The 57023-nt window shown below is 70.0% G+C and carries 51 protein-coding genes and 2 tRNA genes (1 of these 53 only partly in view); 20 read left to right on the top strand and 33 right to left on the bottom strand.

Translation table 11 applies throughout. The annotated features are described in order from the left end of the window. Together U5C87_RS04740 and U5C87_RS04735 are read right to left on the bottom strand one after the other, a co-directional pair. On the bottom strand, window positions 1–264 hold the 5' end (the start) of the coding sequence (locus U5C87_RS04740; protein WP_330475479.1) for a rhomboid family intramembrane serine protease. 633 nt of this gene lie to the left of the window's left edge; the window shows 264 of its 897 coding nt (coding positions 1–264); its start codon is at window positions 262–264; its stop codon lies beyond the left edge, outside the window. Window positions 265–383: 119 nt separating this feature from the next. Continuing rightward, entirely contained in the window at window positions 384–902 is a 519-nt protein-coding gene (locus U5C87_RS04735) for a peptidylprolyl isomerase (RefSeq protein ID WP_030197507.1), read from the bottom strand. Between the two features lie 175 nt (window positions 903–1077). On the opposite strand from U5C87_RS04735, the gene U5C87_RS04730 reads away from it, so the two are divergent. Beyond that, complete coding sequence (locus tag U5C87_RS04730; RefSeq protein ID WP_330475478.1) at window positions 1078–1713, top strand: antitoxin; 636 nt, start codon at window positions 1078–1080, stop codon at window positions 1711–1713. Between the two features lie 125 nt (window positions 1714–1838). Next, entirely contained in the window at window positions 1839–2909 is a 1071-nt protein-coding gene (locus U5C87_RS04725) for a hypothetical protein (RefSeq protein ID WP_330475477.1), read from the top strand. 373 nt (window positions 2910–3282) lie between these two features. Here the strand turns inward: U5C87_RS04725 and U5C87_RS04720 are convergent, their stop codons facing one another. After that, the gene (locus U5C87_RS04720) at window positions 3283–3516 is read right to left on the bottom strand and encodes a hypothetical protein (RefSeq protein WP_330475476.1); all 234 of its coding nucleotides are present in this window, start codon (window positions 3514–3516) and stop codon (window positions 3283–3285) included. A 397-nt stretch (window positions 3517–3913) separates the two neighbouring features. On the opposite strand from U5C87_RS04720, the gene U5C87_RS04715 reads away from it, so the two are divergent. After that, window positions 3914–4273 carry a hypothetical protein gene (locus U5C87_RS04715; RefSeq protein WP_330475475.1) on the top strand — a complete coding sequence of 120 codons (360 nt, stop codon included), beginning with the start codon at window positions 3914–3916 and terminating at the stop codon, window positions 4271–4273. Here U5C87_RS04715 and U5C87_RS04710 read toward each other — a convergent pair. Both U5C87_RS04710 and U5C87_RS04705 read right to left on the bottom strand, forming a co-directional pair. Continuing rightward, complete coding sequence (locus tag U5C87_RS04710) at window positions 4240–5451, bottom strand: sensor histidine kinase (protein WP_330475474.1); 1212 nt, start codon at window positions 5449–5451, stop codon at window positions 4240–4242. The two genes, U5C87_RS04715 and U5C87_RS04710, sit on opposite strands and share 34 nt — an antisense overlap. Further along, window positions 5444–6268 carry a response regulator transcription factor gene (locus U5C87_RS04705; RefSeq protein ID WP_330475473.1) on the bottom strand — a complete coding sequence of 275 codons (825 nt, stop codon included), beginning with the start codon at window positions 6266–6268 and terminating at the stop codon, window positions 5444–5446. Before U5C87_RS04705 ends, U5C87_RS04710 begins: the two co-directional genes overlap by 8 nt. Here U5C87_RS04705 and U5C87_RS04700 point away from each other — a divergent pair. Continuing rightward, window positions 6262–6663, top strand: coding sequence for a hypothetical protein (locus tag U5C87_RS04700; RefSeq protein WP_330475472.1), 402 nt, complete (start codon window positions 6262–6264; stop codon window positions 6661–6663). The genes U5C87_RS04705 and U5C87_RS04700 overlap by 7 nt on opposite strands. Before the next feature lie 26 nt (window positions 6664–6689). Here the strand turns inward: U5C87_RS04700 and U5C87_RS04695 are convergent, their stop codons facing one another. The 3 genes from U5C87_RS04695 to U5C87_RS04685 form a co-directional block, all read right to left on the bottom strand. Next, on the bottom strand, window positions 6690–8504 hold the full coding sequence (locus U5C87_RS04695; protein WP_330475471.1) for an Ig-like domain-containing protein: 1815 nt from the start codon (window positions 8502–8504) through the stop codon (window positions 6690–6692). Between the two features lie 200 nt (window positions 8505–8704). Continuing rightward, window positions 8705–9391: a signal peptidase I gene (locus U5C87_RS04690; RefSeq protein ID WP_330475470.1), complete on the bottom strand. Its 687-nt coding sequence runs from the start codon at window positions 9389–9391 to the stop codon at window positions 8705–8707. 202 nt (window positions 9392–9593) lie between these two features. Then, a complete protein-coding gene (locus U5C87_RS04685) occupies window positions 9594–10154 on the bottom strand; it encodes a TasA family protein (protein WP_330475469.1) in 561 nt (186 codons plus the stop codon). 326 nt (window positions 10155–10480) lie between these two features. On the opposite strand from U5C87_RS04685, the gene U5C87_RS04680 reads away from it, so the two are divergent. Further along, window positions 10481–13561 (top strand): DUF3427 domain-containing protein, encoded by a 3081-nt coding sequence (locus tag U5C87_RS04680; protein WP_330475468.1) that lies wholly within the window; start codon window positions 10481–10483, stop codon window positions 13559–13561. 109 nt (window positions 13562–13670) lie between these two features. On the opposite strand, the gene U5C87_RS04675 is transcribed toward U5C87_RS04680, so the two are convergent. From U5C87_RS04675 to gyrB, 6 genes are all read right to left on the bottom strand, one after another. Next, a tRNA-Ala gene (locus U5C87_RS04675) sits at window positions 13671–13746 on the bottom strand. A 15-nt stretch (window positions 13747–13761) separates the two neighbouring features. Further along, on the bottom strand, window positions 13762–13956 hold the full coding sequence (locus U5C87_RS04670; protein WP_330475467.1) for a DLW-39 family protein: 195 nt from the start codon (window positions 13954–13956) through the stop codon (window positions 13762–13764). Window positions 13957–13985: 29 nt separating this feature from the next. Further along, window positions 13986–14062: transfer RNA gene (locus U5C87_RS04665), tRNA-Ile, on the bottom strand. 158 nt (window positions 14063–14220) lie between these two features. Beyond that, on the bottom strand, window positions 14221–14925 hold the full coding sequence (locus U5C87_RS04660; RefSeq protein WP_330475466.1) for a DUF3566 domain-containing protein: 705 nt from the start codon (window positions 14923–14925) through the stop codon (window positions 14221–14223). Next, the gene (gene gyrA, locus U5C87_RS04655; protein WP_443082123.1) at window positions 14922–17474 is read right to left on the bottom strand and encodes a DNA gyrase subunit A; all 2553 of its coding nucleotides are present in this window, start codon (window positions 17472–17474) and stop codon (window positions 14922–14924) included. The genes U5C87_RS04660 and gyrA overlap by 4 nt, the downstream gene beginning before the upstream one ends. Window positions 17475–17744: 270 nt before the next feature. Further along, window positions 17745–19955: a DNA topoisomerase (ATP-hydrolyzing) subunit B gene (gene gyrB / locus U5C87_RS04650; RefSeq protein WP_443082099.1), complete on the bottom strand. Its 2211-nt coding sequence runs from the start codon at window positions 19953–19955 to the stop codon at window positions 17745–17747. Window positions 19956–20490: 535 nt separating this feature from the next. On the opposite strand from gyrB, the gene U5C87_RS04645 reads away from it, so the two are divergent. Both U5C87_RS04645 and U5C87_RS04640 read left to right on the top strand, forming a co-directional pair. After that, complete coding sequence (locus tag U5C87_RS04645) at window positions 20491–20997, top strand: SigE family RNA polymerase sigma factor (protein ID WP_330475464.1); 507 nt, start codon at window positions 20491–20493, stop codon at window positions 20995–20997. Then, window positions 20994–22304, top strand: coding sequence for a hypothetical protein (locus tag U5C87_RS04640; protein ID WP_330475463.1), 1311 nt, complete (start codon window positions 20994–20996; stop codon window positions 22302–22304). The genes U5C87_RS04645 and U5C87_RS04640 overlap by 4 nt, the downstream gene beginning before the upstream one ends. A 33-nt stretch (window positions 22305–22337) precedes the next feature. Here U5C87_RS04640 and U5C87_RS04635 read toward each other — a convergent pair whose 3' ends face one another. From U5C87_RS04635 to U5C87_RS04580, 12 genes are all read right to left on the bottom strand, one after another. Continuing rightward, window positions 22338–23819 (bottom strand): protealysin inhibitor emfourin, encoded by a 1482-nt coding sequence (locus tag U5C87_RS04635; protein WP_330475462.1) that lies wholly within the window; start codon window positions 23817–23819, stop codon window positions 22338–22340. 566 nt (window positions 23820–24385) lie between these two features. Further along, window positions 24386–25363 (bottom strand): acetylxylan esterase, encoded by a 978-nt coding sequence (locus U5C87_RS04630; protein ID WP_330475461.1) that lies wholly within the window; start codon window positions 25361–25363, stop codon window positions 24386–24388. Window positions 25364–25369: 6 nt separating this feature from the next. Continuing rightward, entirely contained in the window at window positions 25370–26236 is an 867-nt protein-coding gene (locus U5C87_RS04625) for a carbohydrate ABC transporter permease (RefSeq protein ID WP_330475460.1), read from the bottom strand. After that, the gene (locus U5C87_RS04620; protein ID WP_330476658.1) at window positions 26223–27182 is read right to left on the bottom strand and encodes a carbohydrate ABC transporter permease; all 960 of its coding nucleotides are present in this window, start codon (window positions 27180–27182) and stop codon (window positions 26223–26225) included. Before U5C87_RS04620 ends, U5C87_RS04625 begins: the two co-directional genes overlap by 14 nt. A gap of 19 nt (window positions 27183–27201) precedes the next feature. Then, a complete protein-coding gene (locus tag U5C87_RS04615; RefSeq protein WP_330475459.1) occupies window positions 27202–28377 on the bottom strand; it encodes an ABC transporter substrate-binding protein in 1176 nt (391 codons plus the stop codon). A 156-nt stretch (window positions 28378–28533) separates the two neighbouring features. Further along, on the bottom strand, window positions 28534–30171 hold the full coding sequence (locus U5C87_RS04610) for an FAD-dependent oxidoreductase (RefSeq protein ID WP_330475458.1): 1638 nt from the start codon (window positions 30169–30171) through the stop codon (window positions 28534–28536). A 77-nt stretch (window positions 30172–30248) separates the two neighbouring features. After that, complete coding sequence (locus tag U5C87_RS04605; protein WP_330475457.1) at window positions 30249–31337, bottom strand: LacI family DNA-binding transcriptional regulator; 1089 nt, start codon at window positions 31335–31337, stop codon at window positions 30249–30251. A 224-nt stretch (window positions 31338–31561) separates the two neighbouring features. After that, window positions 31562–32158 carry a DUF721 domain-containing protein gene (locus U5C87_RS04600; protein WP_330475456.1) on the bottom strand — a complete coding sequence of 199 codons (597 nt, stop codon included), beginning with the start codon at window positions 32156–32158 and terminating at the stop codon, window positions 31562–31564. Beyond that, window positions 32151–33464: a DNA replication/repair protein RecF gene (gene recF / locus U5C87_RS04595; RefSeq protein WP_330475455.1), complete on the bottom strand. Its 1314-nt coding sequence runs from the start codon at window positions 33462–33464 to the stop codon at window positions 32151–32153. The genes U5C87_RS04600 and recF overlap by 8 nt, the downstream gene beginning before the upstream one ends. A gap of 75 nt (window positions 33465–33539) precedes the next feature. Continuing rightward, the gene (gene gnd / locus U5C87_RS04590) at window positions 33540–34556 is read right to left on the bottom strand and encodes a phosphogluconate dehydrogenase (NAD(+)-dependent, decarboxylating) (protein ID WP_443082098.1); all 1017 of its coding nucleotides are present in this window, start codon (window positions 34554–34556) and stop codon (window positions 33540–33542) included. A 102-nt stretch (window positions 34557–34658) separates the two neighbouring features. Beyond that, complete coding sequence (dnaN, locus tag U5C87_RS04585) at window positions 34659–35786, bottom strand: DNA polymerase III subunit beta (protein ID WP_330475454.1); 1128 nt, start codon at window positions 35784–35786, stop codon at window positions 34659–34661. 667 nt (window positions 35787–36453) lie between these two features. Further along, window positions 36454–37227, bottom strand: a complete 774-nt coding sequence (locus U5C87_RS04580; protein WP_330475453.1) for a TetR/AcrR family transcriptional regulator — start codon at window positions 37225–37227, stop codon at window positions 36454–36456. A 118-nt stretch (window positions 37228–37345) separates the two neighbouring features. Here U5C87_RS04580 and U5C87_RS04575 point away from each other — a divergent pair, with 118 nt between their 5' ends. After that, window positions 37346–38341 carry an NAD-dependent epimerase/dehydratase family protein gene (locus U5C87_RS04575; RefSeq protein WP_330475452.1) on the top strand — a complete coding sequence of 332 codons (996 nt, stop codon included), beginning with the start codon at window positions 37346–37348 and terminating at the stop codon, window positions 38339–38341. A 54-nt stretch (window positions 38342–38395) separates the two neighbouring features. On the opposite strand, the gene dnaA is transcribed toward U5C87_RS04575, so the two are convergent. Further along, window positions 38396–40054, bottom strand: a complete 1659-nt coding sequence (gene dnaA / locus U5C87_RS04570) for a chromosomal replication initiator protein DnaA (protein WP_330475451.1) — start codon at window positions 40052–40054, stop codon at window positions 38396–38398. A 544-nt stretch (window positions 40055–40598) separates the two neighbouring features. On the opposite strand from dnaA, the gene rpmH reads away from it, so the two are divergent. From rpmH to U5C87_RS04525, 9 genes are all read left to right on the top strand, one after another. Next, window positions 40599–40736, top strand: coding sequence for a 50S ribosomal protein L34 (gene rpmH, locus U5C87_RS04565; RefSeq protein WP_028051105.1), 138 nt, complete (start codon window positions 40599–40601; stop codon window positions 40734–40736). A gap of 18 nt (window positions 40737–40754) precedes the next feature. Next, the gene (gene rnpA / locus U5C87_RS04560) at window positions 40755–41105 is read left to right on the top strand and encodes a ribonuclease P protein component (protein WP_330475450.1); all 351 of its coding nucleotides are present in this window, start codon (window positions 40755–40757) and stop codon (window positions 41103–41105) included. Continuing rightward, the gene (yidD, locus tag U5C87_RS04555) at window positions 41102–41389 is read left to right on the top strand and encodes a membrane protein insertion efficiency factor YidD (protein WP_043416753.1); all 288 of its coding nucleotides are present in this window, start codon (window positions 41102–41104) and stop codon (window positions 41387–41389) included. The genes rnpA and yidD overlap by 4 nt, the downstream gene beginning before the upstream one ends. Window positions 41390–41482: 93 nt before the next feature. After that, on the top strand, window positions 41483–42478 hold the full coding sequence (yidC, locus tag U5C87_RS04550; protein WP_030197605.1) for a membrane protein insertase YidC: 996 nt from the start codon (window positions 41483–41485) through the stop codon (window positions 42476–42478). 95 nt (window positions 42479–42573) lie between these two features. After that, on the top strand, window positions 42574–43272 hold the full coding sequence (locus U5C87_RS04545) for a Jag family protein (protein ID WP_330475449.1): 699 nt from the start codon (window positions 42574–42576) through the stop codon (window positions 43270–43272). Between the two features lie 75 nt (window positions 43273–43347). After that, window positions 43348–44247 (top strand): 16S rRNA (guanine(527)-N(7))-methyltransferase RsmG, encoded by a 900-nt coding sequence (rsmG, locus tag U5C87_RS04540; protein WP_330475448.1) that lies wholly within the window; start codon window positions 43348–43350, stop codon window positions 44245–44247. An 82-nt stretch (window positions 44248–44329) separates the two neighbouring features. Continuing rightward, complete coding sequence (locus U5C87_RS04535) at window positions 44330–46210, top strand: AAA family ATPase (RefSeq protein ID WP_330476657.1); 1881 nt, start codon at window positions 44330–44332, stop codon at window positions 46208–46210. A 288-nt stretch (window positions 46211–46498) separates the two neighbouring features. Then, window positions 46499–47650 carry a ParB/RepB/Spo0J family partition protein gene (locus U5C87_RS04530; protein WP_330475447.1) on the top strand — a complete coding sequence of 384 codons (1152 nt, stop codon included), beginning with the start codon at window positions 46499–46501 and terminating at the stop codon, window positions 47648–47650. Window positions 47651–47834: 184 nt separating this feature from the next. Continuing rightward, window positions 47835–48695: an Fpg/Nei family DNA glycosylase gene (locus tag U5C87_RS04525; RefSeq protein ID WP_330475446.1), complete on the top strand. Its 861-nt coding sequence runs from the start codon at window positions 47835–47837 to the stop codon at window positions 48693–48695. 30 nt (window positions 48696–48725) lie between these two features. On the opposite strand, the gene U5C87_RS04520 is transcribed toward U5C87_RS04525, so the two are convergent. Beyond that, window positions 48726–48893, bottom strand: coding sequence for a hypothetical protein (locus U5C87_RS04520; protein WP_330475445.1), 168 nt, complete (start codon window positions 48891–48893; stop codon window positions 48726–48728). Window positions 48894–49213: 320 nt separating this feature from the next. Between U5C87_RS04520 and U5C87_RS04515 the strand changes: the two genes are divergently transcribed. Together U5C87_RS04515 and U5C87_RS04510 are read left to right on the top strand one after the other, a co-directional pair. Then, window positions 49214–50107 carry a metallophosphoesterase gene (locus U5C87_RS04515; protein WP_330475444.1) on the top strand — a complete coding sequence of 298 codons (894 nt, stop codon included), beginning with the start codon at window positions 49214–49216 and terminating at the stop codon, window positions 50105–50107. Between the two features lie 102 nt (window positions 50108–50209). After that, a complete protein-coding gene (locus U5C87_RS04510; RefSeq protein ID WP_330475443.1) occupies window positions 50210–51016 on the top strand; it encodes an alpha/beta fold hydrolase in 807 nt (268 codons plus the stop codon). Window positions 51017–51078: 62 nt separating this feature from the next. Here the strand turns inward: U5C87_RS04510 and U5C87_RS04505 are convergent, their stop codons facing one another. Continuing rightward, window positions 51079–52101 (bottom strand): glutathione S-transferase family protein, encoded by a 1023-nt coding sequence (locus U5C87_RS04505; protein WP_330475442.1) that lies wholly within the window; start codon window positions 52099–52101, stop codon window positions 51079–51081. A gap of 144 nt (window positions 52102–52245) precedes the next feature. On the opposite strand from U5C87_RS04505, the gene U5C87_RS04500 reads away from it, so the two are divergent. After that, complete coding sequence (locus U5C87_RS04500; RefSeq protein WP_330475441.1) at window positions 52246–52896, top strand: N-acetyltransferase; 651 nt, start codon at window positions 52246–52248, stop codon at window positions 52894–52896. Between the two features lie 36 nt (window positions 52897–52932). Here U5C87_RS04500 and U5C87_RS04495 read toward each other — a convergent pair whose 3' ends face one another. The 4 genes from U5C87_RS04495 to U5C87_RS04480 all read right to left on the bottom strand — a co-directional run bounded on the left by U5C87_RS04495 (window position 52933) and on the right by U5C87_RS04480 (window position 56856). Further along, entirely contained in the window at window positions 52933–54159 is a 1227-nt protein-coding gene (locus tag U5C87_RS04495) for an N-acetylmuramoyl-L-alanine amidase (protein WP_330475440.1), read from the bottom strand. A gap of 141 nt (window positions 54160–54300) precedes the next feature. After that, the gene (gene trxA / locus U5C87_RS04490) at window positions 54301–54624 is read right to left on the bottom strand and encodes a thioredoxin (protein ID WP_081920461.1); all 324 of its coding nucleotides are present in this window, start codon (window positions 54622–54624) and stop codon (window positions 54301–54303) included. A gap of 60 nt (window positions 54625–54684) precedes the next feature. Further along, window positions 54685–55752 carry a thioredoxin-disulfide reductase gene (trxB, locus tag U5C87_RS04485; RefSeq protein WP_330475439.1) on the bottom strand — a complete coding sequence of 356 codons (1068 nt, stop codon included), beginning with the start codon at window positions 55750–55752 and terminating at the stop codon, window positions 54685–54687. 252 nt (window positions 55753–56004) lie between these two features. Next, window positions 56005–56856 carry a hypothetical protein gene (locus U5C87_RS04480; protein WP_330475438.1) on the bottom strand — a complete coding sequence of 284 codons (852 nt, stop codon included), beginning with the start codon at window positions 56854–56856 and terminating at the stop codon, window positions 56005–56007. Window positions 56857–57023 lie beyond the last annotated feature (167 nt).

The following is a 57023-nucleotide window of genomic DNA, read 5'->3' as shown; positions in this document are numbered from 1 at the left end:
CTGCGCGAGGTAGACGACGGCGCAGATCGCGATGATCGTGTAGGTGACGACGGGCGTGCCGTCGGTCGCCCGGCCACCGAAGACGGTGCGAGCGCTCGGCGAGGCCTGGGCGGCCTCGCGCACGCAGTCGACGCACTGGATGCCGACGGCGGCGAGGCGCTGGCACTCGGGGCACGCGGGACGGCCGCAGCGCTGGCAGCGGACGTAGGCCTCGCGGTCGGGGTGGCGCGGGCACACGGACGGACCGGCAGCGGGCTGCGGCACTCCCGGCTCTGCAGAGTCATGGCCGGGCTGGCCACTGATCGGGTTGTCAGACAACGGGATTCCCCCTGCCGGTCGCGTCCGTGGGCGGTGGAGCAGTGAAGCGGTGAAGCGGTGGAGCGTCAGTCCTCGATGGTGACCGAGTTGATGACGACGTCCTCGAGCGGCTTGTCGTTGGCGCCGGTGGCGACGGCACCGATCTTGTCGACGACGTCGCGCGAGGCCTGGTCGGCGACCTCACCGAAGATCGTGTGCTTGCCCTGCAGCCACGTCGTGGCCGCCGTGGTGATGAAGAACTGCGAGCCGTTGGTGCCCTTGCCCATGCGCTTGCCGGCGTTGGCCATGGCGAGGATGTAGGGCTTGGTGAAGTCCTTGTCGGGGCTGATCTCGTCGTCGAACGCGTAGCCCGGGCCACCGAAGCCCTGACCGATCGGGCAGCCGCCCTGGATCATGAAGTTCGGGATGATGCGGTGGAAGATCAGGCCGTCGTAGAACGGGGTCGGGTTGGTGCGCCCGGCGTCGTCCTTGTACTCCTTCTCGCCCTTGGCGAGACCGACGAAGTTCTCCACCGTCTTCGGGGCCTGGTGCTCGAAGAGGTCGATGACGATGTCACCGTGGTTCGTGTGCAGGGTTGCCTTCATGGGCCCAATCCTCGCACGACCGAGCACGTATGCCGTCCGGCCGGGTATGCGCCCCCGTGAGGCGGAACGCTGGGGCTGGACCCACCGTTGGCCAAGGAGAAGGATCGACCTCACAGCAGTTGGGGACGCGACCCGATGAGCAGCCGGCCACCGGCCGGCGCAGGACGGAGTGCCGATGTCGTTCATGGACAAGCTGAAGAAGAAGGCCGAGGAGCTCGACCTCGAGGCCAAGGCCAAGCACCTGCAGGAGCAGGCCGCCGCCGCCGCCAAGCAGGCACGCGAGAAGGCGGGTGACTTCGCCGCCGAGAACCGCGAGAAGATCGACGGCTACGTCGAGACTGCCAGCGCCAAGATCGACGAGAAGACCGACGGCAAGTACGCCGACAAGGTGGCCAAGGTCAGGGAGCAGGTCGACCGGGGCGTCGACAAGGTCGCCGAGGGCCACACCTCGGGTCCGACGACCGCGACCGGCGCGGCAGCGGCAGCCGGGGCGGCCGGCGTGACGGACGGCGAGCCGTTCCCCGTCGACCCCGAGGCACCGGCGCCCGTGTCGGCGAGCCCGCTCGACGCGCCGTCCCCGATCGACCCGCCGACCCCGGTGCACGACAGCGGGTTCGGCGCAGCCGCCGGCGACGTGCCCGTCCAGACGCGCGAGGCGCTCGAGGACACGACCCTCGAGGACACCGTCCTCGGGCTCGACCATCCGCCGGCCCCGACGGCCCCGACGGCCCCGCACCCGGACGCCCCGACGCCCGAGGACGCGGACGCCGCCCCCCGGGGGACCCAGCCCCCGCACGACGCCACGAGCTGACCGAGGCACCACACGGCATACGCGATCCGTGCGGGCATGACGTCGGGCACGCCCGACCCCGTGTCCGTGCGGCGCGTGGCCGAAGTTGGCAGGATGGGTACGGACGACAGGACCTAGGAGGACGTATGTTCCGAACCAAGCAGTCCCGCACGGAGGCTGCCGTAGACCAGGCCCGTTCCGCGGCAGCCGACCTCGGCTCCGCGGCAGGTGACCGCATCGGCTCGCTGCGCGACAGCGCCGCCGACACCGCGAGCGAGGCAGCCTCGGCCGCCAAGGACCGCGCGTACGCCGCGAAGGAGAGCGCCGCGCCGGCCCTCCAGGACGCGGCCGAGGCCGCCCGTGAGCGCCTGTACGACGCAGCGGCCACGGCCAAGGACGTCGCCGGTGACGCGTTCCACGACGCCGCCGACCGCGCGAAGCCCAAGGTGGAGGCCGCGCAGTCGACCCTCGTCGACACCGTGCTGCCCAAGGTGGGCGCAGCCATCGCGACCGCGGCTGCCGCTCTCGCCGCTGGCGCCGAGCAGGCTCGTGAGGCGGCTGCGCCGCACCTCGAGCAAGCCGCCGCCCAGGCCAAGGAGACCGCGGCCGTCGGTGGGCACCGCGCCCAGGACGCCTACTCCGTCCTCAAGGGCGACGCGGTCGCCAAGAAGCGTGGCGGCAAGGGCAAGTGGCTCATCGCCATCGGCCTGACCGCTGCCGCCGTGGCTGCCGTCGCCGCCTTCCGCAAGCAGCAGCAGGCCGACGACCCGTGGGCCACGCCGCTCGACTCGCGCTCCGGCACGGGCACCCTCGGCACCGACACGACGACGCTCAAGGACAAGGCGGCCGAGCAGGTCGGTCATGCCAAGGACGCCGTCGCCGACGCCGCGAGCAAGGCGAAGGAGAAGGGCTCCGAGCTCGCCGACGCCGCCAAGGACAAGGCGGGCGACCTCGCCGCCAAGGGTCAGTCGGCGATCGCCGACGCCAAGGACCGCTCCGGCGAGTCCGTCGAGTCGATGGAGTCCGTCGAGTCGGTCGCCGACGAGGCCGGCACCTCCGCCGGCGAGGTCACCGCGGTCGACCCGGCCCCCGACTCCGACGCGATCACGTCCGAGGCGGTCGAGGGCGGCACGATCAACGGCGCCTCGACCAAGGCGTCTCCGCGTGGCTCGGCCAAGGCGAAGCTCGCCGAGGAGAACGGCGACAGCCCGAGCTGACCCGTCCGCTGCGTGCTCCACGAGCACGCAGCGGACCGCAGGGCAGCAAGAGAGCACAAAGAGAAGGACCCGGATGCCGAGGCATCCGGGTCCTTCTCTGCTTGAGCTGGCTCGCACCGACAGGGGGACAGCGCGAGCCAGCACATGCAGAAGGGCTGGGCGCGGTTCGTGCGTGCCCAACCCTTCGCTTCCACCAGTCTAGACCCAGTCCAGCCGGTTGCGCGAGGGGCTCGATGAAGTTTCCATCACATCAAGCGGAATTGGTTCCTTCCACCGAGGCACCGGTCGACCGGCGCTGGTAGGCGTGGCCGTGGTGCTCCTCCGAGCATGGCACCGGAACGGCCCGTGCGCCAGAGGGAGCTGCGACGGATCCCTACGAGCGCCGCACGTACCCCTGCACGTCGGCGACGAGCTGCGTCCCGGCCGTCGTGTGGAGGTTGACCCGCCCGTCCGGGCCGACCTTCGCCAGGACACTGTTGGCAACCGTCTGTCCGGCGACGAAGTTCAGCGTCGAGGTCGAGGGACGGCTCGACCCGCTCGGGTAGGCCGTCACCACCCCGGGGGCGCGGGTGCCGGTGACCGTGACGTTGAGCAGCACGGCGCTCACGCCCGTTGCCGGGACCCCGCCGCGACCGGTGACCTGCAGGCCGACGACCTGACCCGCGGTGAGTGCCCTCTTCGGCGCTCCCAGGCCCGTCCGGGTGTCGAGGACCCGCTCGGGGTCAGCGCCGTGAGGTCGGAGGGCGGCGGCAGCCAGCCGGACACGTCCACGACGACATCCGACGCCGACTGCGAGTAGACGGTGACCTTCCCTCCGGTCCCGAGCCGCGCCACGGTCATGCCCGAGAGGATCCCGCCCGTCGGGACGTTGAGGTTCGACGCGTTCGGGCGGGCCACGCCCGCGGGGCTTCTGGCGGCACGAGCGCTACTGGAAGTTCCTCGGGGCCCTGTCGCCCGCGCTCAGCGGCACACCCTTCCGGCCGCTGCTGTGGCGGGTGCTGGGGGTGCGCCTCGGGCGGCGCGTCTTCGACGACGGGCTCGCGATCCCGGAGAAGAGCATCGTGTCGATCGGCGACGGCTGCACCTTCAACTCGGGCAGCATCATCCAGTGCCACTCGATGGAGGACGGCGCCTTCAAGCTCGAAGGCGTCCGCGTCGGCTCGGGGGTCACCCTCGGCGTGGGTGCCTTCGTGCACTACGGCGTCACCATCTCCGACGGCGCCGTGCTCGAGGCCGACTCGTTCCTCATGAAGGGCTCGGAGGTCCCGGCCGGCAGCCGGTACGGCGGCAACCCCGCTCACGAGGTGCAGGTCGCCAGGGTCCCGTCGGATCAGGCCCCGGAGCTGGGGACGAGCAGCCGGTAGCTGTGCGTGGCGGCGTCCACCACCATGAGCCGACCCCCGAAGGACTCGGCGGTCGTGACCGCCTCGGCCAGGTGCGATGGTGCCGTCCCCGCATGGAGCAGGTCAGGGGCGGCGCGGCGCTGACCCTCGTCCGAGACGACGAGCTCGACGTGGCTCCCGTGACCGGTGACCGCAGCGCGGACCGTGCCGCGGCCCCGGGCCAGGCAGTCGTCGAGCAGCGCCGCCGCGACCTCGGTGAAACCCTCCGCGGGCACGTCGACGGCGAGTGCGCCACCCGTCGACGCCAGCTCGACGCGGCGACGGTTCCTTCGTGAGGGCAGGCCGTCGACAACCTCCCGGAGGAGCCGCCGAGCATCCACCGGGTCGACGCTCCGGTCCTCCCGCGCCATGTCGAGCACCTCGATCACCGCGGTGGAGAGGCGCTCGAGGCCGCGCTGCAGCTCGTCGACGTCGTGCCGTGCATCGTCCGGAAGGTCGGGGTGCAGCGCCAGGCCCTCGACTCGCAGCCGGATCGCCGTGATGGGGCTGCGCAGCTCGTGCGAGGCAGCCACGGCGAACTGGTGCTCGCGCTCGCGCAGCCCGTCCAGACGCGCCAGCCCGTCACGCAGGGCCTCACCGATCGACTCCGCCTCCGGCGACCCGTAGTGCGGCACACGCACGCCCGGGCGTCCTTGCGCGAGGGCTCGGGCCGCCACCGCCAGCTCCTGGAACGGTCGGGCCAGCCGTCGGGCGAGGAACCATCCGACGACGGCCGCCGCGAGCACGAGGCCGAGGGCGAGCAGCACCAGCGGCAGCAGGGCATCGGAGATCCGACGGCCGATGTCCTCCGCCGGGCGCACCACGGTCAGCTGGGCGCCGTCCCCGAGGTGGGAGCTCGCGGCGAACTCACGGTCCGAGGCCGGCACGGCTGGGCCACCGGTCACTGCGGCGCCGCCGACAGGCCGGTAGGCGAGGTTGACGACGCCGCCGGACAGGGCCGTGAGGAAGTCCGGCGTCACCTCGCGCCCGCCCGTGCGGCGCTCGTCCACCGCGACGGTAGCCATGGCCAGCGACCGTTCGACCGTCGCATGCGCCGACCGCTCCAGCTCGCCGGCCGTCGCGTAGGCGCGGACGAGGCCCATGACCGCGACCACCACGACGACGGTACCGACGAGGGCGGCGACGAGCCGCTCACGCATGTATCGGCTCGTCCTCTAACCGGAAGCCGACGCCGCGGACGGTGGCGATGCGCACCGGACTTGCGCTCGTCTCGAGCTTCTGGCGCAGGCGGCCGACGGTGGCGTCGAGCGTCTTGGTCGACCCGAACCAGTTCTCGTCCCACACCTCGCTCATCAGCTGCTCGCGGGTGATGGCGGCGCCCCGTTCGGCGTCGAGGAGTGCGAGCACGTCGAACTCCTTGGCGGTCAGGGACAGCTCGGTGCCTCGGACGAAGGCGCGGCGCGACCTCGTGTCGACGGTGAGGGCGTTCGCCGCCGAGGTCGTCCCCCGGTTCGGGTCGGGCGAAGCCGCGGTGGTGGGGTGCGTCGCCGACGAGGGCGACGTTGACGGGGCCTTCGAGGCTGCAGGCGAGGCAGCACCGGGGTCACCCGTGGCGCTGGGCGCGACCTCGTTGCCGGGCGGGCCGACCGCCCAGCCGCGGCGCAGGGTGGCCCGGATCCGGGCCAGCAGCTCGGAGAGCGAGAAGGGCTTGGAGAGGTAGTCGTCGGCGCCGACGTCGAGCCCGACGACGCGGTCGAGCTCGCCGTCGCGCGCCGTGAGGATCAGCACGGCACCCGCGTAGCCATCGGCCCGGATGCGACGGCAGACCTCGAGGCCGTCGATGTCGGGCAGGCCGAGGTCGAGCAGGACGACGTCGACCTCCCCTGCGGCCACGTGCTCGACGGCAGCGGCTCCTGTCGGCGCATGCGTGACCACATGGCCTTCGCGCTGCAACGCCATGATGAGCGTCGGGGCGATGTCGGGGTCGTCCTCCACGAGCAGAACCTGAGGTGCCATCTGGCCAAATTATCCGCATCTGCGCAGAACGCACCATCCTCGGCGGTCCGAGGTCGTCGGGCGCCGTCGATCGCGACGAGGACGAGCAGCACCCCGCCGAGCGCGAGCGCCAGCCACGGCGCCCATCCGGCCGGCGCGGGCGACCCACCGGGCGCGCCGACCCTCACGAGCAGGAGGACGCCGACGACGGCCCCGATCCCGACGACGGAGGCGACGGTCCGCGCCAGCACGCCGTTGCCCCAGGCCAGCCCGAGGCCGACACCCGCGCTGACCGCCGCACCGGCGCCGAGCACGACCACCACGTAGGCCGCCGGGTCGGCGCGGGCGACCAGGGTGACGACCAGGAGACCCGCGAGTGCGAACGAGACGAACGCCGCGGCATACGCCATCGGTGACGTCGAGGAGGCGGATCGGCGCGGCATCAGAAGTCCTTGTCCAACGTGCCGAGCTCGGTGACGGGCGCGCCCGAGGACGCGGTGCCGTAGGTGTCCGTCGCGCTCGTGGAGGGCGACCACACCATGTTCTGCGCCGTCGTGACCGTGCGCACGGCCCCACCGCTCGTGAGGCTGCCGAGCTTGAGGGTGATCACCGTGCGGTTGGCGGATCCGACCACCGTGGTGCTCGCGGACATGGTGGCGTTGAAGGTGCTCGTCTTGCCCGTCCTCACGAAGTCCTCCTTGAGGTTGACCGAGCCGAGGTTGACCACCGTGCCGCCGACGAGCACGTCGACGGTGTCGTCCTTGGTCGTCAGGCCGAGCACGCCGCCGTCGCGGAAGCGGACCTGCACCGCGAGCGCCGCCCCCGTGAAGGTCGGGGTGATCGAGCCAGGCTTGACCGTGTCGGTGTAGGTGAGGGTCAGCGTGTCGTTCGCCTCGATCTTGCCGACGGTCGCGCCGCCGTTCGTCGCCTGGACGTCGTAGCCGCGCAGGGCCGTGTTGTCGACGCGGCGGGCGCTGACGACGCTCGAGGTGGTGACGGCCCCACCCGTCTCGGTCAGGACGGCCCGGAAGTCGTAGAGGCCGTCGGGCGTCGTCGTCGAGCTCCACGAGCACGAGTAGGGGGAGGTGGCGCCGGTCAGGGTGCACACGGTCGTCCACGAGCCGGCGCCGTTGGGGGAGCGCTGGATGGCGACCGACGCGACCCCGGTGCGGGCCGTGGCCGTCGCGGCCAGGGTGACGCTGCCGGTGAGGTAGGCGCCCGGGTCCTCCATGGCGACCGACGACACGGTGTTGTCGACGGTGCGGCCCGTCACCGCAGCCGACGTCGCGGCGTTGCCGGCGTTGTCGGTGCCCACTGCGCGGAAGTCGTACCGGGCGTTCGTCAGCTTCGTCGTGTCGAAACGGCAGGTGTAGGGGAAGGAGCTGATCGTGCACGCCGTGGACCACGTCGACGTCCCCGTGGCGGCGTACTGCAGCTCGACCTGGCTGACGCCCGAGTCCGGGTCCGTGGTCGTGGCACCGAGGGTGACGGTGCCGCTCAGCGTCGCACCGGGGTCGGTCATCGTGACGACAGGCGCCGTGTTGTCGACGACGACGTCGGTGACGGACACGGAGGTGCCACTCGTGCGGCCCGACGTCGCGGTGGCGCGGAGGTCGTAGCTGCCGTTGGCCAGGCTGCCGGTCGGCCACGCACAGCTGAAGCTCGTCAGGACCACGGCGCCGGTGCTGCACGCCGTCTTCCAGGTCGTCGTGCCGCTGACGGCGTACTCGACCGTGACGGAGTAGGTCAGCGAGCCGCCACCGTAGATCGCCCCCGAGAGGGTCGGCGTCCCGCGCAGGTAGCTGCCGGGGTCGGCGAGCACGACCGTGAAGTTGTTGACCACCGTCGTGGAGACCGGGTCGGACACGGTCACGTTGCCGGCCTTGTCGGGGGCGGTGGCCCGCAGCGCGTGGCTGCCGTCGGCGCCGGCGGTCGTGTTCCAGCTGCAGGACCAGGGGCTGGCCGTGGCGGTGCAGATGGTCGTCCAGGACCCGGTGGGACCGAGGTCCTCGATGAGCACCGAGGCCACCCCGCTGCTGGCGTCGGACGCGGTGGCCGAGACGGTGACCGTGCCACCCACGGCACTGCCCGGGCTGTTCATCGTGACCGTGGGCGGCGTCCAGTCGGCGGCAGCGGTGAAGATCGCCGGCGCATTCGTCGACTGCGAGGTGAACGAGGCGGAGGAGAACGACGAGGTCGCGCCGAGGACGGTCGCCAGAACGGCGATCGCCAGCAGCAGCACTCGGGTCCTCGGCATGGTGTCCACGCTACGAAAGGGGCCGCCACGGGACCCGCGCGAGAGCACACGCTCCGGACGCGGGACCTCCACAACTTGGAACTGGCCGGCAGCGCGCCCGGTCGCCCCGGTCGCCCCGGACGTGAACGACCAGCAGACCCGTCCACCGGGGACGGGCCTGCTGGTCGGTGCACGACCTTCCGGTGTGGGGCTCCCGAAGGTCAGGAGCCGGTCGTGACGACGACCGGATGAAGTCGCGGCGCCGCAGGTCCTGCAGCGCCGGCGACCACGCCGTCCTCGACCGGCTCGTTCGGGGTGCCCTCGTCGGCGTCCGGCGCTGCGGCTCGCTCGCGGCGGGCGTTGCGCACGGCCTCGAGGATGCTGAGCAGGGCGACCAGGCCGGCCGGGATGCCGATGAGCAGCTTCCGGTGGGCCGGGTCGGCGAGATAGAGCAGGACCCACCCCACGTGCGGCACGTCGAACGCGACGACGGCCTGCTCCGACCGGTCGAGCGTGAACGTCCAGGGGTCGATGCTCGGGTTGGCGTCACCCTTGGTCTGGTAGACGGTGCCGCTCGTACCGGGCTCGGCGGACACCACCCGGTGGGTCACGAGGTTCGTGACGCCGCTGCTCGCCGGCGGGATGTAGGTGATGACGTCCCCGACGCGTACCTCGCTGGCCGGCACGACCTTGTCGAAGACGACCGAGCCCTTGTCGTAGGTGCCGGTCATCGAACCGCCGGTGATGACGTAGCGCTCGTAGCCCATGACGGTGGGCAGGACGTAGGCCACCGCGAGCAGCATGAGCACGAGGATGGCCGCGTTGCCGAGGAATCCGGCGACGCGGGCGCTGCGGCGGCGGGGTGCGGCGCTGGTGCGCCCCGATCCCGTGGTGCTCGTGCGGCTCATGACGGTCCCTCTCGGTGGTCGACCAGCTGGCGATGGGTGACGGCGGTGTGCGCCCGGATGGCTCAGGCGGCTTCAGGTGGCTCGGGCGGCGCGGGCGGCTTCGGGTGGCTGGACCCGGACAGCTGGCGCCGACGACCTCCCATCGTCGGCGCCAGGTGTCCCGTGCTGATCCAGCGGGTCAGCGGATCCGCGGATCAGCGGATCACGGAGCGGCGGTGACCGCGCCCGTGTCGGAGTTCGTGACCGTGGCCGGCCCCTGCGTGCCGTTCCAGGCGAACGAGGCGGAGGCCGTCTTGCCCTGCTCGGTGTTCGTCGCGCTCGACAACAGGGTCACCGTGACCCGGTAGGTGCGGGCCTCGCCGGCCGCCCAGGAGCCGAGAGCCTTGGTGCCGGCGCCGCCGAACGCGCCGCTGTAGACGGTGACCGGCGAGGCGGAGTTCGTGACGTCCTCGATCTTCTGGGTCAGCACGCCGGCGCTGAAGGTGGAGGTGTCGGTCTCGGTGACGGAGAAGACCGAGCCGAGCGTGCCGGTGTTCGTGATGACGACCTGGCCGTAGACGGAGTCACCGGGCTTCATGTTGCCCAGGCTGAGGATCGACGCGCCCGCCTTGCTGTTGGACTGCGTCAGCGTGCCGGCCGTGACCGAGCTCGCGGTGTTGCCGGAGGTCGAGGAGAAGTCGGCACCCGATCCCACGGCCAGGGCGCCGGCGAGGGCGGCCGTGGCGAGGGGGATGAGGACCTTCTTGCTGGTGAGAACGCTCATGGTGTGCTCCTGGTGATCGGGCCGGGCACGGCCCGGAGGTTCTGGGGGATCGGTGTCGATCCGTTGACCAGAAACCTACGGAGGGCCACACCACACGTTTCCCCCACGAACTCCACACGCGCTCCACGGTTCGCAACGGTTGGCGCGCAGTCCCGAACGGGCCCGAGATCGGGCGAGTGATCGCGCAGTTCGTGTCGCTCAGACGCACCCAGCGCGCGATCACCCGCCCGACCAGCAGCCCACCCCGGCGACAGAACGCTCCCGGGTTGCGGCGCGCCCCGCCCGGGGCCGTCCAGAGGCGACCGATCCTTAGTACGTTGGCGGCCGTGGATGACGGGCTGTATGAGTCGATCGTGACGGATGCTCTCCTGAGGCGTCTCGAGACCGTGCCTCACGACTTGACCGATCGGCGGCCGCTCAACAAGGCGGAGGCCGCAGACCGCATCGCGATCCACGTGAGCCGCGAGGTGGAACGCGCGCTGGCTGACGTGTCTGACGAGAAGCGTATTCAGGTTGGCGTCACCGTCGCGCGCGCGATCTTCGATCAGCTCGGCGCTCTGTCTGAAGCGGCTCTGAACGAGAGGCCGGCTCTCAGCGGGGACGTCCTGCGAGCCATCCTGAGTCGACGACCTGATGGAACGCCGCAGCCCGTGGCTCAACCGTTGACCCCGCTGCTCGACACAGCGCTACTCACGAATGCGCCTGGCGAGCCGAACCTCTGGAAGCAGATCCAGTCCGAGATCGCCTCGGCTGACGCGATCGACGTCGTCATGGCCTTCGTTCGGCGGAGTGGGATCAACCCACTGCTCGAGGCCCTGCGCCGGCACTGCGAGGCGGGCAAGGTGCTGCGGCTGCTCACCACGACGTACACCGGTTCGACGGAGGGCTCCGCCCTCGATCGACTCATCGAGCTTGGCGCCGACGTGCGTGTTTCCTACGACACGACGACGACGCGCCTGCACGCGAAAGCCTGGGTCTTCCATCGGCACAGCGGCTTCTCCACCGCGCTGGTCGGCTCGTCGAACCTGACCCAGTCAGCACAAGCCACTGGGCTCGAGTGGAACGTTCGGGTTTCCGCCTCAAGGAATCGGCCCGTCATCGAGAAGTTCGTCGGAACCTTCGACGCGTACTGGTCCAGTGGGGAGTTCGTCGACTACGAGCCCGGCCAGTTCGAGGAGCAACTTCGCGCTGCCAGCCCGAGGGCAGCGGGCCCGAGCCTCATCCTCAGCTCGATCGAGGTCACTCCGCGACCGTTCCAGGAGCGCCTGCTGGAGCTTCTCGCCGTCGCTCGCATCCAGGATCACCACCGCAACCTCCTCGTCGCAGCCACGGGTACCGGCAAGACCGTGATGGCGGCGGTGGACTATGCCCGGCTGCGACACAGCCTTGCTCGATCCCGCCTGTTGTTCGTCGCGCACCGCGAAGAGATCCTCGACCAGAGCATGGCTACCTTCCGTCACGTGCTGCGCGACGCCGCGTTCGGAGAGAAGTGGGTGGGCGGAGCCCGGCCGAGGGATTTCGAGCATGTCTTCGCCTCGATCCAGAGCCTGCGTGCCAGCGGAATCGACCAGATCACCCCGGACCACTTCGACGTCGTGATCGTGGATGAGTTTCACCATGCGGCGGCTGCGAGCTACGAGCGACTCCTCAACCACGTGCGGCCCGTCGAGTTCCTGGGCTTGACCGCTACGCCGGAGCGGTCGGACGGCCTTCCCATCCTGCACTGGTTCGGAGATCGAATCGCCGCTGAACTGCGACTCTGGGATGCCATCGACCAGCAGCACCTGGTGCCTTTTCAGTACTTCGGGATCCACGACGGGCTGGATCTGCGGGACGTCCCATGGCGTCGCGGTGTCGGTTACGACGCCAGCGCGCTCAGTGACGTCTACACGGGCAACGACGTGTGGGCCCGACAGGTCATCGAGCAGCTTCGTCGTTTCGTCGATCTCGACCGCATGCAGTGCTTCGGTTTCTGCGTCAGCATCGAGCACGCGCGCTTCATGGCTCGCAAGTTCGTGGAGCACGGGATCCCGTCGGTGGCCGTGTGGGGAGACACTCCGGCCTCGGAACGCGAGGCAGCTTTGCGCGATCTCGCCTCGGGCTCCGTGCGGGCCATCTTCTCGGTTGACCTCTTCAACGAGGGCGTCGACGTGCCGACGATCGACACGGTCCTCATGCTCCGCCCGACGGAGAGCCCGGTTCTGTTCCTGCAACAGTTGGGGCGTGGGCTACGGAAGGCAGCCGGCAAGAGTCTGTGCACGGTGCTCGACTTCGTCGGGACCCACCGCCAGGAGTTCCGCTTCGACCGCCGCTACCGGGCGTTGCTCAACGTGACGCGCCGCGAACTGGAGTCCGCAGTCGTCCAGCAGTTCCCCTACCTGCCGGCTGGCTGCAACATGCAGCTCGACCGCGTCGCCTCGGACATCGTGCTCCGGAGCCTTCGCGAAGCCATCCCGTCGCGCTGGCGAGCCAAGGTGGATGAGGTCCGTTCCCTGCGGCGTCGTGATCCAGACCTCGGTCTGGCCACGTTCCTCGAGGAGTCTGGGCTCGATCTCGAGGACATCTACAGCAACAACCGGAGCTGGTCCGAGCTCTTTGCAGCGGGTGGCGGTCAGACCCAGCCCGCCGGGCCTCACGAGGTGACCCTGCGGCGTGCCGTGGGCCGCACCCTGCATGTATCCGATCCCTTGAGGTTGCAGACCTACCGGTCACTGGTTGTGCAATCGACCCCGCCGCATGTCGACTCCATGTCGGTGGCGGAGCGACGTCTGACTCACATGCTCGTGGCTTCCCTGGTCGATCAGCAGGTCATCGGCAGTGACACCGTGCAGGCTGCCGTGGATCTGGTCTGGCAGCACCCGCAGATCCTGTCCGAGCTCAGCGAGCTCTACCCCCTTCTCGAGGCGCGCTCGGACCATGTCTATGCGCCGTTGCAGAAGCTGGACGATGTCCCTCTGCAGATCCACGCTCGGTACACCCGGGCCGAGATCCTTGCCGCCTTTGCCGGGACATCAGGGGCAAAGCTTCCTCCGTGGCGTGAGGGCGTGCGTCACGTTCCCGACGCCCGTTGCGATCTGTTGGCCTTCACGCTGGACAAGGCCAGCGGCACCTTCTCCCCGACGACCCGCTATCGCGACTACGCGATCAGCCCGACGCGCATCCACTGGGAGAGCCAGTCCGGGACCCGGGAAAGCAGTCCCACCGGCCGGCGCTATGTGACCCACGAGTCCATGGGACACTCCATCCTGCTGTTTGCACGTATGCGGCAGGATGACCGAGCCTTCTGGTTCCTCGGACCGGGTCGCTATCGCTCCCGCACCTCGGAGCGTCCGATGGCAGTGACGTGGGAGCTCGACGTCCCGCTCTCGGGGGATCTGTTCACGGCGTTCGCAGCCGCAGTGGCCTAGCCGGGAAGCGATCGATGCCGTGGACTGCCGATGAGCGGCTCCTTCGTCGGGCCCGCAGGTCCCCAGCCGGACGCAGAACGACCTCGCCCTGATGGGCGAGGTCGTTTCGTGGTGGAGCCAAGGGGACTCGAACCCCTAACCCCCTGCTTGCAAAGCAGGTGCGCTACCAATTGCGCCATGGCCCCGAGGGGAGGGAGGCCTCAGGCCGAGGTCGGTGCCTCGTCGTCGGCCGCAGGAGCGGGGGCCGGTGCCGGCGCGGGCGTCGCCACGGGGGCGTGCACGTCGTCGGTGGCCTGGGTCCACAGGTCCTGCTCGGCCTGCTGCTGCTTCGCCTTCTTGCGCACGAGCACGAGGCCGGCGACAGCGCCACCGATGAGGGCGAGACGCTTCAGCATGCGATGGATCCTCTCCGTGGTGGCGGTGATGGTGGGCCTAGGAGGACTTGAACCTCCGACCTCTTCCTTATCAGGGAAGCGCTCTAACCGTCTGAGCTATAGGCCCATCGTCACCTTCGCGCACCCGAGCCACCCCGTCAGAGATGACGACCGGACGCGAGGGGAAACGTTACCCGATGCCCCCGCGAACCTACAAAACGGCCCCCACCCGTGAGGGCGAGGGCCGTCCTGCGTATGCCGTGTGGCCGGGTCGGCCGGGCCGGCTCAGTCGTCGGTGAGCGTGAGCTGCACGCCGCCGACGAGGGCCGAGCAGATGTTGTAGAGGAAGGCCATGACGGTCGCGATCGCCGTCATGAGAATGACGTCGATGACGCCGATGACGATCGAGAGGGACACGACCCGGCCGAAGCCGACGTAGTCCTTGATCGAGAACGGGTCGGACGTCGTCGTCTGCAGCGACTGGAGCACGCCCTCGATGTCGGTGAAGACGTTCATCGTCGACAGGATCATCCACAGCACGGCGGTGAGGATGACGCCGGCGATGCCGAGCGCGACGGAGAGCAGGAAGCTCATCTTCATGACCGACCACGGGTCGACGCGCGCGACGGCGAGCCGGACGCGCCGGGGGCCCTTGTGCTTGCGCGGGGCGGTCGTCGCGCGTGCACCGGCGCCGGTCGCGGCAGCAGCCTGCCCGGTCGAGCCGGACGAGCCGGACTGGCCCGACGTGCCGGAGCCGACGCGCTGGGTCGGGGCGGTGCGGTTGGTGACAGCACCCCGCGAGAGCGCGGTGCCCTGGTCGGCCGTCGACGCGCCCGAGGCACCGGACGTGCTGCCCGAGGCACCGTTGGAGGCGCCGGTGGAGGCGTAGTAGGAGCCGTTCTGGCCGCTGCCGTCCGAGCCCGAACCGCTGCCCGTCCGGGTGGACGTGCCAGTCCTGCTCACAGAGCCCTCAGGGCTGGTCGCGCTCATTCGTCACCTCCGTTGTCGGCGTACGAGCTCGCCTCGTCACCCGACGTCTGGTCCGACGGTACGCCATCGGGGCCGGGAACCGTAGCCGGCGCTCCCGTGCCGGACGGCTGGTCGACGGGGTTGCCGTCCTCGATCTCGGCGACGGCGATCTCCGACTCGGCGTTGCGGGCGACGGCCACGATCGAGTCGCCCTTGTCCGGGGTCGCGAACTTCACGCCCTGCGACGAGCGGCCGGTGTGGCGGACCTCGTCGACGCGCGAGCGCACGATCTTGCCCTTCTCCATGACGACCATGACCTCGTCGGTCTCGATGACCGTCAGGGCCCCGACGAGGTCGCCGCCCTTCTCGGAGAGCTTGGCGACCTTGATGCCGAGGCCGCCGCGACCCTGGAGGCGGTACTCCGAGATCGGGGTGCGCTTGGCGAGGCCGTTCTCGAAGACGACGAAGACGTCGGGGCTCTCGCCCTCCTCGACGACGGACATGGCGAGCAGGTCGTCGCCGTCGCGGAACTTCATGCCGGTGACGCCGGAGGTCGAGCGGCCCATGGGGCGCAAGGCCTCGTCGGTCGCGGTGAAGCGCACCGACTGGCCCTTGCGGGAGACGAGCAGCAAGTCGTCGCGGTTGGAGGCGAGGCCGGCCCCGACGAGCTCGTCGCCCTCGCGGAGGTTGACCGCGATGAGGCCGCCGGAGCGGTTGGAGTCGTAGTCGGCCAGGCGGGTCTTCTTGACGAGTCCACCCCGGGTGGCGAGCACGAGGTAGTCGGCCTTGGCGTAGTCGCGGACCGCGAGCACCTGGGCGATCTGCTCACCGGGCTGGAAGGCGAGCAGGTTGGCCACGTGCTGGCCCTTGCTGTCGCGCGAGCCCTCGGGCAGCTCGTAGGCCTTGGCGCGGTAGACCCGGCCGAGGTTGGTGAAGAAGAGCAGCCAGTGGTGGGTCGTCGTGGTGAAGAAGTGCTCCACGACGTCCTCGCCACGCAGGCTCGCGCCGCGCACGCCCTTGCCGCCGCGCTTCTGCGAGCGGTACTGGTCGACGCGGGTGCGCTTGGCGTAGCCACCACGGGTGATCGTGACGACGACGTCCTCCTCGGGGATGAGGTCCTCCATCGACATGTCGCCGTCGAACGGGAAGATCTCGGTGCGCCGGTCGTCGCCGTACTTGTCGACGATCGCCTGCAGCTCCTCGGAGACGATGTCGCGCTGGCGCTGCGGCGAGGCGAGGATCGCGCGGTACTCGTCGATCATCTCCTGCAGGGCGTCGTGGTCCTGCTGGATCTTCTCGCGCTCGAGGGCGGCGAGGCGGCGCAGCTGCATGTTGAGGATGGCGCCGGCCTGCAGCTCGTCGATGCCGAGCAGCTCGATGAGGCCGTCGCGGGCGATCTCGACGGTGCGCGAGGCGCGGATGAGCGCGATGACCTCGTCGAGCATGTCGAGGGCCTTGAGGTAGCCGCGCAACAGGTGGATGTCGGCCTCGGCCTTGTTGAGGCGGAAGGTCGTGCGCCGGACGATGACCTCGATCTGGTGGTCGACCCAGTGCCGGATGAAGCCGTCGAGCGGGAGGGTGCGCGGCACCTCGTCGACGAGCGCGAGCATGTTGGCGCCGAACGTCGTCTGCAGCTGCGTGTGCTTGTAGAGGTTGTTGAGCACGACCTTGGCGACGGCGTCACGCTTGAGCGTGATGACGAGGCGCTGACCGGTGCGGCCCGACGTCTCGTCGTTGATGTCGGCGATGCCGGAGATCTTGCCGTCCTTGACGAGGTCGGCGATCTTCATCGCGAGCATGTCGGGGTTGACCTGGTAGGGCAGCTCGGTGACGACGAGGGCCTGGCGGTTGCCGACCTCCTCGACGTTGACGACGGCGCGCATGATGATCGAGCCGCGACCGGTCCGGTAGGCGTCCTCGATGCCGCGGTGGCCCATGATGAGCGCGCCGGTCGGGAAGTCCGGGCCCTTGATGATCGTCAGGAGGTGCTCGAGCAGCTCCTCGCGGCCGATGTCGGGGTGCTTGAGGTAGTACTCGGCGCCGGCCGCGACCTCGCGCAGGTTGTGCGGCGGGATCTGCGTCGCCATGCCGACGGCGATGCCGGCGGAGCCGTTGACGAGCAGGTTGGGGAAGCGGCTCGGCAGCACCGAGGGCTGAAGCGTCTTGCCGTCGTAGTTCGGCACGAAGTCGACGGTGTTCTGCTCGATGTCCCGGACCATCTCCATGGCGATCGGGGCCATCCGGCACTCGGTGTATCGCGGGGCGGCCGCACCGTCGTTGCCGCGCGAGCCGAAGTTGCCCTGGCCGTCGACGAGCGGGTAGCGCAGCGACCAGTCCTGCACGAGGCGCACGAGGGCGTCGTAGATCGCCGAGTCGCCGTGCGGGTGGTAGTGACCCATGACGTCGCCGACGACGCGCGCGCACTTGTTGTAGCCGCGATCGGGTCGGTAGCCGCCGTCGTACATCGCGTAGACGATGCGCCGGTGCACGGGCTTGAGGCCGTCGCGCACGTCGGGCAGCGCACGGGACACGATGACCGACATGGCGTACTCGATGTAGCTGCGCTGCATCTCGTTGTTGAGGTCGACGGCCTCGACGCGGTCGGTCTCGTCGTCGTCACGCTCGATCGGGGCGGTGCCCTGCTCGTGCGCCGTGTCGACGACCTCGCCGTCCGGCTCGGTCGTCTCGTCGGGCGTCTCGTTGACGTCGTCTCCGTCGATGGGAGGCAGGTCGTCGCTCACGTCAGATCCCTTTGTCTCTCAGTCAGATTCAGGCAAGTAGAGGAGGTATGCCGGGTGGTGACGTTTCACGTGGAACGTGCCGGACGGCATACGGCCGGGTCAGATGTCGAGGAAGCGCACGTCGCGCGCGTTCTTCTGGATGAAGGAGCGGCGCGACTCGACGTCCTCGCCCATGAGGACGGCGAAGACCTCGTCGGACTTCGCGGCGTCCTCGAGCGTCACCTGGAGCAGCGTGCGCGTCTTGACGTCCATCGTCGTCTCGCCGAGCTCGGCGTAGTTCATCTCGCCGAGGCCCTTGTAGCGCTGGACCGGGTTGTCCTTGGGCAGGCGCCAGCCCTTGCCCTCACCGATCTGCTGCAGGCCGTCGCGCTCACGGTCGCTGTAGGCGAACTGGTGCGGGGCGTTGCTCCAGCGCAGGCGGTAGAGCGGCGGCTGCGCGAGGTAGACGTAGCCGGCCTCGATGAGCGGGCGCATGAAGCGGAAGAGCAGCGTCAGCAGCAGCGTGCGGATGTGCATGCCGTCGACGTCGGCATCGGCCATCAGCACGATCTTGTGGTAGCGCGCCTTGTCGATGTCGAAGTCCTCACCGATGCCGGTGCCGAAGGCGGAGATGAGCGCCTGGACCTCGTTGTTGGCGAGGATCTTGTCGATGCGCGCCTTCTCGACGTTGAGGATCTTGCCGCGGATCGGCAGGATCGCCTGGGTGTGCGGGTTGCGGGCCTGCGTGGCCGAGCCGCCGGCGCTGTCGCCCTCGACGATGAAGACCTCGGAGATGCGCGGGTCCTTGCTCTGGCAGTCCTTGAGCTTGCCCGGCAGACCGCCCGACTCGAGCAGGCCCTTGCGGCGCGTGGCCTCCCGGGCCTTGCGGGCGGCCATGCGCGCGGCCGCGGCCTGGACCGACTTGCGGACGATGTCCTTGCCCTCGTTGGGGTGCGCGCCGAGCCAGTGGCCGAACTCGTCGGTCATGGCGCGCTGGACGAAGCCCTTGACCTCGGAGTTGCCGAGCTTGGTCTTGGTCTGGCCCTCGAACTGCGGCTCGCCGAGCTTGACCGAGATGACAGCGGTCAGGCCCTCGCGGATGTCGTCGCCCGTGAGGTTCTCGTCCTTCTCCTTGAGGAGGTTCTGGCGGCGCGCGAAGTCGTTGATGAGCTTGGTCATCGCCGCGCGGAAGCCCTCCTCGTGCGTGCCGCCCTCGTGGGTGTTGATCGCGTTGGCGTAGGTGTGGACCGACTCGCTGTAGGCGTTGGTCCACTGCATGGCGAGCTCGAGGCTGAGCGAGCGGGCCTCGTCCTCGACCTCGATGGAGATCACCTCGGGGTGCACCGGCTCGCTGCGCTTGGAGCCGTTGAGGTGGTGGACGTAGTCGATGAGGCCGTTGTCGTAGCGGTAGCTGACCTTCTTGGCCGTGACCTTCTTCTTCTCGCCCGCATCGGCGCTGCCGTCGGCCTGCTCGTCCTCCTCGTCGTGCTCGACCTCGGTGAGGTCGGACTCCATGTCGTCGAGGTCGACGTCGTCGCCGGCCGTCTCGACGGGCGCCACGCGCTCGTCGACGAGGTTGATCGTCAGACCCTTGTTGAGGAAGGCCATCTGCTGCATGCGGGCGCGGATGGTCTCGAAGTCGTAGTCGACGGTCTCGAAGATGTCGGCGTTGGCCCAGAACGTGATGGTCGTGCCGGTCTCGTCGGTCGCCTCCTGCTGCTCGAGGGGGCCGTCGGGCACGCCGTCGGTGAAGCTCATCCGGAAGACGTGGCCCTTCTGGCGGACCGCTGCCTTGAGGCGCGTCGACAGGGCGTTGACGACCGAGCTGCCGACACCGTGCAGACCACCGGACACCTTGTAGCCGCCGCCGCCGAACTTCCCGCCGGCGTGCAGCTGGGTCAGGACGAGCTCGACGGCGCTGATCTTCTCCACCGGGTGGATGTCGGTGGGGATGCCGCGACCGTTGTCCTTGACCCGCACGCCGCCGTCGGCGAGGAGGGTGACGTCGATGGTGTCGGCGTAGCCGGCCAGCGACTCGTCCACGGCGTTGTCGACGATCTCGTAGACGAGGTGGTGCAGACCGCGCGGGCCCGTCGAGCCGATGTACATGCCGGGGCGCTTCCGCACGGCCTCGAGGCCCTCGAGGACGGTGATCGCGCTGGCGTCGTAGTCGACGCCGTTGGGGCGGACGTCAGCGGGCACGGCAGGGGCCGCCGGCACTGCGGGCGCAGCGGGCTCTGCGGGAGCCTCGGTGTCGGTCGCTGTCACGGAGTCGGGTCCGGTGGAGCTGGGGGCGGTGCTGGGGGTGGTCGGCTCGTCGGCGTCGGACACGTCTCTCCTCGGTGGTCTGACCTCATGCGGGCGGCCCGACGTGGACGTCGAGCCGCAACCTCTCCAGTCTAACGGTCCCGCGCCCCGAACCGTGCCCTCAGACGCGCGAAACGGCCATTTTCCGGGCCGAACACCCCTCGATCCGAGGGGAGGATCACGCCCGGGGGCCCCAGCGCCTTTCAGGCGCCTTCACCCGCCGCATCTCCGCCGACCTCGCGCGCCGGCTCGCAGACCGGCCGCGGACTCCCATCCTCCCGCCCCGCGATCCGGCCCCGCGACTCTGTCCACAGCGTCCCGCGGCCTCCAATGGCTGTGGACAGCGGCTCCCGACGAGGAGCTGCGGATGGTGCTGGGCCAGGTCGGGGAGTGATCCGTAAAGACTTCACCCGGTCTCGTGGTGGCGCCCCGCGATATCGGGAGCCGTCGGACAACCTTTGACGCGCACCGACGGTCCTGATGGGTGCCGGCACCCGCCGGACCGTGCCGGACCGTGCTGGACCGCGCCGGGCAGAGGATCGAACAGGGGACACACGTCATGGACGACGCCGAGCGCAGGGCCGACTTCACGGCCTACGTCAGGGCGCGCGAGCAGGCGCTCGCGCGCCTCGCGTACCTGCTCACCGGGGACCGCGACGCCGCCGAGGACGTGCTCCAGAACGCGCTCGCCAAGGTCTACCGCCACTGGGACCGCGTCCGCGCGGCCGAGCTGCCCGACGCGTACGTCCGCCGGATCATGGTCAACGAGAGCAACTCCCGCTGGCGCGGCCTGCTGCGTCGCCACGAGTCACCGAGCAGCCACGTCCTCGAGGTCATCGACCCACCGGGCGTCGTCGGGCTCGACCCCACCGCGTCGATCGACCTGTGGCGCCACGTCCAGGGCCTGCCCACCCAGCAGCGGGCGGCCGTCGTGCTGCGCTACTACGAGGACCTCACCGAGGCGCAGACCGCCGAGGTGCTCGGCTGCTCCGTCGGCACCGTCAAGAGCCACACGAGCCGCGCGATCTCCGCGCTGCGCACGAGGATGAGCGAGGCCACGGCATGAGCGACATGGACCAGCGGCTCAAGCGGGCGCTCGACGAGCACACCGAGGGCGTACGCGTCGTGGCCGACCTCGCGGAGCGCGCCATCGCCCGCGACCGTTCCAACAAGCGCCGCGAGCTCGGAGTCGCAGCCCTGGCGGCCGGGCTCGTGCTGGCGGTTGCCGTGCCCGTGGGCTGGGGGGCTCTGCGCGCCAGCAGCGTCCGGCCACTTCCCGTCGGCCCGTCCCAGTCGACGACCGCCCCCACCGGCAGCCCGTCGGCGCCGCCGAGCACACCGCCGAGCACCGTCCCGGCGCCGACCGCGATCCCGACCCTCACCGCGGACGGGTCGCCCTCCCCGGTGAACCTGCGTTTCGCCACCGGCGAGCCGACCGGCACGACCACGGTGCCCTACCTGCTCGGCGACGTCATCCACGACCGGTCACGCACGATCCGCATCCAGGCGGAGGGCCGCTGGGGGTCGCTGTGGCGCCTGTCCAACGACGGCTGGCTCGTCACCGACGCGGACACCCTCGTCTCCACCGTCCTCGACAGCACGGGGCTGCCGCTCACCGAGATCACCGGTACGACACGCGTGTCCGCGTCCGGGCTACTCATCGCCGCGTCCGACGTCCGTGGCAACCTGCGTGCCCACGACAACCTCGGCGCCTCGGTGGCCTCGCTCGACGTCAAGACGTGCGACTGCTCGAGCGGCAGCGGCGGCAGCGGCTACGAGGTGGTGGGGGTCGTCAACACGACCGTCTATGCCAACCGCGGCGACCTCGAGGCGTCGGTGGCCTGGGACGTGTCGACCGGCAAGACACGTCGACTGCCCTTCCGCCTGTCCGTCGTCGACCCCGCGACGGAGACCGCGGCCGTCCTCACGCCCGGCGCCAAGGCGCAGACCAGCTGCCTCGAGCTCAGGGACCTGCTCACACTCCGGGCGCGGTGGAGGCTCTGCGGCCCCCTCGTGCCGCGAACCTTCTCCTCTAACGGCCTCTACCTGATGGCGACGGGATACATCGACGGCCTCGACGAGTCGCAGCTGAACCCCGACGGGACGTTCCGCTACGGGGGCCTGGTCGTGGTCCGCACCAGCGACGGGTCGCTCGTCCTCGAGGGTGGCGGAGCCGGAGGCGCAGGAGGCTCGCCCGTGTCGTCCCGGATGGGTGACGACTCGAAGCTCGTCGTGCAGGTCGGCTCGCCCGCCGGCCTCCGGAGCCTGCAGCGGTGCACGCTCGAGGGTGCCTGCGAGGTCGTCGCACCCGACAGCCCGCGCACCGTCGACATCCCCGAGGGCGAGGACCCCTACACGCTCGCCGACAACTGAGCCTCGTTCGCAGCACCTCGGGTCGAGGCCGGCTCAGTCGTCGGCGAGGGTGCGCTCGAAGAGGGAGTGGATCGCCTCGGGCAGGTGCGGCTCCTGGATCGTGATGTCGCACCCCACCTCGTCGCAGACGACCGAGTAGACGAACGCGTCGGGGTGGGTGCGCTCGGTCGAGGCGGCGATGCGCTGGAGCGTGGGCGCGGCGAGCAGGTGCTGCCAGTCCTTGGCGTCGCGCTCGGGCAGCTCGCCGATGGCGACCCGCCGCTCGCGGACCTGCCCGGCGAAGCCCCCGGTGCGCCGCAGCAGCACCTGGGCCTCGGAGCTCGGGGTCGGCCCGGCCGGGGTGGGGGCGGGAGCGGTCGACCGCCCACCGGACTTCTTCGTCCTCTTCGCGCCGTGCGAACCATCGCCGGCCGCAGCGGTGAGCACGCCGACCGTCTCCCAGGCCGAGCGCACGGCCTTCTGCTCCGCCGAGCCGTCACCGTGGGCACTGCCCGCGGCGGCCACCGTCAGGCCGGCGAAGGTCGCGAAGTCGCAGTCCGCCTTGATCCCGTCACCCGAGAGCACGGCATACCAGATCGCGCCGGCGCCCTCCCAGGCGTTGCCGCCGATCGCCTCGGCCGCGAGCACGAAGGCGCGGTTGGGGATGCCGGAGTTGATGTGGACGCCGCCGTTGTCGTCCTGGGTGTCGACGTAGTGCGCCATGTCGGCCGGCTGCGGGTCCGTGCCGAGGCGCGGGTCGTCGTAGGCGGTGCCGGGGTTGCGCATGTCGCGCAGCGCGCGGCCCTTGACGGAGGGATTGAGCAGGTCGGCGCCGACGAGCCAGTCGGCCTCGGCCGCGCTCTGCCCCAGCGCTTTCTGCTTGACGAGGACGCCGAAGACGTCGGAGACCGACTCGTTGAGCGCGCCCGACTGGCCCTGGTAGAGCAGGCCGGCCGTGTGTTCGGTGACGCCGTGCGCGAGCTCGTGGCCGATGACGTCGACACTGCGGGTGAATCGCTCGAAGACGACGCCGTCACCGTCGCCGAACACCATCTGCGAGCCGTCCCAGAACGCGTTGTCGTAGTTGCGGCCGTAGTGCACGGTCGCGAGCAGCGGCATCCCCTTGCCGTCGAGCGAGTCGCGGGAGTAGGCCGTCGACCACAGGTCCCACGTCGCGCCGAGTCCGTCGTAGGCCTCGTTGACCGCGGCGTCGGAGCTGGGCGCGCCGCCCTCGGCGCGCACCTGCGTGCCCGGGGTGGTCTGGGTGCCCTTCGCGTCGTAGATCGTGCGGTGCGGACCCTCGCCGTGAGCGGTGCTCACGTCACTGCGCCGCGGCGCGCGCCGACCGGTGGGCCGTGCCGTCGGGGTGCGCCGCGCCGCACGGAGCTCCTCGTCGTGGCGCAGCGCCTCACGGGCGTGCGTGGCCAGCAACGGCTCGTCGCTCGCCGCCAGCGCCTCGAGGATGTAGGGCGGCACGATCGTGCAGCGCGGGGGCGGGCCGGCCGCCGGGGACTGCGTCGATGTCGTCGAGGTCATGGCATCAGTCTGCGTCGGAACACCGACACCCGCCCTTCGAGCGGATCTACGGTGTGCACCTTCGTCGTCGCCGGGCACCAGTGTGTCAGCCCGACGAGGTCCACGGGCAAACCAAACTCACGCTCCACGGCTCAGCTGAGTTCTCACGACCGCTCGCCCAGCCCGGGATCGCATGACGCCCGGGCTGAGGCATTCCAGGCCGCCTCACCAAGGCACAAGAACCTCACTCATCCCCGTCTGTCCGAGACGACCGAAGCGCTCAAGCATACGGTGAGTGCGTCATCGAGCAGGGTCAGCCCATTGGGGTGTCCTGCGCCGGCGGCTGACGCGGCGGCCAAGGTCACAGACGCGTGCGCAGCGCCTCGTTGTGCCCGTCAGGCCGGCCTGCGACCGAGCGCCAGCCACCGTTGCGGCTGTCGCGAAGGGGTGTACGCAGAGCCTGCACGCCGTTGACGCTCTGCTGCGGTGGAAGAGGTACGTTGGCCGTCTTACCTCCTTTCGATGATTCGCAATGGGTAGATAGGCATGCAGCGGTCGGTGCGGTGCGCGTATCGCTCAGACGCCTTTTAGACGGGACTGGCTGACAGTTGGGTGGGCAGCCAGGCCAGCTGGGCAGCGACGTGGAAGGCCGCTCCGCCCTCATGTCCGTTGTAGGGGTACTCGACGATCTCCTTGGGGCCGGCCCAGGCGTTGTAGGCGGCGAAGACCGTCGATGGGGGACAGGTGGGGTCCATGAGGGCGACGGAGAAGAGTGCTGGCATCGTCGCGCGCCTAGCCAGGTGAGCGCCGTCGACGTGGGCCAGTGTCGACAGGACGCTCTCCACTTGGTCGCGGTGCACGGCGAGATAACGCACGATCTCGTCGTAGGGCGGCCGGTCGACGACCTGCAGGGCACGCGGGAAGTCACACAGGAAGGGCACGTCGGGCATCGCGGCCACCACCCCGTCGGCGAGAGCCGCGGCCGCAATGGTCAGCCCGCCGCCCTGGCTCGTCCCAGTGACCGCGATACGTCCCGCGTCGACGTGGGATGACTCACGCAGGGCGTCGACTGCGCGCACCGCGTCGACGATGAGTCGCCGGTAGTAGTAGTCGGCCGGATCGGTGATGCCCCGCGTCATGACGCCCTGCGCCGCTGGCCCGCTCCCGCAGGGGTCGGCGGTGACGCCGACCGACCAGCCGGATCCCTGTCCGCGGGTGTCCATGACGAAGTGCGCATAGCCCGCCTGTGCCCACAGCGTCACCTCGTGCACGAGCCCTCGGCCACCGCCGTAGCCCACGTACTGCACGACGCCAGGGAGTGGCTTGACCGCTCCGTGCGGGACGTGCAGCCAACCCGACACCGGTTGCCCTCCGAACCCCGCAAACGTGACATCGAACGAATCGACCGTTGTCAGGCCGTTGGCCACCGGCACGAACCGAGCTGGGGTGCCGCGAGACCGTGAGTCAGCCAGGGAAGCGGCCCAGAACCCGTCGAGACCCTCGGGCTCGGCCCCAGTCGTCCGGTGGGCGCGCAGTTCAGAAAGGGGCAGATCGGTGTATGCCACAAGCGGTCAGCCCTTCAGTCCGGTCTGGGCGAGTCCTTCGACGAAGTGCCGTTGTGCGAGCACGAAGACAAGCAGCACGGGCAGGACGGTCGTCACAGACGCTGCCAGCTGGATGTTCCAGAGGTGGCCACCATATGCGTCGGTGTACTGCGTGAGAGCGAGTGGGAGCGTGAACTTGGACTTGTCGGACAGGTACACGAGAGGCTCGAGGTAGAGGTTCCAGCTGTTGAGGAACGTAAAGATGGCGACCGAGGCCAGGGCGGGTCGAGCAAGCGGTAGCGCGACGCGCCTGAAGAGGCCGAACCGTCCGAGGCCGTCGAGCCGACCGGCCTCCTCGAGCTCGTCCGGCAGTGCGATGAAGAACTGCCGCATGATGAAGGTGCCCAGCACGCTTGGAGCGCCGAAGATCGGGATGATGACGAGAGGCCAGTGAGTGTTGGTCAGGCCGAGGGCGTCGACGAGCTTGAAGAGGGGGATGATCGTCACCTCGCTCGGGATGAGCAAACCGACGATGACCAGGACAAAGAGGGCGTTTGCACCCCTGAAGCGGATCCGGGCGAACGCATAACCGGCGAGAGAGGCGACGGTCATGGTGCCGACCGTGACGAGCGCGGCGATGTAGAGGCTGTTGAGATACTGCTGCGCTAGCGGGTAATCCGCGAAAGCGTCGCGGTAGTTCGACCACTGCGGAGAGGTCGGGAAGAGCTTCGGCGGATAGGCGAGCACCTCATTCTGGGGGAGAAGCGAAGAGGTGATCATCCACCAAGTGGGGAAGACGAACGGGATGGCGAGGCCCACCATTGCGACGTGCATGGCCTTGCGTCCGCGATGCCATACCGGAGCGACGTTCGCATCGACATCAGTCCTGCTCAAGGAACACCCACCTCTTCCGGAGCCGCCACTGGAGCAGCGTGAGCACAAGGATGATGAGAAAAAGCACGACGGCGAGGGCGCTGCCGTAGCCGAAGTCGTGATTCTGGAAGGCCTGTTGATAGAAGTAGTAGACGAGGACGTTCGTGTGGTTGGCCGGCCCACCGCCCGTGAGGATCTGGATCTGGGCGAACACCTGCAAGGACCCGCTGATCGTGATGATCGACGTGAGCAGGACCGTCGGGCTGATCATCGGCAGGGTGATCGACCGGAACCGACGCCAAGGTCCGGCTCCGTCGATCTGTGCCGCCTCGAGAAGTGAGGCGGGTACGCCCTGAAGGGCGGCCAGGAACAGCACCATGTTGAGGCCCACGTTCTTGAGCACCTGCACGACGATGACCGACAGCAGGGCTGTCGTGTCGCCGCGCAACCAGTTGGGGCCGTCGCTGCCCAGGATCCGCAGAAGCGAGTTGATCCCGCCGTTGTCCTGGAGGAGGAAGTTCCACACGATCGTCCAGGCGACGAGCGTCACGACGACTGGGGAGAAGAAGATCGTGCGGAAGGCCGTAGTGCCCCGCAGCCGCTGGTTGAGCAGGAGCGCGAGCACGAGCGCCAGGCTGATGTTCAGCAGGACGAGGCCGGCACTGAAAAGGAGAGTCACTCGGGCAACAGTTGGGGTCACGGGGTCGCGCGCCAGCTGCGCATAGTTGTCCACTCCGGTGAAGGTCGAGACTCCCGAGAGGAGGTTCGTGGCGTGGAAGCTCTCCCATACCACCGCGACGAGTGGGTACACCACGAAGGCGAGGCAGCCCAGCACCTGCGGCGCGATGAAGAGGTAGGCCGTAGCGGCGTCTCGGCGTCGCCACGTCCACCCCTTCGGCCGCCGCGCGATCGATCGGTCGTCCCTGGCTGCCGCCGAGGCAGCCCCGTGGACGGTTTGGGTCGTCATCACCACAAGCCTGTCTTCCTCACTGGCTGAGCGTCGGGTTGACGGTCTTGCACACCTCGCCGAGCACTGACGGTATGTCCGCGTCGGCCTTCCACAGGGGGTCGAGAGCAGCCTGGACCTGCGTCGTGAGCTTGGCGTTGTCAGTGTGGGACGGCAGCACTGCCCCGTTCGTGATCCCGTCGATGACGACCGCCTGGAGCTGCTCCTTGCTGAAGAGTGGGCTCGCCTTGGCGAGTGTCTCAGCGTTGAGCTGACTCTTGCGGGCGGGCGGGAAGTACTGCGCCAGCTTGGCGGAGTTCTCGGGGTTGGTGAACCAGGCGAGGAAGTCCTGCGCGGCGTCGACGTGCTTGCCCTTGGTCAGTACCCCGATGCCGGCCTGGCCGATGACCTGCGCGTCAACGGCTGGTCCCTTGGGCAGCGGCACAATGCTCCACGCGAAGGGCTTGTCCTGGAGCAGGCTTGCACGGCTGATCTGAGTGACCGTCATGCCAGATTCACCGGCGAAGAAGTCTGCTGTTGTGCCCGGGCCCGGCAGTGCTTTGTCGACGAAGATCGCCCGGTGCAGGAAGGTCATTGCATCGACCATCTGGGGGCTGTCAAAACCGCAGCTCTTGCCATCAGCAGACCAGGCGTCGGCGCCGAACCCGCGCCACACGCTCGCGAGCACCGGCCACATCTTGAAGTCGAAGTCGCGGATGACGAGGCCAGACTTGCCAGGCAGGCGGCTTGCCACCCGTGCCGCAATCTTCTCGGCGTTCTCCCAGGTCCAGTCCCCGGACTTCACCAGGTCGTCGGGGGTTTGGGTCACGCCGGCCTTGGCGAGCATTTCCTTGTTGTAGAAGACGCCGAACGGCGAGGTGGAAAACGGGTAGGCAAATAGCTTGTCGCTCCGCTGCCAGAGTTTGGTGGCTGCAGGCAGCAGTTCCGCGCGGTTGTAGCCCGCCGTCTTGTCGAATGTGGGTGCGAGGTTGGTCAGTGCGCCGGACGCTACGAAGTCGGGCGCGTCGCGCTCAAGGACCCACGCGAGATCGGGCGGACTGCTGCCCGCGATCTGCGCTGTGAGAGAGGTCGTGTATCCGTCGATCGGGATCGAGTCGAAGGTTATCGAGGAGATGTTGGGGTGGCTCTTCTTGTACGCGTCGGCGATACCGTTGAAGATCGCGAGCTGGCTCTTGTTGTTCGTCCAGACCGTCATGCGCAAGCTGGCATCACCGCTGGAACTTGCTCCTCCCGTACCGGTGGAACACCCAGCGATGAGAAGGACACCGGTCGTGGCGACCGCCATGGCGATCCGACCGCGTCGAGGGAAATGGTGCATCGTTGCTCCAATCATGAGGGTGTTACTAGGGATTCAGTAGGCGCGTACGTTGGGCCAGGCGAGCTCGACGCCGCGTCGGCTCAGCAGCGCCTGGAAGTCGCTGAGCAGATCGGCCTTCTCACGGACGGCCTGCGGCGGCTCGCCCGTGGCACACGAGAAGGCGGCCAACGCTCCGGCCGCCTCGCCGACGTTCCACTCGACGGGGTGCAGCCGGTAGGCGCCGTTAGTGATGTGCGTGGTGCCGATGTTCTTGCACGCCGGAAGCAGGTTCCGCACGCGCACGGGCAGCAGCGCGCCGAGCGGGATCTGGAAGGGCGTGGAAGCAACGTCGATGTACGTGTCGCCGCCGGTCGACGGGTGCAGGTCGATGCGATACATCCCGATGCCCACCGAGTCGGAGTAGGAGGTTGCGCCCGCGTCGCCGCGCACCGCAAGCGAGATGTCGTTCTCCGTCACGGTCTCGAGCGCGAGGATGCGCCTGGACTCGCGGACGTAGAGGTCCTGGGCAAGGCCGTCGTCGGTTCCCATGACGTCGGGGCGCAGCCGCAGCCCGGGGAAACCCGTGCCGCCGTCCGGGCGTGGGGCCTCCGTCTGCATCCAGTAGAGGGCTGATCGCGAGAGCTCACGCGCCCCCTGTCTGTGGGCGGCAGCCTCTGCGTCGGGTACCTCGAAGACCGGACCCTCCAGGTAGTCGATCATCGGCCAGTTGATGATGGTGATGTCGCTCGCGTAGATACCGGGCTCGAAGAGGCGACGAGCGGCAATGCGCCGGAAACGCCAGAGGTCGAGCGTCCCGGGGTTCTTGCTCTGGTCCGCCACGACGGACAGCGGGTCGTCCTCGGGGTTCGGCGACAGCCATCCGTGTGCAGCCTCGAGGGTGCGCGGGTCGGGCCACGAGAAGCCGAGGAGCGGGCCTGGCCACATGTCGGGACGCGCTGCCCGCCAGTAGTCGTAGGTGCGCGGGCGATCGATCGTGTGGTCGCCGTCGACATGCTCGAGCGCGAAGCACCAGCTGACCGCTTGCATGTTCAGTGGCTGCGCCTCTTCGGGCGCGCTGGGTTCGCCGGTGGTGCGTCGTGACTCGAAGCCTGTGACGTACTCGACCTGCGCCAAGGGCAGCAAGTCGCCAAGCTCGGTGGCGTCGATGACATATGACGCGCTGATCGTGACGGTTGCCTCCGTCCCGCATTCGTTCGCACGGATGCCGCGCAAGTCGGAGGTCACGGTCACGGACCGCACCTCGTCGCCGGCGGTCTCGACTGCCACGGCCCGATAAGGCTGGAGCACTTCGAGGCGGCCCGAGCCGCGCAGCGGTGCGAGCATCTCGTCGATGACTGCCTTGGCTACACGGGGCTCATGGCACAGGGGGGAGACGAGCCCCCCGCCCGGGTTGAGGTGCGGGGTGCTGCGTGCTGCATGGGTGAGGGGGTAGTGAGTCCGGTAGTAGCGGCGGATGCCATTCCGGAGGGCGCGGTACGAAGCCGTGATGCCGAACTGCTCGCTCCACGGATGTTCGTCCGGCGGGACGGCTTGTGCGGTCAACTGACCGCCAAGCCACCGATCGCCCTCGATGAGGATGACTCGGGCGCCTCCTTGCACTGCGGCAATGGCGGCAGCGACACCGCCAAGTCCACCTCCGACGATGAGCACATCTGTGTGGCGATCGGGCACTTTCGCTCTCACCTTCAGTCGCTAATTCGTATTAGACATAGGCAATCACCAAAGCTTGGACGTGTCAACGGGTAGATCTACCGGGCGGTCGGCGGGGGCGAGACCGTGCTACCGGTCGCGAGCTCACACGGTAGGAGGACGTGTCGTCCACCCTCGGGCTCCCGACCAGCCAGCAGGTCGACCAGCATTGCCACGGCACGCAGGCCCATCTCTCGACGGGGAATGCGGAACATTGACCAGTCGGTGTCGCCACCTGCGGCGTCATGTCGTACGGCAGCTTGGGTGGGGTCGCTGTCGCCTAGCACGGCGATCGACAGATCGGCGGGGACGTTCAAGCCATCGGCCTCTGCGAGGCAGCGCACTGCTTCGGCCATGGCAGTGCTCTCGACGAGGAGGGCGGTGAGCCGGTGCTCCTTGACGTGACGCAGAGCCACCGCAGGATCGTCCTCCACGAGAACGATCGGAACCCGGCGTCTGCGGCGGGCAGCGGCGACATAGCCGAGTCGCCGGTCGACCGTCGGCTCGTACTCCTCGTCCACGCCCAGCAGCCCGATCCGACGGTGACCAAGTCCCCACATCCAGTCATAGATCTCATGCGTCGAAGACACATAGTCGGCGCCGACGTAGCTCACCGGCCCCGTCGGAGACTCCCGACGGCCGATGAAGACGAAGGGAAATCGCTCGGCGACGAGACGAGCGAGCTCTTGCCGATCGGTGTGACGACCCAGCAGGATGCAGCCATCGGCGATGCCGAGGCGGTTGGCGCCCTTGTCGTAGACGCGACGTCGTCCCTCGCGTCGTCCGGGGCTGGTGAAGAGCAGGAGGTCGAAACCGAGCGCCTCCGCGCCCTCCTCGATCCCAAGAAGAAACGGTCGGTAGAAATCCGCCACGCCCGAGGGAAACACCGACTCGTACGTGAAGACCCCGATGATCTTGTTGGAGCCACCACGCAGCCGGCGGCCCATGATGTCGACGGTGTAGCCGGTGGATTTGAGAGCGTCCTGGACACGCTGACGCGTCTCCGGTGTGACACGAACGCTGCTCGAGCCGTTGAGCACCAGCGAAACCATCGCCTGCGACACTCCAGCGATCCGCGCCACGTCGGCCTGGGTGACCCGCCGACGGGGGGTGTCGTCGGCCGGCATCTGGGCGGAGGTCTTCGTCACCTCAGCACCATCTCATGCGCGGCTCGAGCTCAGCGTTGTCGAGAGTCTCTGGACCAGTTGACGTCCGATCCGTTGGTCGGAAACTCAATCCCACACGCTCCGATGCATGCGTATGTCCCTAGCCGGAAGCCACCGTACTGGACGAGGCGCGGCTGGCCTGCGAGCGTGATCCGATCAGGTCGTTCACGTCATGCTCAAAGGCATGCGCCCTTGAGTGCCGGGGCTCAGCCGTAGGTGTCGCGGGGACCTCGGGAGTCGGGAGAGCGCCGGAGGCCGCGGTTCCAGGACGGTGCGCTGGGGCCGAGCACCTTGAGCTCGCTCACCGCGCCCGCGCCGATCTCCTCGTCGATCCGCGACAGCAGCGACGACGCGAGCAGGCGCATCTGGGTGGCCCACGCCGTCGAGTCGGCGCGCACCGTGAGCACGCCGTCGACGAACGTCATGGGCTCGACGTGCCCGGCGATGTCGGGTCCGACGATCTCGCGCCAGCGGCCCATGACCGAGCCGACCGCGACGTCGACCTTCCAGCCGCGGTCGAGCAGGAGGCGGTCGAGCTGGTCGCCGAGCAGGGCCGGGTCGCGGCCGTCGCGCGCAGACCCCGACAGCACCGGCGCGTGGCCGATCGGACGGCGCCGCTTCTTCGGCTTCATGCCCGGCCGCAGACCCTTCTCGGCCGCGCCGGCCCGGGCGCGCGCGAGGGCGGAGGCCGCTGCGTCGGCGATGCGGGTGTCCTCGTCGGTCGGCTGGGGAGGGTCGGCTGCGCCGTCCGACGGCCCGTCGACCGGCCCGTCGACCGGCCCGTCGACCGGTTCGTCACCCATCGACGTGCCCGTCGCTGTCGGGGCCGTCCCCGTCAGGGACCGCACCGTCAGGGACCTCACTGTCGGCGCCACCGCTCTCGGAGGCGACCACAGGTGACCCGGCGGGGTGCACCTGGCCCAGCTCGACGGCATACGTCGTCCCGCTCTCGCGGAGCACGTCGGGCACGTCCGCGCCCACGGCAGCGGTGATGAGCACCTGCTCGCAGTCCGCGACGAGCGTGGCCAGCCGCTCGCGGCGCCCGGAGTCGAGCTCGGCGAAGACGTCGTCGAGCACGAGCACCGGGTCGTCGCCCAGGTCGCGTCGCAGGAGGCGGTATGCCGCGAGCTTGAGTCCCAGCGCGAAGCTCCACGACTCGCCGTGGCTGGCGTAGCCCTTGGCCGGCAGCTCGCCGAGGGACAGCACGAGGTCGTCGCGGTGCGGGCCGACGAGCGAGATGCCACGCTCGATCTCGTTGGACCGCAGCTGCTCGAGCGTCTCGAGCATGCCGACGCGTAGCTCGTCGATCTCGGGCACCTCGCCCGCAGCCAGGCGCTTGGCGAGGTCCTCGTGGAGCGAGCTCTTGTAGGTCGCCCGCGCGTTGGACGATGCTGCGCTCACGGCGTCGTAGCACTCGGACAGGTCGGGCGCGAGGTCCCGCAGCAGGCGCAGGCGGGCGTAGAGCAGCTGCGCCCCGACCGTCGCGAGGTGGTCGTTCCACACGTCGAGGGTGTGCAGCGCCGACTCACGGGCCTCGTCGAGCGGCACGTCACCGTCGCGTGGCGGTCGCGGCACCCGGCGAGACCCCTTGCGCAGCACGGGTGCCGCCGACTTCAGCAGGGCGTTGCGCTGCTTGAGGATCTTGTCGTAGTCCGAGCGCACCCCCGACCACCGCGGCTGGCGCTGGACGAGCAAGTCGTCGAGGAAGCGGCGCCGCTCCGACGGGTCGCCCTTGACGAGCGCGAGGTCCTCGGGAGCGAAGAGCACCGTGCGCACCGTGCCGAGCACGTCGCGCGGTCGCGAGACGGGGGAGCGCCCGAGCCGCGCCCGGTTGGCCCGCCCCGGGGTGATCTCGAGCTCGACCATCGTCTCGCGGTCGTCGCGCATGATCGCTCCGCGCACGATCGCCTGCGCGGCCCCGAACCGCACGAGCGGCAGGTCGGTCGCGACCCGGTGCGAGCCGAGCGTCGCGAGGTAGCCGACGGCCTCGACGAGGTTCGTCTTGCCCTGACCGTTGAGGCCGACGAGCGTCGTGACACCCGGCGTCAGCGCGAGCTCGGCGCTCGGATAGCTCCGGAAGTCCTTCAGGGTCAGGTGGCGGACGTGCACGTCAGGTCGGCTGGTTCTCTGGTCGGGTCGGACGGGGAGCCGGCCGGCAGCGACCCGCCGGCCGGGGCATCGGCGTCAGGAGGTGGAGCCGGTGCCCGACGAGGGGCCGGCGTCGGCGGCGTCGCCGGCCGCCGGGCTCGGGTGCTCGCTGGCCGGGGCCGGGTGGGTCGAGCCCTCGGCGCCGGCGCCGCTGCGCAGCTGCTCGCCCTCGGCGATGGACATCACCTGGTGGCCGCCGAACTGGCCGCGCAGCGCCGCGACGGCCTGCATGGTCGGCGAGCTCTGCTGGCGCGAGGCGAAGCGGGCGAAGAGCGAGGCGGAGATGACGGGCATCGGCACGCCGAGCGCGATGGCCTCCTCGACCGTCCACCGGCCCTCACCGGAGTCGTTGGTGTAGTCGGAGACGTCGTCGAGGTGCGGGTTCTCCTCGAGCGCCTTGACCATGAGGTCGAGCAGCCAGGAGCGCACGACCGTGCCACGGCTCCAGGCCTTGAAGGCGCCCGGGACGTCCTTGACGATGTCCTTCTTCTCGAGCAGCTCGTAGCCCTCGGCGTAGGCGTGCATCAGGCCGTACTCGATGCCGTTGTGGACCATCTTCGTGTAGTGCCCGGCGCCTACCTCGCCCGCGTGCACGAAGCCCTCCTCGCGGGGACCCTCGGGACGAAGGGAGTCGAAGATCGGCATGGCGCGCTCGACCCACTTCTCGTCGCCGCCGCACATGAGGCCGTAGCCGTTGTCGAGGCCCCAGATGCCGCCGCTCACGCCGCAGTCGACGTAGCCGATCTGCTTCTCGCCGAGCAGCTTGGCGTTCTCGAAGTCGTCGGTGAAGCGGGAGTTGCCGCCGTCGATGACGAGGTCTCCCGGCTCGAGCAGGTCGCCGAGCGCAGCCACGGTCTCGCGCGTCGGGTCACCCGCGGGGACCATGACCCACACGACGCGGGGCGCCTCGAGGGCCTTGACCAGGTCGGGCAGCGACGACACGTCCGCGACGTCGGGGTTGCGGTCGAAGCCGACCACCTCGTGGCCCGCGCGACGCAACCGCTCGCGCATGTTGCCGCCCATCTTGCCGAGACCGATGAGACCAAGCTGCATGTCGCGAGCCTTTCTGCGGGGGAGCGTGCGTGGTGGTGATGGAGCGCTTCGAGGCTACGCCTACCCACCGGCGGCTCGCGCCGGGCGGGTGGGACGCGGTGGTCAGCTGGCGAAGCGGACCGGCATGAGGACGTAGCGGTAGCCGGTGTCGGGGTCGGAGTCCGCCTCGGCCTGGCCGGTGAGGACCGCCGGGCGGCTCGGCTGCGTGAACGACAGGCGGCTGTAGGCCGTCCCGACCGCGTGCAGGCCGTCGAGCAGGAACTGGGGGTTGAACGCGATCTGGATCTCGGGACCGTCGAGGGTGGCCTCGACCGCCTCGGAGGCCTGGGCGTCGTCGCCGGTGCCGGCTTCGATGGCGACCTGGCCGTCGGTGAACTTCAGCAGCACCGGGGTGTTGCGCTCGGCGACGAGGGCCACGCGCTTGACGGCCTCCTCGAGGGCGGCCGTCTCGATGACGGCGGTCGTGTCGACCGAGGTCGGGAAGATCGAGGTGACCTTGGGGTACTCGCCGTCGAGCAGGCGCGTGGTCGCGCGGCGCTGGCCGGCCTCGAAGCCGATGAGCCCGTCACCGCCCTGGCCGAGCGCGAGCTCGACCGACCCGGACGCGCCCAGGGCACGCGCGGTGTCGGAGAGCTGGCGGGCGGGGATGAGCGCGACGTGGCTGGCGTCGGTGACCGACGGGCTCCACGTCAGCTCGCGCATCGCGAGGCGGTAGCGGTCGGTGGCGAGGAGGGTCACCTTGTCGCCGTCGATCTCCATGCGTACGCCCGTGAGGATCGGCAGGGTGTCGCCCTTGTCGGCGGCGATCGAGACCTGCGCGACCGCCTGGGTGAAGACGTCGCCGGCGATGGTGCCGCTCGTCTCGGGCGAGGCCGGCAGCGTCGGGTAGTCCGAGACCGGCATCTCCCGCAGCGCGAAGCGCGAGGACCCGCACGCGACGTTGACCTTGGTGCCGTCGGTGCTCACGTCGATGGGCTTGTTGGGCAGGTTGCGCGAGATGTCGGCGAGCAGCCGGCCGAGCACGAGCACCTGACCGGCCTCGGCGACGTCGGCCGGGACGGTGATCCGCGCGGACACCTCGTAGTCGAAGGCCGACAGCGTCAACGTGCCGTCCTCGTTCGCGTCGACGAGCACGCCAGCGAGCACGGGTACCGGCGGGCGGGCCGGGAGCCCGCGGGCCACCCAGGTCACGGCCTCGGCCAGGACGTCTCGCTCAACCCGAAACTTCACGGTGCACTCACTTCGACGGGGAAGGACATTGGGGCTCAGACACTAGTGCCTGCCGGTGACTGGCACCACAGACACTCCCCCAATCGTCGTCCGGACCGATTCACGCGTTTTTTCCGGTCGCCCGAGGCCGCCCGGGTCGTCGCGGGGAGACCCTCGTTGTCGGGGCTTCCCCCTTTGACTGGGATCTCGTCATAGTCATAGGTGCTGTGGATGCTGTGGACAACTCGCGTCGGCGCTGGTCAGCGCGTCGACGGGGGTGTGCACGGCGTGTGGGGCCGCGACCTGGCCGACCACTGCCGGCTGTGGACGGATTTCGGCCGTGCACATCGTCCTCACAGGTCGAGCGCCGGTTGTCCGCAGGCTCAGGAGCGTCATCCACACGTTTCCACAGCATCGTGTGGAAGAGCCTTCGGCATATGTCCGGTTTGCCTCGCTTCGTGACTAGTCACCTGTGCATGGAGAGCGCCTCCACTTCCACAGACTTTTCCACAGACGGTGGACAACTTTCGGGACGGATTCGCCGCGACGGCGTCCTGACGCTCGGATCGGCGTCCCGCCGCAGGTCACAGCGAGGTCACGCTGTGCACACAGGTGTGGACAACTCTGTGGATGAATGTGGACGTATGCCGTGTGGCCGAGTGGGTGCGGGGGCGCTGGGCCCTGCCGACTAGCTACCGGCGGGCTCGATGACGCACCGGCGCGAGACCGCCAGCAGGCAGTCGAAGAGCGCTTCACCGTCCGGAAGCGGGCCCAGCTGGGCGAACACCTCGCTCGTGACCGCACCGAGCAGGAGGGTCCAGGCGGCGATCCCCTGGGCCAGGGTGACGGCGTCGAGCCCCGTCGAGTCGAACAGCGGGGACCCGAGCAGCTCGCCCACGCCGGCGTCGGCGCGAGCCTTGACGAGGCCCAGGCGGTCCGGGTCGGGGAGACGGCCGGCGCGGCGCGCGTCCTCGAGCAGGCCGACGAGCAGCGCGATGACGGCGGTCCCCGCCTCCTCGGTGCGCTCGGCCGGGGCCTCGTAGTCCGGGACGGGGGAGCCGTAGATGAGCGCGAAGTCGTGCGGTCGGTCGAGCGCCCAGGCTCGCAGGGCGCGGCCCAGGGCGTCCCACCGGGCGTCGAGCTCGTCGACGGGGACGGCGTCGTGGGCCGCGCGCACCGCCGAGGCCAGCGACCAGTAGGAGTCGATGATGAGCCGGGTGAGCAGCTCGTCGCGGCTCTCGACGTAGCGGTAGATCCCCGACGAGACCATGCCGAGGTCCCGCGCGACGGCTCGCAGGCTCAGCGCTGCCGCGCCGTCCGTCGCCAGGTGCTCGCGGGCCACGCGAAGGATGTCGGCCTCGACGGCGAGCCGCTTGGTGGCGCGCTTGCCGAGCGGGCGCGCCGCCTCGTCGCCGGCCGTGCTCGCCCGCGTGCTCGGTTGGGTGCTGGCCTCCTGCTCCATGTCGCCAGCGTGCCACACACCGAGAGGAAATGTGAGCACCGCTCTTGATTTTCTGCACGCGACGCGTCATGCTCAAAGTGTGAGCGATGCTCACACTTCACTTCCCAAGGAGCAGACCATGTCGCACCACCTCGTCCTCGGCGCCGGAGGCGTCGGCCGCTCGACCACCACCGAGCTCGTCGCGCTCGGCCACACCGTCACCCTCGCCTCACGCTCCGGACGCGTCACCGAGCGGCCATGGGAGACCACGCGCGCCGGCGCGGCAGACGCCGTGGAGGTCGTCAGCGTCGACGCGGGCGACGCCGACGCCGTGACGGCCCTGGCCCGCGGCGCCGCGAGCATCGTCAATGCCGTCAACCCGCCCAGCTACATGACGTGGGACACCGACTGGCCGCCGATCGCCGCCGCCACGCTCGCGGCCGCCGAGGCCTCGGGCGCCGGGCTCGTCATCATCGGCAACCTCTACGGCTACGGCCGGGTCAGCGCCCCGATGCACGAGGACGACCCGCTGCGTCCCGCCGGCCACAAGGGCGGCCTCCGCGCCGACATGTGGCACGAGGCGCTCGCCCGCCACGAGGCCGGGCACGTTCGCGTCACCGAGCTGCGCTCGAGCGACTACTTCGGCCCGGGCACGACGCCGCGCACCAGCTACCTCAACGACATCGTCATCGACGCGCTCCTCGCCGGCCGGGCGCCCTTCGTGCCCGTCGGGCGACCCGACGCACCGCACTCGTGGACCTACGTCCCGGACGTCGGCCGGCTCGCCGCCCGCGTCGCGACCGGCGACGACGGGTGGGGGCGCGCCTGGCACGTGCCGACGGCGCCGGCCCGCACGTTCGAGCAGGCCGCCGAGGACGTCGCCCGCCTCGCGGGCGTGAAGGCCCGCCGCGTGCGCGTGCTGCCGAGGTCCCTCGGCACCGCGGCCGGCCTCGTCGTGCCGTTCATGCGCGAGGTCCGCGAGACGCGGCACCAGTTCGAGCGCCCCTTCGTGCTCGACTCGGACCTCACCCAGCGCACCTTCGGGCTCGCGCCGACCCCGTGGGACGAGGCCCTGACGCTGACCATCGCAGCCCGGCGCGAGGCGAAGGCCACCCGAGCGGCGGCCGCGGCATGACGTGGGCCCGGCCCCACGGCATACGCCATCGGGTCGGGCCCATGGGAGCGAGCGTCAGTGCGACTGCTGGCGGATCCGGTTGGTCAGCTCGGTGACCTGGTTGTAGATGGCGCGACGCTCACCCATGAGCTCGCGGATCTTGCGGTCCGCGTGCATGACCGTCGTGTGGTCGCGGCCGCCGAAGTGCTGGCCGATCTTGGGCAGGGACAGGTCGGTCATCTCGCGGCAGAGGTACATCGCGATCTGGCGGGCCGTGACGAGCTGACGCGAACGGCTCGAGCCGCAGAGGTCCTCGAGCGTCACCGCGTAGTACGCCGCCGTCACCGCCATGATCGTCGCCGCCGTCACCTGGTTGGGCGTCTCGTTGGGCAGGACGTCCTTGAGCACGATGACGGCGAGCGGCAGGTCGACCTCCTGCCGGTTGAGGTTGCTGAACGCCGTGACGCGGATCAGGGCGCCCTCGAGCTCGCGGATGTTGGTGCTGAAGTTCGTCGCGATGTACTCGAGGACGTCGTCCGGCACCTTCATCCGGTCCTGGATCGCCTTCTTGCGCAGGATCGCGATGCGGGTCTCGAGGTCGGGCGGCTGCACGTCGGTCAGCAGGCCCGACTCGAAGCGCGTGCGCATGCGGTCCTCGAAGCCCGACAGCTCGCGCGGCGGCAGGTCGCTCGTGATGACGATCTGCTTGTTCGCGTTGTGCAGCGTGTTGAAGGTGTGGAAGAACTCCTCCTGGGTCTGCAGCTTGCCCTGGAGGAACTGGATGTCGTCGATGAGCAGCACGTCGACGCTGCGGTAGCGGTTCTGGAACGCGCTCGCCTTGTCGTCACGGATGCTGTTGATGAAGTCGTTGGTGAACTCCTCGGAGTTCACGTAGCGCACCCGCACGTTGGGGAACATCGTCCGCGCGTAGTGCCCGATCGCGTGGAGCAGGTGTGTCTTGCCCAGCCCGGACTCGCCGTAGACGAAGAGCGGGTTGTACGCCTTGGCCGGGGCCTCGGCGACCGCGACCGCTGCCGCGTGGGCGAAGCGGTTGCTCGCACCGATGACGAACGTGTCGAAGGTGTACTTCGGGTTGAGCCGGGTGTCGCCGGGCGAGCTGGGCTCGGGACGCTGCTGCAGGCGCAGCGGTCCGCTCTCGCCGCCGCTCAGCGGGTCGGGGCCGAGCTCCATCCGCGTCTGACCGCCGGGGTATGCCGGCTGGCGGGGCTCGTCGAGGTCGGCGCCGTTGAGCGCGGGTGCGCTCTCGGCCAGGTCGCGCAGCGGGTTGTGGGCGGTGCTCTGCGCGGGCACGCCGTAGCCGTTAGATCCGTTGGACCCGTTCGCGCCGTAGCCGACGGTGCCGGCATGGGTCCCGTTCGAGGGACCGGAGTGGGAGCCGTTGTGGTGCCCGCCGCCGTGGACCGAGGCCTGGCCACTCGGCTCGTCAGTGATCATCCCGAGGTCGGTCTCGAGGCTCTCGTCGACGGAGACGGCGAGCTGGACCGGACGGCCGAGCTGGCTGGCGAGGGCCTCGTGGATCTGCTCACGGACCCGGGTCTCGAGGAAGTCCTTGGTGAACGTGTTGGGAGCGCGCACCAGCGCGGTCTCCTCGAGCACGCCGACGAGGCGGCAGAGCCGGACGAAGGCGCGCTCCTGGTTCGACAGGCCCACCGAGTCCAGGGTGCTCAGCGTCTGCTGCCAGATCTGCGCGTAATCGACGCCTGTCTCGGCCACCTGATTTCCACCTACCCCTGAGTCAATTCTGTTGCACCTGCTGCGATCCCGGCTCGGAAGGGTCCGGGCGGGAGCTCGACCCCGGGCGGGTCGGACGTCCTTGGGCACGTCTGTGTCTGGGTGAACGATGCCTGTTGTCCACACGTTTGTCCACAGCCTGTGCATGGAGGGGTGAGGATCGTGAGAGACGAAAACCTACAGGGGCGGGCGCGCTGAGGACAATCGAGTCGTCCACAGATTGTCGGGCCGGTCGGCGTGTCGCCTTGCAATCGCCGCACGACTCTCGAAGATCGTGGGTTTCGGTCGTCGCCGGCCCGTGCCCGTCGCCGGTTTGACCCTCGTTCCGCGGCTCCCGTATCGTTGACCGAGCGTGTCTGCGACCTCTTTCGCATGCCCATGGCCCCGAGCCCGGCCCAGCCGGAACCCCTCGGTGCTCCACGGGCTTGCCGATTGCGGTCGCATCGGCCACCGACAGCCCCACCACGGGAGCACGGCCGACGTCGTCATGACGTCGAACGGGCCCCTGCAACCTACGGAGAACCTCGTGAGCAAGCGCACCTTCCAGCCGAACAACCGTCGCCGCGCCAAGACGCACGGCTTCCGCCTGCGCATGCGCACCCGTGCGGGTCGCGCCATCCTCGCCGGCCGCCGTCGCAAGGGCCGCGCCGAGCTCTCGGCCTGAGCCGCCGGAGGCCTCGGCGTGCTGCCGGCACGTCACCGACTGCGTGAGCGGACGGACTTCACCTCGGCAGTACGCGGGCCCGGCGCCAGCAGAGCAGGCGGGCGACTCATCGTCGTGCATGCCAACCGGACCGATGCGCGTGCGGATCTTCCGCCGCGCGTCGGTTTTGTTGTGTCCAAGGCCGTCGGCAACGCGGTGGTGCGCAACCGGACCAAGCGCCGGCTGCGCGCGAGCGTCGCGACCCGGCTGAGCGGCATACCAGCAGGTCTCGACGTCGTCGTGCGGGCCAACCCCGCTGCCGCGGACGCCACCTGGGACGAGCTCGACCTCGCTCTCGGCCGCCAGCTCGAGAAGGCGTGCCGACGATGAGCGTCACGCTCAATCAGGTGCTGGCCTCGCCCCTGCTGCTGGCGGTCCGCTTCTACCAGCGGTTCATCTCCCCGCTCTCCGCGCCGAGCTGCCGCTTCTATCCGAGCTGCTCGGCGTATGCCGTCACCGCGCTCACCCGGTTCGGTCCCCTGCGCGGGGGCTGGCTCGCGATCCGGCGCATCGGCCGCTGCAACCCGTGGAACCCCGGCGGGGTCGACCCCGTTCCGATGACGTGGGCCACCCGCAACGACGTGCGCCCCGAGGACTTCCGTCCCAACCCCTGACCCAGCGGCATATGGTTGCCGATCAGTGGTGAGTGGCCCAACACCTCGAACCCGAGCTGAACCGGCCGGCCCACCAGACCACAGAGGAATCACGTGATCGACTTCTTCAACACCCTGCTCTATCCGATCAAGCTCGGTGAAGCCTGGGTCATGTACGCCTGGCACTGGCTCTTCGACAGCCTCGGCATGTCGACCGGCTGGGCGTGGGCCATGTCGATCGTCGGCCTCACGGTCGTCGTCCGCCTCCTGCTCATCCCGCTCTTCGTCCGCCAGATCCACTCCTCGCGCCGGATGCAGCTCATCCAGCCCGAGATGCAGAAGATCCAGAAGAAGTACAAGGGCAAGCGCGACCCCGAGTCCCAGAAGGCCCAGCAGGCCGAGATCATGGATCTCTACCGCCGGACCGGGACCAACCCGTTCAGCAGCTGCCTGCCGATCCTCATCCAGAGCCCGTTCTTCTTCGCGCTCTTCCAGCTGCTCAACAACCTCAAGGCCCAGGCCGAGGGCGTGCCCGGCCACGACGCGATCGGCCCGATCACCCGCGAGGTCGCAGCGCAGATCGAGAGCTCGACGATCTTCGGCTCGAAGCTGTCGGACCACTTCCTCGGCGCCGACGTGCCGCTCAACACCAAGATCCTCACGGCCGTGCTCATCGTGCTGATGTCGGCGACGACCTTCACGACGCAGTACCAGCTGATGCGCAAGAACATGCCGGCCGCTGCGCTGGACAACCCCTTCGCCAAGCAGCAGAAGGTCCTGCTCTACCTGATGCCGATCTTCTTCGCGATCTCCGGCGTCAACTTCCCCATCGGTGTCTTGCTCTACTGGCTGACCACCAACCTCTGGACCATGGGCCAGCAGTTCTACGTCATCCGCAACATGCCGGCTCCCGGCTCCGAGGCCGAGCGTGCCCGCCGTGAGCGGATGAAGCGCAAGGGCAAGGACATGCAGGAGCTCACGGTGCCCGGCCTCGAGCAGAGCGACGCCGTCCCCGACGACGCCCCCAAGTCGGGCCAGCGTCAGCAGCCGAAGGGCAAGAAGCGCGCGCGCACCCAGCCGAAGAGCCAGCCGACGAAGAACAGCCGCTGAGGCTCGTCCACACACTTGTCCACACTGCTTCGGGCCTCTGAACTGCGGAAACGCGAGTTGTCCACAGATCGGCCCGGGCGAGCGAAGGAGTATCCATGAGCGACACCCAGGCCACCGACCTCGAGACCCCGACGGACGCGCCCGACCTGCCGGCGGGCGAGGCCACCGAGCCCACCGAACCCACCCAGCGCACCGGGTCCACTGAGGCCACCGACAGCACCGAGACGACCGCGACTGACTCCACGGCATCCGCGGACGCCGAGGCGGAGCCGGCCGAGAAGACCGAGCCGGCCGAGAAGAGCGAGAAGGGCGAGAAGAAGTCGCGCGTCCGTCAGCTCGAGCGCGAGGGTGAGGTGGCGGCCGACTTCCTCGAGACGCTGCTCGACATCGCCGACCTCGACGGGGACATCGACGTCGACGTCGACGGGGACCGTGCTGCCATCGCCATCGTCGACTCCGACGAGGGCCGCGTGCCGCGCCGGCTCGTCGGCACCGACGGCAAGGTGCTCGAGGCGCTGCAGGAGCTGACCCGCCTCGCCGTCCAGGCCGAGACAGGCGAGCGCAGCCGGCTGATGCTCGACGTCGCCGGGTACCGCGCCCAGCGCCGGGCCGCCCTCGTCGAGCTCGCCCAGGCGGCGATCTCCGAGGTGAAGGACTCGGGCACGAAGCGTGCCCTGGAGCCGATGTCGGCCTTCGAGCGCAAGGTGGTCCACGACGAGGTCGCCGCCTCCGGTCTCGTGTCCGAGTCGGAGGGCGTCGACCCCCACCGTCACGTCGTCATCCTGCCGGAATGACGGATCCCCGTTTCACGTGAAACGGGTACCGCTTGCCGGCACCATCCAGCCGTACCGACCGAGGAGTGAGGGCACGTGACCCAGGGCGCTCCCGGACCCGAACGACCCGAGCCTGACCAGGCCGACGACCAGCCCCGCGACCTTTCCGGAGGGGACGGTACCGCAGAGTCGGGTGGAGCCGCGCACGGGCAGGAAGGGGGGCTCGTCGAGGGGCTGCCGGAGACGCCACCGGCAGCCACGGCCGTCTTCGGCGAGCGGCTCGGGCTCGCCGAGCATTTCGTGGCGATCCTCGCCGACACGGGGATCAGCCACGGCTTGATCGGGCCCCGTGAGACACCCCGCCTGTGGGACCGGCACGTGCTCAACTGTGCCGTGGTCCATGAGGCGATCCCGCGCCTCGATGCGACCCAGCAGGTCATCGACGTGGGCTCGGGGGCAGGCCTGCCCGGCCTGACCCTGGCCATCGCCCGCCCGGACCTCCACCTACACCTCGTCGAGCCGTTGGCCCGACGCACCGGATGGCTCACCGGCACGGTGGCCCAGCTCGGCCTCACCAACGTCACGGTCCACACTGCACGCGCCGAAGCCATGTGGGACCGGCTGCACGCCCCGTGGGTGACGGCACGAGCCGTGTCGCGGATCGTGCAGCTCGCCGAGTGGACGCTGCCCCTGCTCGACGCCGGCGGCAGCCTGCTCGCCCTCAAGGGCAGCCGCGCCGTCACCGAGCTGGCCGAGAGCCGTACTGCCCTGACCCGTCTCGGGGTCGTGGACGCCGGCGTCGACGAGTACGGCGCCGACCTGCTGGAGGAGCCGACCATCGTGCTGCGCTGCACCATCGGAGAGGTCGTGGACCGTCGGCGCTTCCGTTCTCGACAGCCCTCGAGCGCCGGTTCGGCCCGTCGGAGGGCAGATCGTCCACGGGCATCGCGACGCTCCGGCCCGGGAGTCGGCAAGCGGCCGCCCCATCAGCCATGATCGTGACCAGACCATTTCGACGGACGCCTCGCGCACCCCTTGCGAGACGCCCCTCAACCCCGGAGGTGCTCTCCCTGTGACGATGTCGACCAACTTGGGCTGGCCGAGCGAACCGGAGCCAGCGCCGGAGCACCGCCGGCTCGGTTGGCTCGCACGGATGCTGGGCGTTTCACGTGAAACTGGCGGCGCCACCGCGGTGGCGGATGGCGGGCCCGAGCAGGACGCCGTCGATACGGCGCAAGGCTCTCCTCAGACGGCCGAGGGCGGTGCACCCGTCATGATGCAGCCGGAGGCTGAGGCTCCGACGAAGCACCTCGTCGCCACTGAAGGGTCGACGGGCTCCATGACCGTCACCGGGACCGTCACCGGGACCGCCACGGGGACCGAAAGCACGAGCGGCTCCACGAAGGGGCCGCAGGACGAGTCGAAGGACGAGTCCGGGAGTGCGGCGCCCGAGGTCGAGGGCGACGAGGAGACAACGGTCGGCCAGGCCGGCGCTCCTCGGATCGAGGAGGGCGAGCGGCGTGACCTCGAGCAGGCCGCGGAGGGTGGGCAGGGCCTTCGACCGGCCTCCGCGAGTGACGACGATGGTGCGCAGACCGGGGGAGACCCGTTGCCCGAGGCCCCCGTGACGCAGGCCGAGGACATGATCTCCGCAGCCGTGGCGGACCCGACCTCTGCCGATCTCGGTGACGCCGACCTGAACACAGAGGCGGCGGCAGTCATGGACTCGGACGTCGACCCGGCCGTCGAACGTGCTTCGGGCACGGACTCGGACGTGGCCGCAGACATGAACGAGGTGGCCGAGCCCGATGTCGAAGGAGCCGCCCCGGGAGCCACCTCGCTGCCGGTTCACGACCAGCCCGTCGGCCCCCAGGAGGGCTCGGGTGGGGACCTCCCTACGCCTTCAGGGCCTGTGGACAACGCGGTGGACGAAACTGCGAAAGATCCGCGCACTGAGCAGGAAATTGCGGCAAATCGGGCTGGGGACAACTCTGTGGACGGCGCAGAAGCGCGAATCCGTTTCGACAACGACCACGCCGACCGCGCCGACCGCGAGGCCCTGGCCGCAGCCCTGCCCACCCCGGGCACGGACACCCCTCTGGCCATGGAGCTCGCCGACAACGCCCGCCGCCGGATCCAGCTGACGGGTCGTCAGTTCCCCCGTCCCGTCTCGCCCCGCGTTCTCACCGTCGCAAACCAGAAGGGTGGGGTCGGCAAGACCACGACGACGGTCAACGTCGCCGCGGCACTGGCCCAGGCAGGGCTCAAGGTGCTCGTCATCGACCTCGACCCGCAGGGCAACGCCAGCACCGCCCTCGGCATCGACCACCATGCCGAGGTGCCCTCGATCTACGACGTCCTCGTCGACGGAATCCCGATGCTCGATGTGGTGCAGCCCTGCACGACGGTCGAGAACCTCCACTGCGCTCCGGCCACCATCGACCTGGCCGGCGCCGAGATCGAGCTCGTGTCGCTCGTGGCGCGCGAGTCGCGACTGCAGAAGGCGATCGCCGCCGCTGCCGAGGCCGGCCACGAGTTCGACTACATCCTCATCGACTGCCCGCCGAGCCTGGGCCTGCTCACGGTCAACGCCATGGTCGCTGCCAGCGAGGTCTTCATCCCGATCCAGTGCGAGTACTACGCCCTCGAGGGTCTCTCGCAGCTGCTCAAGAACATCGACCTCATCAAGCGTCACCTCAACCCGACCCTGCACGTGTCGACCATCCTGCTCACGATGTACGACGGTCGCACCCGACTGTCGGCGCAGGTGGCCGACGAGGTGCGCGAGCACTTCCCCAAGGAGGTCCTGCGCACGACGGTGCCTCGTTCGGTCCGGGTCTCGGAGGCGCCGAGCTTCGGCGAGACGGTCATGACGTACGACCCGGCGAGCAGTGGTGCCCTCGCGTACCTCGAGGCCGCGGGGGAGATCGCCGACCGTGGTGCCGCCGGCGACACGTGAGGTCTTCATCTTGGGCAGGGCCGTCACCGACCGGTGGCGGCCCTGTTCCATGTGAAACAGCCCTACAGGTGCGGAGTTTCACGTGAAACGCCAGCGGCGCGCGATCTCGGCCGTGGGGCCCGCCCCGGGGGGCGGCGGCTGTCCGGCGTTTCACGTGAAACTGGGCCCTTGTCAGCGCGACGGCTCACACCCCGACATCGTGCTGCGGTGCCAGAGGTGAGCGCGCTCAGCACCTAGACTGACCCGGGACGCGATGGACGCGTCAGGAACGTTGTGAAGGGTTGTCGGATGGCGGAGAAGCGACGCGCACTGGGTCGAGGCCTCGGAGCGCTGATCCCGAGCGCACCGAGTGGGGGCGCTGGTCGACCTGTCGACGTCTTCTTCACCGAGCAGAAGCAGCCTGAGGTCACCAAGACCGCGGACGCCGTCGAAGCCAATGGTTCGTCGAGCACCCATGTCGACGCGTCGCCGGCCGACGGTGCGAATGGGTCCGCAGGCGCCGCCGCCACCTCGGTCGGCCAGACCGGCTCCACGTCCGACGCCACTGACGCAGGGGCAGCGCGTGAGGCCGGACAGGCGAACGAGGGGAGCGGGCTGGCCGTCGTCCCGGGGGCCGAGTTCGCAGAGCTCGACATCGACTCGATCCGGCCCAACCCCAAGCAGCCGCGCACGGTCTTCGACGAGGACCACATGGCCGAGCTCGTCCACTCCATCCGCGAGATCGGCGTGCTCCAGCCGATCGTCGTTCGTCGAATCCCGGCCGACCAGCTCGACGAGGCCGAGGGCCGCACCTTCGAGCTCATCATGGGTGAGCGTCGCTGGCGCGCGTCGCAGGCGGCCGAGCTGGGAGTCATTCCGGCGATCATCAAGGAGACGAGCGACGACGACCTCCTGCGCGACGCCCTGCTGGAGAACCTCCACCGCAGCCAGCTCAACCCGCTCGAGGAAGCCGCTGCCTACCAGCAGCTGCTCGACGACTTCGGTTGCTCGCACGACCAGCTCGCGACTCGCATCGGTCGCTCGCGCCCGCAGATCTCCAACACGCTGCGTCTGCTCAAGCTGCCGCCCCTCGTGCAGCGACGCGTCGCAGCAGGCGTCCTCAGCGCCGGTCACGCCCGCGCCCTGCTCGGGATGGCCGACGCCGCCGCCATGGAGCGCATGGCTCAGCGGATCGTGGCCGAGGGGCTCTCGGTGCGCAACGTCGAGGAGCTCGTCGCCCTGGGGGAGGGCAATGACGCCCCCCGCGCCCGGCGCCCGCGCGCAGGCAGCCGTCACCCGCAGCTCGACGACTTCACCTCCGGCCTCTCGGACCACCTGGAGACGCGCGTCGCGATCGCCCTGGGTCAGCGCAAGGGCAAGATCACCGTGGAGTTCGCCTCCGTGGAGGACCTGCGACGCATCCTCGGGCTGATGGGCGTTCCCGAGCCGACCCGAGACTGACCCGGGACTGACGCGCTACCGACGAGCACGCTCGTGAGCGGCAGCCCGCTGGAGTGCCTGAGCCCCTGCACGCCGAGCAGCCCGTCACGCGTCCCTTCAGGATGGTCCTGCGGGTACGGGGATCGTGACGTTGCGGTTCGGTTGATCGGCCGACGCCATCACGGACGGCACGGAGAGGACGACGATGCCTGAGGGTCACACGATCCATGCGCTGGCCGACCGCCTCGAGCGGGCCTTCCGAGGCCACGTGATCGAGGCGACGAGTCCGCAGGGGCGCTTCGCGGCTGACGCCGAGCGTCTGGACGGGCGTGTGCTCGAACGGGCGCAGGCCTGGGGCAAGCACCTGTTCGTCGACATCGGCGACACCACGCTGCACGTGCACCTCGGCCTGATCGGGATGTTTCCCGTGAAACATCTCGCCGGCGACGCCCCACCGGCGGCAGTGGGAGCGGTGAGGCTCCGTCTGGTGGGCCCCGCGCACTTCGCCGACCTCCGCGGGCCGATGATCTGCACCCTCGTCGACCGGGCCAGGCAGCGTGAGATCGTGGGGACGCTCGGGCCCGACCCGCTCCGGCGAGGGCAGCGACCCGATGCCGGCTGGGAGCGGGTCCACCGCAGCCGACGCACGGTGGCCGAGCTGCTGATGGACCAGTCCGTGGTCGCCGGGGTCGGCAACGTCTACCGCTGCGAGGTGCTGCACCGCCTGGGCGTCGACCCGCTCACCCGGGGCGTCGACCTGTCCGAGGAGGTCTGGCGCGAGATCTGGGACGACCTCGTGCTCCTCATGCCGCTGGGCCGCACGTTCTCGCAGATCATCACGATGCCCGACCAGGTCGAGGACGCAGCGCGAGCGAGACGGTCCGGGCGGGGGCGCGCCATCTCCCGGAAACTCACGGGAGAGCGGCTCGGTGACACCTTCGAGCGCCGGTTCCTCGTCTACAAGCGGACGGGCCAGCCGTGCCCGCGCTGCTCGAACACGTTGCAGGAGAAGGAGATTGCGGGTCGCCGCCTGTACTGGTGTCCGGTCTGCCAGATCCGGCACTGACGGGACAGCTCCCACGTGGAGCCGTCTCGGTCACCACCCGGTGAAGGTCTCTCGGGACAGCACCGGGATCTCGACGTACTCGTGACAACCGAGGACCGGCAGCATCGCCCGAGGCGGTTGCGGCATCCGCGCGTGCCCCTCGGCCTCGGACAGGCTCGCCGGCGCCCCGAGCAGGAGCAGCTCGTCCCGAGCGTGCATGCGGCCACCCCCCTGCCGCGCGCAGGTTGGCGAGCCAGTCGACGCCCGACCCGTAGGTCAGGGCGATGGTCACGACGTCTCCCCGGTCGAAGGCCATGATCGGCACCCGGTAGGGGCGACCCGAACGACGCCCCACGTGCTCGAGCTCCACGAACCACCCGTGGCCGGCCAGGTGCACGAGGACCTTGTCCACGTACTTCTTGTTCAGCCGGGTGACGGCTCGGGGCATCGGCATCGGGACCTCCACCCCCAGCGTCGCACCCCATGACCGGGTCTGCACCCGGGTCACCGTGGGCGGGCCGCGCGCCTAGGCTGACGCCATGGCCCTCACTGGTTCGCGGCCGGCGCCGTCCCATGTCATCGCCCACCTCTCCGACCCCCACCTCATCGGCAACGGTGGCCTGCTCGCGGGGCGCATCGACACCGAGACCAAGCTGCGCAACGCACTGGCCCGGGTCGAGGGCGCCGGGGAGCGCGTCGACGCCCTCGTCATCTCCGGTGACCTCGCGGACAGCGGCGACCCAGCGGCCTACGAGCTGCTCCTGACGATCGTGCGGCCCGTCGTCGAACGCCTGGCCTGCGCGCTCGTGCTCACCGGTGGCAACCACGACGAGCGCCGGCCGATGGCTCAGGCGCTCTACGGCGTGGACAGCGACGACCCGCAGGACACCGTCACGTACGTCCGAGGCCTCCGGATCATCGCCATCGACTCCGCCGTGCCGGGATACCACCACGGCGGCTTCTCGGATGCCCAATACGCTTGGCTCACAAAAGAACTCGCGAATCCAGCGGAGCACGGCACGATCCTCGTCATCCACCACGCACCCATCACCTACCGTTCACCGGTGATGCAGCTGCTCGACTTCGACGACGTCGAGCGGCTGCGCGACGTGCTGGCCGGCAGCGACGTCCGGGCGATCCTCAGCGGTCACCTGCACGTGACGAGCTTCGGCACGCTGGGTGCGATCCCCGTCCTCGTGGCCGGCGGCGTCAGCTACGTCGACGACGTGGGAGCGCCGCGTGAGCTGCTCATGGGGGTCGACGGACCGCAGTCGTGGAACCTCGTGGAGATCCACCACGACCAGGTCGTCGGCACCGTCGTGCCGATCGAGCAGCACGAGACGTGGCCGGCACTGTCGGAAGCGGTCATGGAGTTCATGGCGTCGGTGCCAGAGGAGGACCAACGCGAGGTCTTCTCCCGCAAACGCACCTGAGCGGCCACAACTTCCGACGATCGACCTGTCGAGATGCGACACCGCCGATCGACGCAGTGATGAAGGCTCGACCTGCGAGCCGCACACCTCGAGGAGTCAGACATGAGCACGGTGGAGCAAGCCACGTCGGCGGACGGCACCCCGATCGCCTACGAGGCCTACGGATCGGGGCCGGTGGCGGTCGTCGTCGGAGGAGCCTTCTGCGACAGGGGCTCCTTCCGCGACGTCGCGCAGGCGCTCGGCGAGCTCGGCCTGACCTGCGTGACGTACGACCGGCGGGGCCGTGGCGACAGCGGTGACACCCAGCCGTACGCCGTCGCCCGCGAGGTCGAGGACCTGACCGCGGTCATCAGCGCGGCGGGTGAGGACGACTCTGCCGCCTACGCTTTCGGCGTCTCGTCCGGCGGCGCCCTGGTCCTCGAGGCAGCCGCGACGGGGGCGCCGTTGACGAAGGCGTCCGTCCTCGAGGTCCCGTACCGGACCGCTGGCTGGCCGCCGCCCCCGGCGGACTACATCGAGCGGCTCGAGGCGTTCGAGGCGGCCGGAGACCGGGAGGGGATCCTGCGCTTCTTCAACCGGGAGGCCGTCGGCATGCCGGACGAGATGGTCGACGGTCTCAAGGGCTCGCCCATGTGGGAGCCGATGCTCTCGATGACCTACACCGTCAAGTACGACGGCTTCTGTCTCGGCGGGGACGAGCAGGACATCCCGGCGGAAACCTTTGCGCGAGTGACGATTCCGGTGCTCACCGTGTGCAGCAGCGGCACGGCCATGCCGTGGCTGCACGACTCCGCCCAGGTCGTCGCCGACGCCCTGCCCAACGCCACCGCCGTCGAGCTGCCCGGAGAGTTCCACCACGTCCCCGCCTCGACGCTGGCTCCCGCTCTAGCCGAGTTCTTCACCGGCTGAACGGCTTCGAGCAATGCCGAGCGGATTCCTCTGCATGACAAAGGAATCCGCTCGTCAGATGGTCAGTTCTCAAGCAGGGCAAGCACTGGGTTGTGCTCCGGCGGGACGACCTCGCGCGGCGGTCCCGGGGGAGTGCCGTCACCGAACGGAGATCCACCGAGCGACTCGCGACCGTGTGGCGTCGCCCAGTTCTCCAGGGACGGCCCGAGCGGGACGACGCCCGTGGGGTTCACGTCGGTGTGAACGACGTAGTAGTGCCGCTTGATGTGCGTGAAGTCGACGGTGTCGCCGAACCCGGGCGTCTGGAACAGGTCACGCGCGTAGCCCCACAGCGCCGGCATCTCGATGAGCTTGTTGCGGTTGCACTTGAAGTGACCGTGGTAGACGGGGTCGAAGCGCACGAGCGTCGTGAAGAGCCGCACGTCGGCTTCCGTGATGTGGTCGCCGACGAGGTAGCGACGCGTCGACAGCCGCTGCTCGAGCAGGTCGAGGTTGTCCCAGAGCTTCCGGTAGGCCTTGTCGTAGGCGTCCTGGGTGCCGGCGAAGCCGCAACGGTAGACGCCGTTGTTGACGTAGCGGTAGATCGGCTCGCTCACCGCCTCGATCTCATCGGCCAGCGCGGCGGGGTAGAGGTCGGGTGCACCCTCGCGGTGGAACTCGCCCCACTGCGTCTCGAGGTCGACCGTGATCTGCTTGAAGTCGTTCGTGACGACGGCACCCGTCGGAACGTCCACGATCGCGGGCACCGTTATGCCACGGGGGTATTCGGGGTCGCGCTTGAAGTAGGCGTCCTGGATGCGGGGGATCTGCAGCACCGGGTCGATGCCGCCGGGGTCGAGGTCAAACGTCCAGCTGCGCTTGTCGTGGGTGGGCCCGCAGATGCCCATCGACAGGGCGTCCTCGAGGCCCAGCAGCCGCCTCACGATGATGGCGCGGTTGGCCCACGGGCACGCCCGCGCGACGACGAGCCGGTAGCGACCGGCCTCGACGGGGAAGCCGTCGCGCCCGTCGGCGGTGATGCGGGTGGTGATGTAGTTCGTGTCGCGCTTGAAGCTCTTCTCGACGTACGTGCCCGGCTCGCTCATGCGCCCCAGCCTAATTCGGTATGCCGTGTCGTCGAGGGGCGCCGTGCCGCGAGGGGAGGGGGTGGCACCTCTCCGGCGGGGCCATGGTGCTGCGGCGCTCCCTCGGGTCAGAATGGGGAGCATGACGGGCTGCGAGGAGACGCGATGCGTGAGCTCCGGCCCCTGACGCCCGACCGGGTCGCCGATCTCGTCGGGACGTGCGCCCCCTGCACGTTCTGGCAGACCGTGCCCCGCAACGGCCACGCCGACCCGCGCACCCCGGTCGAGCTGCTGGCGGACTGGGTCGAGACGGTCACCGCCGACTGGGGACCGCCCGGCCGCATCGCCTACGTCGACGGCCTGCCGGCGGGCCACGTGCTCGTCGCACCGGCGCGCCACGTGCCGCGCCTCGCGGCCTTCCCGACCTCCCCGGCGGACCCCTCGACGCTCATGCTGGTCACGGCGATGACCTCACCCGGCCACGCCGACCGCGGGCTGCGCAAGGCCCTGGTGCAGGCAGCGGCCAAGGACGCCCTGCACCACCGGAGCCGCTGCCTCGAGGCGGTGGCGGCGCGCCCGCTGGCCGTCTCCCGGCACACGTGCGTGCTCGACGTCGCGTTCCTCGAGAAGGTCGGCTTCCACGTGGAGCGCGACCACCCGGCATACCCACGCCTGCGCATCGACCTGCGCACCGTGGTCACGCTGCGCGACGAGGCGGCGGCAGCGCTGGCCCGCGCCCTCGCGTGGATGCCGGGAGCGCGTCCTGTCCCGGAGACCCACCCCAACGGCCACAGCCACGCGCACGTCAGGGACTGAGCCCGACCCGCCCCGCCGAAGGCTGCAGGAGTCCGGTCAGCCGACCGTGCGGTCGGCAGGGACGGCAGGGACCTGCTGCGCGCGCATCGTCTCGAGGTGGCGACGGAGGTCGTCGAGCCGCAGGACGCCGGTGCGGGAGGTGTCGGCCTCGCCGAGGTAGACCCGCTGCAGCGCCACGACGACGGCCTCGGCGACGTGGTCGAGGATCTGGGCGTTGGCGAGCGAGGCGGCGTCGCCCTCGTGGCTGAGGTAGCCGAAGTCGAGCCGCACCGCAGGCATGCGCGTGCGGCGCAGCAGCGGCCAGGTGCGGGCGTGCGACCGGCAGTCGGTGAGGCCGGTGCGGGCCACGACCTCGCGCAGGAGCAGGTCGGCGAAGCTCTCGCCGATGACCGACCAGTCGGCGTGACCCGGGTTGTCGGGGTGACCGTAGAAGTAGGTCGACGCCCCGTGCGCCGATCCGGACGCCGTGTGGTCGGTGTGCAGGGAGAGCACGAGGTCGGCGTCGCACGAGTTGGCGAAGGCCGCCCGCTCCTCGTCGGTGCCGCCGTCGGTGGCCTCGGTGTGGGTGAAGACGACGCTGACGCCATGGGCCGACAGGCGCCCCTCGATGCGGCGGGCGAGGTCGAGGGCGAGGCGGGCCTCGACGAGCCCACGGTGGCCGTGGGCACCGGAGTCGCCGCCGCCGTGGCCCGGGTCGAGGACGATCGTGCGTCCGCTCAGGCTGTAGCCGCCGCGCCGGATGTGCTCGCGCTCGCGCAGGGCGTTGGCGGACCCGCCGCTGACGGAGCGTCGCAGGCCGGCGAAGGCGCGCATCGTCTCGGGACCGACCGTGCCGTCGGGCACGAGTCCCACGGCGGCCTGGAAGGCGCGCAGGGCGGAGTCGGTGCTGGGACCGTGGAGGCCGTCGACCTTGCCGGGGGTGAAGCCGAGCTCGGCGAGGCGAGCCTGCAGGGCGACGACGTCGTCACCCTCGATGAAGTGCTCGGGCAGGTAGCGCAGCACCCGGTCACCGAGCGCCCAGCGCGCGCCGTCGAGGACGGCATACGTGGACCGTCCGACGACGCCGTCGACGATGAGCCCGCGGCGCTGCTGGAAGGACTTGACGGCCTGCTCGACGCGCTCGTCGTAGATGGGCTCGCCGAAGCGGTCGCTGTGGCCCGGACCGCCGGGCAGGTCGCCCGAGAGGACGAGACGTTCGCACACGGCGGCCACGGCGGGGCCTGAGTCGCCGCGCCGGAGCACGACTGACTGCTGGGGGGTCATCTCGGCTCCTTTCCTCGGAGGGCTCCGAACGGGTCGCGGTGGGCTGTGCGTCTGTCGGGAGTGGTCGGGCGCCGTCTGCAGCGTAGTACGCCGAAGGGGTGGCACCGTGACGGTGGACCACCCCTTCGTGACCGGAGCCGGTCAGCCGATGAACTCCTCGAGCTCACGGAGCAGCTTGGGCTTCGGGTGCGCGCCGACGATCGTCTTGACGACCTCGCCCTTGACGTAGACGTTCAGCGTGGGGATCGAGACGACGCCGTAGCGGGCGGCGGTGTCGACGTTGGCGTCGGTGTCGAGCTTGACGACCTCGATCTTGTCGCCGTACTGCTCGTTGATCTCCTCGAGGATGGGGGCGACCTTGCGGCACGGGCCGCACCACGTCGCCCAGAAGTCGACGAGCACGGGCTTGTCGCTCATGAGGACGTCGTCGGCGAAGGTGGCGTCGGTCGTGTTCTTCAGTGCCATGGAGATTCCTTCTCGGTGGTGCGGCGGGGTTCTGGGAGGTTCTGGGGCGTGGGCCCGAGGTTAGGCGTCGGCGCCGACGGTGGCGCGGGGGTCGGGGATCTCACCCGCATCGGTCTCGTCGATGACGGCGGCCTCGGCGGCGGCCTCGGCCGGGGTGGAGGTGTCCTCGAGGGCGGCGAGGTAGTGCTCGGCGTCGAGGGCTGCGGCGCAGCCGGAGCCGGCGGCGGTGATGGCCTGGCGGTAGGTGTGGTCGACGAGGTCCCCGCAGGCGAAGACGCCGGGCACGTTGGTGCGGGTCGAGCGGCCGTCGACGAGGACGTAGCCGGCGTCGTCGAGCCCGACCCGCCCGTCGGAGCCGTCACCCTCGGCCGCGGTCAGCAGCTCGTTGCGGGGGTCGTGGCCGATGGCGACGAACAGGCCGGTGATCGGCAGCTCGCGGGTCTCGCCGGTGACGGTGTCGCGCAGGGTCACGCCGGAGAGCTTGCCCTCGCCGTGGATCTCGGCGACCTCGGAGTTCCAGGCGAAGCGGATCTTGTCGTTGGCGTGGGCGCGGTCGGCCATGATCTTGCTGGCGCGCAGGGCGTCGCGGCGGTGGATGATCGTGACGGTGCGGGCGAACTTCGTCAGGAAGGTCGCCTCCTCGATGGCTGAGTCGCCGCCGCCGACGACGGCGATGTCCTGGTCACGGAAGAAGAACCCGTCGCACGTCGCGCACCACGAGACGCCGTGGCCCGAGAGCTCCTTCTCGCGGGGCAGGCCGAGCTCGCGGTAGGCCGAGCCCATCGCAAGGATGACGGAGCGGGCGCGGTGGACGGTGCCCTCGCCGTCGGTGACGGTCTTGATCTCGCCGGTCAGGTCGACAGCGGTCACGTCGTCGGTGACGAGCTCGGCGCCGAAGCGCTCGGCCTGGGCGCGCATGCCGTCCATGAGGTCCGGGCCCATGATGCCGTCCTTGAACCCGGGGAAGTTCTCGACCTCGGTCGTGTTCATCAGCGCGCCGCCGGCGGTCACGGCGCCCTCGAAGACGAGGGGGGCGAGGTTGGCGCGGGCGGCGTAGACGGCCGCGGTGTAGCCGGCGGGGCCGGAGCCGATGATGATGACGTTGCGGACGGTGTCCGGACTGGACATGTGTGCTGCTCCTCGTGACGCTCTCGTGACGCTCTCGTGACCCGCTCTGCCTCCCGTTCGCGCACCGGCGCGTGGCCGGGACGGTGGGAGCGGCGAGCCGCATAGGCCTCAACCGATCCTAGGCGGTCGTTGTTCCCGCGCCCGTCAGCCCCGGAGCGGCCGCGCGCGTGGCGCCCGGGGCCGCGGGTCGGCCGTGCCGAGAGGGCCGAGAGGGCCGAGAGGGGACCGTGTGGCTCAGGGGGCTCAGCGGACTCAGGGGACCGGCGTGGCGCTGGCCAGCACGCCGGGAGCACCGGTCGTGCAGCTGCGCTCGACGGCCCAAGCCGTGCTCGCTCCGGCCCGCGTCACGACGACGACGACCGCGGGGCGCCCGTCGAACGTCGCGACGTCGGCCGACACGGCGTCGGGCGCCGGGTCGGTGCCGTCGAGCGCCCCGATCTCCTCGAGGCAGGCCTCGAGACCGATGGGGGTGGCGATGGGACCGATGCCCGGCGACTCGGCGGCGAGGTCGCGGATCTGCTCACCGGGGTGGTCGAGCAGCGTCCGTGCCTGGGCGGCGAGCGTGCCGGCGGAGTATGCCGTCGTGCTGAGCTGGATGTGCAGCCCGGTCGTCGTGGGCGGCGGGCTCGACGGCGTCGCGCTGGCCACCGAGCTGTACGTGTCGCCGACGACCGCGGCGCCGTTGGGCCGCTTGGTCACGTGCAGGGCCGAGGCCCCCACGGCGACGACAGCGGCTGCCGCGGCCACCGCAGCGGCGAGGTAGATCGGCTTGGGTCGCTCGGCGCGTGAGGGCATCGCGAGGACCGTGCCGCCCCCCGTCGTGGGTCCCGTCCTTCCGGTCGCGTCGGAGCCCGTCGCAGACCTGGTGGCAAGGAGCGGCCCGGGATCGACGCGCAGGCGGGCGGCCTCGAGCAGCGCCGCCTCGATGCGGTCGGACACCGCGTCGGGCATCGGGCCGGGGTCGGACGCGTCGGCGAGCAGGGAGCGCACGCGGGAGTCGGTGGCCGGGTCGAGGCGCGGCTCGGGCGCGTCGTCCTCGATCTCGTGGTTGATCTCGTGGTCGGGCTCGTGGTCTGGCTCAGGGGGGTTCGCGGACTCGTCCACCGATGTGGTCCTTCGGGCAGAGCGTGCAGTGGTCGTACGGGCAGGCAGGGGTATGCCGGTCGCCGTGGTTTCGACGGCCCCCTGTGGCCGTCGGGTTCCACCGGATTCAACCATTGTTCTGCGGGATCACTGTGCGGCGGGATCACCGCGCCGGCCTGCCGGTCCTG

The sequence above is a fragment of the Terrabacter sp. C0L_2 genome, assembly GCF_036352015.1.
Lineage (GTDB): Bacteria > Actinomycetota > Actinomycetes > Actinomycetales > Dermatophilaceae > Terrabacter > Terrabacter tumescens.
The sequence above is the reverse complement of the archived record's forward strand: the minus strand, read 5'-3'. Positions and strand labels throughout refer to the sequence as shown.

Bases quoted from the DNA above. Each gene is read 5' to 3' on its own strand.
- U5C87_RS04670 (WP_330475467.1), bottom strand. From the start codon at position 13,956: ATGCTGAAGCGTCTCGCCCTCATCGGTGGCGCTGTCGCCGGCCTCGTG.
- U5C87_RS04580 (WP_330475453.1), bottom strand. From the start codon at position 37,227: ATGGAGCAGGAGGCCAGCACCCAACCGAGCACGCGGGCGAGCACGGCC.
- U5C87_RS04535 (WP_330476657.1), top strand. From the start codon at position 44,330: ATGTCGACCAACTTGGGCTGGCCGAGCGAACCGGAGCCAGCGCCGGAG.
- U5C87_RS04545 (WP_330475449.1), top strand. From the start codon at position 42,574: ATGAGCGACACCCAGGCCACCGACCTCGAGACCCCGACGGACGCGCCC.
- U5C87_RS04515 (WP_330475444.1), top strand. From the start codon at position 49,214: ATGGCCCTCACTGGTTCGCGGCCGGCGCCGTCCCATGTCATCGCCCAC.
- gnd (WP_443082098.1), bottom strand. From the start codon at position 34,556: ATGCAGCTTGGTCTCATCGGTCTCGGCAAGATGGGCGGCAACATGCGC.
- U5C87_RS04505 (WP_330475442.1), bottom strand. From the start codon at position 52,101: ATGAGCGAGCCGGGCACGTACGTCGAGAAGAGCTTCAAGCGCGACACG.
- U5C87_RS04600 (WP_330475456.1), bottom strand. From the start codon at position 32,158: ATGGGTGACGAACCGGTCGACGGGCCGGTCGACGGGCCGGTCGACGGG.
- U5C87_RS04685 (WP_330475469.1), bottom strand. From the start codon at position 10,154: ATGAGCGTTCTCACCAGCAAGAAGGTCCTCATCCCCCTCGCCACGGCC.
- U5C87_RS04695 (WP_330475471.1), bottom strand. From the start codon at position 8,504: ATGCCGAGGACCCGAGTGCTGCTGCTGGCGATCGCCGTTCTGGCGACC.
- U5C87_RS04660 (WP_330475466.1), bottom strand. From the start codon at position 14,925: ATGAGCGCGACCAGCCCTGAGGGCTCTGTGAGCAGGACTGGCACGTCC.
- U5C87_RS04620 (WP_330476658.1), bottom strand. From the start codon at position 27,182: ATGACGACCCAAACCGTCCACGGGGCTGCCTCGGCGGCAGCCAGGGAC.
- U5C87_RS04575 (WP_330475452.1), top strand. From the start codon at position 37,346: ATGTCGCACCACCTCGTCCTCGGCGCCGGAGGCGTCGGCCGCTCGACC.
- trxB (WP_330475439.1), bottom strand. From the start codon at position 55,752: ATGTCCAGTCCGGACACCGTCCGCAACGTCATCATCATCGGCTCCGGC.
- yidD (WP_043416753.1), top strand. From the start codon at position 41,102: ATGAGCGTCACGCTCAATCAGGTGCTGGCCTCGCCCCTGCTGCTGGCG.
- U5C87_RS04635 (WP_330475462.1), bottom strand. From the start codon at position 23,819: ATGACCTCGACGACATCGACGCAGTCCCCGGCGGCCGGCCCGCCCCCG.
- U5C87_RS04645 (WP_330475464.1), top strand. From the start codon at position 20,491: ATGGACGACGCCGAGCGCAGGGCCGACTTCACGGCCTACGTCAGGGCG.
- U5C87_RS04705 (WP_330475473.1), bottom strand. From the start codon at position 6,268: ATGGCACCTCAGGTTCTGCTCGTGGAGGACGACCCCGACATCGCCCCG.
- U5C87_RS04615 (WP_330475459.1), bottom strand. From the start codon at position 28,377: ATGACGGTCTGGACGAACAACAAGAGCCAGCTCGCGATCTTCAACGGT.
- U5C87_RS04495 (WP_330475440.1), bottom strand. From the start codon at position 54,159: ATGACCCCCCAGCAGTCAGTCGTGCTCCGGCGCGGCGACTCAGGCCCC.
- U5C87_RS04510 (WP_330475443.1), top strand. From the start codon at position 50,210: ATGAGCACGGTGGAGCAAGCCACGTCGGCGGACGGCACCCCGATCGCC.
- U5C87_RS04530 (WP_330475447.1), top strand. From the start codon at position 46,499: ATGGCGGAGAAGCGACGCGCACTGGGTCGAGGCCTCGGAGCGCTGATC.
- U5C87_RS04730 (WP_330475478.1), top strand. From the start codon at position 1,078: ATGTCGTTCATGGACAAGCTGAAGAAGAAGGCCGAGGAGCTCGACCTC.
- U5C87_RS04520 (WP_330475445.1), bottom strand. From the start codon at position 48,893: ATGCACGCTCGGGACGAGCTGCTCCTGCTCGGGGCGCCGGCGAGCCTG.
- U5C87_RS04690 (WP_330475470.1), bottom strand. From the start codon at position 9,391: ATGAGCCGCACGAGCACCACGGGATCGGGGCGCACCAGCGCCGCACCC.
- U5C87_RS04525 (WP_330475446.1), top strand. From the start codon at position 47,835: ATGCCTGAGGGTCACACGATCCATGCGCTGGCCGACCGCCTCGAGCGG.
- U5C87_RS04735 (WP_030197507.1), bottom strand. From the start codon at position 902: ATGAAGGCAACCCTGCACACGAACCACGGTGACATCGTCATCGACCTC.
- U5C87_RS04640 (WP_330475463.1), top strand. From the start codon at position 20,994: ATGAGCGACATGGACCAGCGGCTCAAGCGGGCGCTCGACGAGCACACC.
- gyrA (WP_443082123.1), bottom strand. From the start codon at position 17,474: ATGCAGCGCAGCTACATCGAGTACGCCATGTCGGTCATCGTGTCCCGT.
- U5C87_RS04725 (WP_330475477.1), top strand. From the start codon at position 1,839: ATGTTCCGAACCAAGCAGTCCCGCACGGAGGCTGCCGTAGACCAGGCC.
- trxA (WP_081920461.1), bottom strand. From the start codon at position 54,624: ATGGCACTGAAGAACACGACCGACGCCACCTTCGCCGACGACGTCCTC.
- U5C87_RS04710 (WP_330475474.1), bottom strand. From the start codon at position 5,451: ATGCGTGAGCGGCTCGTCGCCGCCCTCGTCGGTACCGTCGTCGTGGTG.
- U5C87_RS04500 (WP_330475441.1), top strand. From the start codon at position 52,246: ATGCGTGAGCTCCGGCCCCTGACGCCCGACCGGGTCGCCGATCTCGTC.